Source organism: Stanieria cyanosphaera PCC 7437 (assembly GCF_000317575.1).
Lineage (GTDB): Bacteria > Cyanobacteriota > Cyanobacteriia > Cyanobacteriales > Xenococcaceae > Stanieria > Stanieria cyanosphaera.
Window position 1 is genome coordinate 3,773,598 of the sequence record NC_019748.1, and the last position, 57,671, is coordinate 3,831,268.

A 57,671-nucleotide genomic window follows, 5' to 3' on the forward strand; every position below is an offset into this window, starting at 1 on the left:
TGTCAAGATAAATTAGATATAATACTAAAACCCTGTTGGCATAGAGCATTTAAAAGTTACAACGATGATCATCGGGCAATGGTTTCAAGCAAAAAAAGCCCCTGGTGATAGTTTCACTTGGTATCTTAAAAGTAGTAGCTCAATTTAAAAAGCAAATATTATGGAAAATTCAACTACTGAGCGGTTACAAGATGCAATTGCTACTTATCGCAATTCAGTTGATTATTTAGAAATTAGAGTCGAACAGAGTGAATCAACTAGTTTAGCTTTTCGAGGCAAACAATTAGATGCAGTCAATCGTAGTTTTGCTTTGGCAGGTGGAATACGTGCTTGTCATCAAGGTGGTTGGAGTTTTGTTACTTTTAATGGTTTAGAAGAGTTAAAACCAAGAATTGAAGAAGCTATTGCTCAGGCAAAATTGGTTGGTAAAGAAACTACTCAACTAGCTGCGATCGCTACCATCGAAGATTATGTTAAAGTCGAACTAAAACGAGATCCTCGTGGTGTTTCTCTGCAAGATAAACGTCAAATTTTAGAAGCTTACAACCAGTTAATTTTAGAATATGACCCACGCATTCAAACTACAATGAGCAGTTTGGGTGATGTTTTTACTACCAATTACTTTGTTAATTCGGTTGGTAGTTGTATTGTTCAAGAAAGATTAGATGTTACTGGTAGATTTGGCGCGATCGCAAGAGGCGAAGGCGGAATTGTTCGTCAAGGTTTTGAATCGATTCATTCTAGAGATGATTTTAATAGTTTAATTGGTGTTGAAGACCGAGTATTAGGTGCAGCTAAACGAGCAGTTAATCAATTAGAAGCAAATTCGGTCAAAGGTGGACAATATACCGTTATTCTTGACCCTTATCTATCAGGTGTGTTTATTCACGAAGCTTTTGGACATTTATCGGAAGCAGATTTTGTTTATGAAAATCCCCGTATGCAAGAACTTTTAACCATTGGTAAACCGTTAGGGATCGAACAACTCAATGTAATTGATGATGCTACTTTGGAAAATCTACCTGGTTCAATTAAATACGATGATGAAGGAGTTCCTGGACAAAGAAAATATCTGATTAAAAATGGAGTTTTAACTCAACGTCTTCATTCGAGAGAAACCGCAGGAAAAATGCAGGAACAACCGACGGGTAATGCGAGGGCGCTCCGTGCCAACTATCCTCCTATTGTTCGGATGACGAATACAGCTATTGAACCAGGAAATACTCCTTTTGAAGACATGATTAGTGATATTGAGGAAGGAGTTTATGCTGTCAGAATGTTAGGCGGACAAACCAACGGAGAAATGTTTACTTTTGCAGCAGCAGAAGGTTATATGATCCGTAATGGTAAAATTGCCGAACCCGTCAGCGATGTGACTTTAACAGGGAATGTATTTCAAACTCTCAAAGATATTGAAGCAATTGGTAACGATACCCTCTTTACTAATGGCGGTTGTGGTAAAGGAGGACAGATGCCTCTACCTGTAAGTGTTGGAGGACCTCATCTTAGAATTAAAAATGTTGTAGTTGGTGGCAGATAATATATAAGCTCGGTCGAATACTGAAAAGGAAAAAAGAGTAGAAAAGGTAGAGGTAGTCGGGAAGTACATCAAAAAAACAACTCTCGCAACTATCTCTAAATTGTCATAATTTTGTCAATTAATAATTCAAACGATACCAATGCAAATCAGTTTGATCTTGAGAAAGAAATAATAAAAAAAACGTGGTTGGATTAATTAAATTTATTGAAACTTCTGCAACTCCACTTTTATCAATTCAAAATATTTTAAGAACTTAGACAAAAATACTGTGACATCTTAAAGGTAAAAAAATAAGCAGCTAATCTTGTTGTGATAAGACGAAGTTAATAAAGCAGAAATTATCCATTTCTTCATAGAGTGACAAGCAACTGAAAACCTGGAGATAGTATAAAAATGGTGAAAAGTTACTCTTTCCTTTCCTAGTGTTCTCCTAGTCAAAATAATCACTGATTACTGTTTTATGAGAGTTACACTCCAAGACGACATCTTATTTATTAATCATGAAGATTTACCTCCCTATAAAAAAGGAGGTTCTATTGTCAGAAATAGCTACTTTTGGGCGTTAAAAGCGATCGCTTGTTATACTTCTCGTGACAAAGATTGGGAATTTGACCGCGACGTTTGGGTAGCTTTAAGCAGAATGTTAATGTCTTTTAGTGAATCGGGTTATTTGGGCGATCGCGAAACGATGTTAGAGTTTCCCCCTGATACCCCTATTCCTCCAGTTTTGCGTTCTGTTTCTACTTGGTTATGATAACTCTTGACAAAGTTGACGAAAATCATCGCCTCGATGTTCAAAACTGCGATATTGATCGAAACTAGCACAGGCAGGAGACAATAAAACTACTTCAGCGTTTTTTTGTTTGGCTAATTCTACACTTCTAATTACAGCATTTGCCATTGTTTCGACAATTTCAAAGGAATTATAACCACATTCAGTTAATCTTTGAGCAAAAGTAGGTGCAGCTTCTCCAATTAATAAAACAGTTGCTGCTTTTTGTTTGATTTTCTCAATCCAAGCTAAATCCTCTCCTTCTTTCGCCTCTCCCCCTGCAATTAAAATCACTGGCGCATCTACAGAAGCTAACCCTACTTCTGCTGCATCGTAATTAGTTGCTTTACTATCATTAATAAAATCAATTCCCTTAAAAGTGCGAATATACTCCAAACGATGAGGTACACCAGAAAAAGTAGCAATAGCTGATGCGATCGCGCCTTGATCAATTCCAGCTAATTTAGTTGCTGCTACTGCCATTAGTAAGTTTTGTTGATTATGTACTCCAGGCATCTTAAATAACGAGATTGGTAAAATTAACTCTCCGAAAGCTACTACCCATCCATCTTCAAGATAAACCCCTCGTTCGGTCGAACAAATTAAGCGGTCTTTGCCTTTAATACTTGTCCAATAAGCATTTTGCCATTGTTCTTCTCCTACTTTACGTAAATAGGGATCATCTCCATTAAAAATTTTGTGGCGACTACGATGTAGCAAAGAAGCTTTGATCTTGTAATAATTTTCTAGGGTTTTGTGACGACTGAGATGATCGGGAGTAAAAGTAGTCCAAACTCCTATTTGTGGTGAAAGTTGCTCGGATGATTCAATTTGATAACTACTCAATTCAGCGACAATCCAATCAAAAGATTGATCATTAGTTTTTTCTAGAGCTAATTCACAGGCTGCATAACCAATATTGCCACAAGCAGGCGCATTCAATCCCGCAGCTTGAAAAATTGCTGCAATTAAAGCTGTTGTCGTAGTTTTGCCGTTAGTACCTGTAATTCCTACCCAAGGTACTGATTTGAGATAACGCCAAGCGAGTTCAATTTCTCCAATTGTGTCAATTTTTTTTTCTCTTGCCTCAATCAATGGAGGGAGATCCCAAGGAACGCCAGGACTAACAACTAGCAATTTGGGTAAATCTGCCGAATTGAGCAATTGAGGTTGACCTAGTTGAAGTTTAATCTTCTCTTGTGCCAATTTTGCTTTTAAGGCTTGAAATTCGCTTCGATTAGAGCGAGAAATCAGATTTTCTTCACTAGCAGCATCAGCAATTGTAACTTCCCACCCATCTTGACTGAGTAATTTAGCAGCAGCAATTCCCGATCTTCCTAATCCAATAATTTGAGCTTTGGGCATATTTTCACGTAGTAATAATCCCCGATTCAGCCTTTAATAGTATTGCTTATTTTCGCGATCGACAACACTCTCAGAGGGGATAAAGCCTAAAAATAAGTAGTGAACAGTACACCAATTCTGAGCGAGGCGAAGAATCTCCGCAGTCAAAACTTTTTTGAGGCTACAAAAGTAAAATAGCAAGAATGAGATTCGGTTGATTTTCATCTATCTGACAGAGATTAAGCAAATACTCTTAATTTCCAACTTCGATTATTTGACCTTTGAGATCCTTGCTTTTGTATTGCAAATGTTTTAAAATACAATTAAAGTAAATTTATCATGCAAAATATAATTCTTATCTACACAGGAGATAATCCAAATGACTAACTCTTTAATTGAAAAACAAATTATTACTAAACTACAACAACTCGATGCTCAACAACAACAGCAAGTACTTAATTTTACTCGGTTTTTAATTAATAATAATTCTGTTAATAATTTCGAGTTAAACAATACTTTGACCAACCAAAATAATGGCATAATTGTAGAAAACATTGAAAAATGTTCAGAGTTAACTAATTGGTATTAATAATTTTACTAAATATACTGTAATTAATTAACTTCATACTTGTTACCCAAACAATTCAAAAATTCCTCTAAAAAAACTCTTTTATTTATTCAAATACTTAAAAGTTATTATTAATTAAATAATTATAGGTAATAAATCTGCCAAGCTTGCCAAAAAATATAAATTGCTAAAATTCCCAATAAAATGTTAAAACCAAAACTAACAGCTTTGTCAGGTAACTTAGGTAAAAAGCGAGTACTGATTTGGGCTCCAACTAATCCACCTAAACCTAAAATAATTCCTTCTAACCATAAAATATTGCCTTGATAAGCGTGGCCAAGACAAGCAGAAATTGAAGTAATTACAATTACTCCTAAACTAGTTTGAATTGCTACTTTAATTTGTTCTCCTAACAAAAGTATTTGTAAAGGAACCATAATTACACCACCACCAATCCCAAATAAACCAGCTAAAAAACCAGCAGTACCACCAGTGATAAGTCTGGCAAGACTAGGATTAGTGTTTGTTTCTCTTGTTTTGAAGTTAGTAGTAACTAATCGTTTACGAAAATTAGTTAGAAATATATTAATTATCAAAAAAATTCCAAAAGCAATTAATAGAATAGCTCCAGGAATATTACTAGCTAAAAAAGCTCCTATTTGGGCAGTAGCGATCGAGGGTAATCCTAATAAAATTACTCGTCGAAAATTTAAGTATCCCATTCGCCAATTTTGAATACTACCAGAAACAGAAGTCATAATAATAGCTAAACTGCTGGTAGCAACTGCTTGTACTGGAGTATAACCAAAAGCCTTAATTATTGGTACTAAAACAGTACCACCGCCAATACCAAATATCCCAGCCAAAAAACCTGAAAATAAACCTAAACTACTGAGAGTTAATAAATAATTAAAATTCATTTGCTTTTTAAATATTAATTTTAAATTTTGGTATATTAAAGCTTATTATAAAATTCTATATACAAAATTAGTTTTTTTAAAATTAAAAAGTTTTTCTATTTTCAAGTTCAACCACAAGTTGTTGGATTAAAATATCTCCAGTTAACATTATTAACATATCAAAAACATTAACAACTAATTTTTTGAGAGCTTCTTGTATTATTAATTCTTCTTCTTGTTTTAACCGTAAAAATAATTCTTCAAAGGAAATTCCTTGAGGAGTTATATGAAGATAACGAATCAAAGAATACTTTTCTTTAGTCAAAACTAAAGCTCTTTCCATAATAGCCATTACTGTTACTTGTCCTAAAGTAGGTAAAATTTTATTCCAGATAACTTGTAATAAATCCTGATAAATTTTCAAGATTTCTACTTGATAAGCTTGAGTTGCTATCTGTTTTATTCGCTGCTCTAAAATTTGTTCTACTTTAACTAAAATTTGATTTTGGTTGGTTGATTGTAAATAATCATTAGGTTCGTTCATATTTTTTTCTCTTAGTCAAAAGCTACGTTATGCACTTTTATCTAACTTTTGTTACTCTGAGTTTATTTTTTTCTTAATTTAAGTATTAAAAATCTATCGAAAGAAATGAAAAATTCATAAAAACTCTAGAAACATTAAACCCTGAAAAAAAATTATAATTAGACAAAAAATAGACGTTCTCAGTAAATAACTTGATGAGGAGAACGTCTTTGAAATATTTTTAATTATGGAGATTACATTTAAATTTAGTTTAGGTTGAGCAGAAATTTTTATTTCATTTAAGCCTAGCTAGTTTGAAAACTAGTGTTTAAGGAAGTTTATATTTAAAATCCATTGAGCCTTTATATTCAGATAATTCTGCTAATTGTTGTGGCGTTTGTACTCCTGGATAAAATTTTCCTTTAATTTCCCATGTTGGAAAAGATTTAATTCCTGCTGTTACACAAGCTTGTCTTTGAGGATTTTTTCCTTGAGGATCACACTCAATATAGTCAATTTCGCTAAAAGCTTCTTTCCCTAATAACTGCTTTTGTTCGTAACAATGAGGACACCAAAAAGCACCGTAGTTTTTTACCCCAATTTCTGTTAAATGTTTTGCTAAAGCAATCTCCGCTTCCCCTGAAGTTGTGGTAATTTCCCAACCTATCGGTGGTTCCGGTGAAGTTTGAGCTTGTGGAATAACAATTAATCCATCTTGATCTGGTGTCTCTCCTATTGGATTATCAACATTAGCATAAACTCCCAAAGTACCTACGAGAGTCAACAATGCCACGATCACAACTGTAAAGAAAATTTGACCAATATCTTCCCACTCTCGTCCCATAATAGCTAAAGTCAATAAAGTCCAAGAAAATAAAGCAGAGCCAATACAGTAGTAACAAACGGCTTGCAGTTTAAAAAATAGTACATACATTAAATAACTGCTAAAAACTGCCATGCCTGTGCCACCAGCTAATAGTAGCAACCAAGTCCAATTATCTAGATTTCGTTTGAGTTCTTTATTACCATCTGGTTTAATTATCAGAGGGCTAAGAGCGAAAATCGCCATGCTGATATAAGCTAAAAAACCAAATAAAGTTAATGGTAAGCCAAAGATAGTCGCATAAGGACTATTGAGGACATCGCTACAACTACTAGTAGCAGCAGTTGCCTCGGCTGAACAAACTACCTCTCCTCCAGTTAGTTTAGTAACAGTGAGGTAAGCAGTCAAAATGGCTCCAGCGATAGCGATCGCACCTATTAAAGGTCGGGACCAACGATAAATCCAAGGAAGAGAACGTCGACGGCGCATAGCAATTATTGATACTGAATGCGACAAAAATAAAAATTTTTAATTGACTTTGATTGTAGCCTTATTTAGCTAATTTGACTGAGGAAACTGATTTTTGTTGCTCTTTTTCTTTAACAGTGTCTCTAGCTGCTTCCACAAACTGAGTAACTCTAAGCGGATCGATAGTTTCGGTTATTTTACCTTTACGCTTAAGAGAACTAGCTACGATCACACCATCGGCAGCTTGCATTAGTCTGGTAATATTTTCCCAATTAGCACCACTACCAATAAAAACGGGAGTATCGCCTGCTGCTGCTGAAGCTAATTCTAAATCTTCAAGATTAGGTGGACTTCCTGTTGCCCATCCAGAAAGTATTACCCCATCAGCTAAACCTCGTTCAATAGTATCTTGTACGGCAGTAGTTAAATTAGGTGTTCCTAAAGGACGTGCGTGTTTAACTAAGACATCTGCTAAAATTCCGACTGTAGCACCTAATTCTCTGCGATAGCGTAATAATTGATGAGCTTGTCCTTCGATCAAACCTTGATCAGTTGCCATTACACCCGTCAAAACATTAACTCGAATAAACTCGGCTTCTACACAAGCAGCTACTGCCATTGCACTGTGACTATCATTTCGTAGTATATTAATACCAATTGGTAACATCACCATATTTTTTAGACGATCAACAATGACGGTCATCGCACTAACTATGGCGGGATCAACGCCTTCTTTAGCAAAAGGAGCATCAAAAAAGTTCTCGACGATAATGCCGTCAACTCCACCTGCTGCTAAGGCTGTAGCTTCTTGTTCTGCTCTTGATATGACCGCTTTTAAATTTCCTCCCCAACGCGGAGAAGTAGGCAAAGGTAATAGATGAACTACACCAATAATTGGATTATTTGTTTTAAAAATTTGTTTTAAGTCCACTTAAATTTTCCTTAGGCAAAGACAGCATTTTACGTCATCTCTTCAAAATCTATTATTATCTCAGACTAATGGAAGCACTAGAAAATTTTATCTAAATAGATCTAGATATTGAATTAGTATTTTCTCCTGCGCAACTTTGATGATTAACTATCAGTTAGTTTTGTAATAAAAATGTACTGAAAAATTAAGGCGAGTCCACTCTGCGCCGAGATCACGTTAACTGAAAGACAGATAGTAATTTTTTTCAAGTATAAGATTCAAAAAATAAGTTTTTTGTCAAAACCATGTTAATATGTCTTAACAATAGGTTTATAATTACAATAGTAAAAAAACCTTATAACCAAAAGGTTAGTCAGAGGCAATATCTTTATACTAGTCTTGCAGATAACTATCGAGTCAACACGGCGATTCTATATGCCGAGAAGACCTCGGCATATCTAACCGTCAAACTAGGGAGGCGATCAGTTTTCATAGATACGCTCCAACCACAACAGAGATATTAGATTCTGACCTCACATATAATCCTAGTCCTTTGTATACTCTAGTTATTCCAAATTATATATGGCAGATAAGCCAACTATTGCGATTTCTCATCTAGGATGTGAAAAAAATCGTGTCGATTCAGAACATATGCTAGGCTTACTAGCTCAAGCTGGTTATCAAGTTGATTCTAACGAAGAAGTAGCTGATTATGTTATAGTTAATACTTGCAGTTTTATTCAAGCAGCTAGAGAAGAATCAGTTCGTACTTTAGTAGAACTAGCGGAAGCCAACAAAAAAATTATAGTAACGGGCTGCATGGCTCAACACTTTCAAGAGCAACTGCTAGAAGAATTGCCTGAAACAGTAGCAGTCGTAGGCAGCGGAGACTATCACAAAATAGTTAACGTTGTTGAGCGAGTAGAAATAGGAGAAAAAGTTAAAGAAATATCTACACAACCTACTTATATTGCCGATGAAACTGTACCTCGGTATCGGACAACGACTGAAGGTGTAGCTTATTTGCGAGTAGCTGAAGGATGTGATTATCGTTGTGCTTTTTGTATCATTCCTCATTTGAGAGGAAATCAGCGATCGCGCTCAATAGAATCAATTGTTGCCGAAGCCAAACAACTGGCAGCCGAAGGAGTACAAGAAATCATTCTCATCTCTCAAATCACAACTAACTATGGGTTAGATTTATATGGAGAACCCAGACTAGCCGATTTGTTAAGAGAATTAGGCAAGGTAGATGTACCTTGGATTAGAATTCATTACGCCTATCCGACAGGATTAACTCCTCAAGTAATTGCAGCAATCAGAGATACCCCTAACGTTCTGCCTTATTTAGATTTACCCTTACAGCATTCTCATCCAACAATACTTAAGGCAATGAATCGCCCTTGGCAAGGAAGGGTTAATGATGCCATCATTGAACGGATTAAAACGGAATTACCAGAGGCAATTTTACGAACAACTTTTATTGTTGGTTTTCCTGGAGAAACAGAAGAGCATTTTCAACATTTAGTGCAATTTGTCCAACGTCATCAATTCGATCATGTGGGCGTATTTACTTTTTCTGCTGAAGAAGGAACCTCAGCCTACACGATGAGTGAGCAAGTTGCACCAGAAGTTATGGAAGCTCGCCGAGAGAAACTGATGCAGATTCAACAACCTATTGCTGCGCGCAAAAATAAAGCTTGTGTTGGTAAAACAGTTGATGTCTTAATTGAACAAGAAAATCCTCATACAGGAGAATTAATTGGTCGTTCAGCAAGATTTGCACCCGAAGTAGATGGCTTAATTTATGTTCGTGGGGAAGCCTCTCTTGGCTCGATTGTCTCGGTTGAAATTACCGCAGCAGACATATACGACCTTTATGGAGAAATTATTTAGTTATTGTTCAAATGTTTAAGAGAGATTTGCTAGTAAATGAGAATTTAACGAACTAAGCAATCAATATCGTTAATTTCTTGACCAATGTAAAGTTTTTTATACCAAACCTAAACTCTAAATCAAAAACCAAAAAATTAATTATGACAGTTACTTTCAAAAGCTTAGGATTATCAGATACTTGCGTACAACAATTAGAAGAACTTGGTTTTGTTGAACCAACTCAAATACAACAACAAGCAATCCCTTCTTTATTAGAAGGTCGCGATTTAGTAGGGCAATCTCAAACAGGAACAGGCAAAACAGCAGCATTTTCACTGCCGATGTTGGATTTGATTGATAGTCGCAATAAAGCAGTTCAAGGTTTAATTCTGACACCAACTAGAGAATTAGCTCAACAAGTAGGACAGGCAATCAACGATTTTGCAAGTAATCGCAGAATTTACGTGCTTACTGTTTATGGTGGTCAATCTATTGAGCGACAAATTCGTAGTTTGAGGAAAGGAGTGCAGGTTGTTGTAGGTACTCCAGGAAGAATTATTGATTTACTCGAAAGAAAAGAATTAAGTTTGGATCAGGTACGTTTAGCTGTACTCGATGAATCCGATGAAATGTTGAGTATGGGTTTTATCGATGATGTCAAAAAAATCTTGCAACAAGCTTCAAAACAGCGACAAACAGCTTGTTTCTCAGCAACTATGCCTCGAGAAATCAAAGATTTGATTCAGCAATTTCTCAAATCACCGATCATGGTAACCGTTGAACAGCCTAAAGCTGCTCCTGCCAGAATTAATCAACAAGCCTACATGGTTCCTCGTGGTTGGCACAAAAACCAAGCTTTACAACCGATTTTAGAAATAGAAGAAATCGATTCAGCAATTATTTTTGTCCGAACCAAAAAAACTGCCAGCGAATTAACTAGCAAACTTCAAGAGGCGGGTCACAGTGTTGATGAATATCATGGTGATTTGAGTCAAATTCAAAGAGAACGTTTAGTTCAACGTTTTCGAGATGGAAAAATCAAAATGATAGTAGCGACAGACATTGCTGCTCGTGGTTTAGACGTAGAAAACTTAACTCACGTAATCAATTACGATTTACCAGATAATGCTGAAACTTACATTCATCGTATTGGTCGTACTGGTCGTGCTGGCAAACATGGAACTGCGATCGCTTTAGTCCAACCAATTGATCGCCGTACTTTAAGACAAATTGAGCATCGTCTCCGCCAAAGATTAGAAATTAACAAGATTCCTAGCCGTACCGAGGTAGAAGCTAAAAGACTGGCTAAACTCCAAGCTCAAGTACAAGAAACTTTATCTGGCGAAAGAATGGCATCCTTTTTACCTTTAGTCAGGGAATTAAGTGACGAATACGATCCCCAAGCGATCGCTGCTGCTGCTTTACAAATGGTTTATGACCAAAATTGTCCTCCATGGATGAAGACTGATTGGGAAGTTCCTCAATCTGGTGTACCCAAACCACTCATCAAACGCAAAAACAACCGCAGTAATCGTAAAGATGGTTATAAATCTAAGTCAGTGACTGAAAACAGGTCACAAGGTAAAATAAGGTCTGAAGTTGTTATTAGCGAACAGTAAAATTAAGCTAATAACTGTAAAGACTAACAAACCATAATTGATTAATCGCTTGTGACTGTGAGTATTTCTGCTGCTGATTTATCTGAAATGCCTAGTATGACCAGGTATTCAACTAACTGGCCTGGTTTAATTGAAGCTTATCGTCCTTACTTACCAGTAAGTGATACTACTCCTGTAGTTACCTTACTGGAGGGTAATACACCTCTAATTCCTGCGCCTGCGCTCTCTCAAGCCATTGGTCGAGGAGTCCAAGTATATGTAAAGTACGATGGGCTTAATCCGACTGGTAGCTTTAAAGACCGGGGTATGACTATGGCGATTACCAAAGCCAAAGAAGCAGGAGCAAAGGCTGTAATTTGCGCTAGCACAGGAAATACTTCAGCAGCAGCAGCAGCTTATGCTCGTCGTGCAGGGATGCGAGCTTTCGTCGTTATTCCTGACGGTTATGTAGCTTTAGGTAAATTAGCACAAGCTTTACTTTATGGTGCAGAAGTAATTGCGATTGAGGGGAATTTTGATGATGCTTTAACTATAGTCCGGAAAATGTCGGAAAATTATCCTGTTACTCTAGTTAATTCAGTCAACCCTTATCGTCTTCAAGGACAAAAGACTGCTGCTTTTGAAGTTGTTGATGTTTTAGGTGATGCTCCTGATTGGCTCTGTATTCCTGTGGGAAATGCTGGTAACATTACCGCCTATTGGATGGGTTTTACTGAATATCATCAACAAGGCAAATGCGCTCGCTTACCAAAAATGATGGGTTTTCAAGCAGCAGGTGCAGCCCCTTTTATTGCAGGTAAACCGATTCCCAATCCAGAAACGATTGCTACCGCAATTAGAATCGGAAATCCCGCTAATTGGGAAAAAGCGATCGCTGTTCAACAACACAGTCAAGGTGAATTTCATCCAGTAACCGACCAAGAAATACTTGAGGCTTATCGTTTATTAGCTTCACAAGAAGGAATTTTTTGTGAACCTGCTAGTGCTGCTTCTGTTGCTGGATTATTAAAACAAAAAGAACATCTTCCAAATCAAGCAACTGTAGTTTGTGTTCTGACCGGAAATGGACTTAAAGACCCTAGTAATGCTATTGAATATAGCAGTAACTCGATCAAGCAGAAAATCAAAGCTGATTTGAAAACTGTAGCTAGTGAAATGGGTTTTTAAGCTTGTTGCATTTTTTAATATCTGAATTTTAATAACTTGTTAAATTGTAATTTCTGTACACAATTAAAAATTGGTGTTGAGTAAGTAACCAAAAAAAGGTTTTGTTTAGCTCAACACCAAAATTAATAATACAACCATTATTTGTTAGGGAAGTTGATTTTTTTGTCGACCAACAGATGCGTATGATGGAAACAACATTAATATCTAGTCAGGTTTAGGAATTGGTAATTTTGCTTATTTCCCAATCATCCAAATCTAATTCATCTTCTGTTTCTTGTGTTGAGTCTAATAAATCTTTGAATTCGTCAAAAGATGCTTTGGTAACAGAATCAACTAAGTTATCTAATTGATCTAATTTTTCTTCCATTTGATCAAACTCTTTGAGAACGATCTTATTATTACTGTCAGATTTAGCTTCTGACATCAAAGCCTCTAAATCAGAGTCAGATAAATCAGTTTCAGACTCAGGTATTAAAGCAGTTAAGTCTTCCGACTCAAATAACTCATCACTACTGTCAGATTCAGCTTCTGACATCAAAGCCTCTAAATCTGTCTGCAATAAATCAGTTTCAGACTCAGGCATTAAAACAGTTAAATCTTCCGACTCAAATAACTCATCACTACTGTCAGCTTCAGCTTCTGACATCAAAGCATCTAAATCAGAGTCAGATAAATTAGGTTCCTCAAATTGCTCAAATAACTCATTACTACTATCAGCTTCAGACTCAAACATCAAAGCCTCTAAATCTGTCTGCGATAAATCAGTTTCAGACTCAGGCATCAAAGCAGTTAAATCTTCCGACTCAAATAACTCATCACTACTGTCAGCTTCAGCTTCTGACATCAAAGCATCTAAATCAGAGTCAGATAAATTAGGTTCCTCAAATTGCTCATTACTACTATCAGTTTCGGTTTCAAACATTAAAGCCTCTAAATCTGTCTGCGATAAATCAGTTTCAGACTCAGGCATCAAAGCAGTTAAACTGTCTTCTGTTAAATCAGTTTGATCGCTAAAATTTGTATTGGTAGCGTCTAATTGAGTTGATAAATCAAAAAATTCTTGTGTATTTGTTAATTCGTTTGAGAAAGATACTGGAAGATTAACAAATTCGTTTACTTCCTCTGCTTCTGCTGGTTGATCTTGATCTTCTATATAATTTTCTATATTGGCTTTTGTAGAAGTAAAAATAGGTTCTAATTGTTCCTGCGATTCGATTGCAGTTTGTAAATGTTGATTATCTAATAGTAATTGTTGCTTTTGCTCCTCAAGCTCGATAATAGATTGATTAAATTCTTGTTGCTGTTGTTGAGCTTGAGCTACTTGATAAGTAAATTGTTCTAATTGAGAATATTGAGCAGCGAGATGAGCTTCTAATTCTTGTTTTTCTAATTGTAGAGAGGCTAGGTTGTGATTATATTGTTCTTGTAGTTGTTGAATTTGAGCTTGTAAATTTTGACTTTCGGCTTCTAATTGTTGTTTTTGGTTTTCAAACTCGCTGATAGATTGATTAATGTTTTCTTGTTGAATTTGATCTGCTTGATAGGTAAATTGTTCCAATTGAGAATGTTGAGCAGCGAGATGAGCTTCTAATTCTTGTTTTTCTAATTGTAGAGAGGCTAGGTTGTGATTATATTGTTCTTGTTGTTCTTGTAGTTGTTGAATTTGAGCTTGTAAATTTTGACTTTCGGCTTCTAATTGTTGTTTTTGTGGTTCTATCTCTTGAATTTGAGTTTGCCAATGATTGACTTCTGTTTCTAATTGCTGTTTTTGACCATTTAAATCGGCAATAATACTGAGAAGTTGATCGTGTTCTGTTTGTAGAGAATTAATGTTTGCTTCTACTTCTTGCATTCTATTAGTTTTTTCAGAAATAGAAAGCCTTAATTGATTTTCTTGAACTTGAAGTTCTTTAATTTCTGCTTCTGTTGATGTAGAAATTAAATTATCTTGTTCTGTTCTTTTTTTGTTACTAACTAATATTCCTGTTAAACCAGCAGTACCAGCTAATCCGCCTGTAATTAAAGCTTTTTTAACATCTTTGTCATTGACAAGCATTCCAACGCCAAAACTGACTCCGAAAGCTATTGAACTAAACAGAATCTTATTAATTAATTTAGTTGATTCCATCTTTCTTAATATGTTTAAGCTAACTTTTCAGTTTAGAAATCTAGGCTAACTATAGACTCGAGTAAGTTTGAGTTAGCTTGTTCTAATCAACTGCGGAATCATACAATCAAGTAGAATTAAGATGGCAAGAGTTTTTGATAATAATCAAATTATGAGTTATTCAAAATTTTTTGCCTCTATTCCCTTTGATCGATAGTTAATTTCCATAGTCTTATTGGAAGAGTTCCCAAATATCGATTTAAAATTAACAAAATTTTGCAGACTAATCTGATTGAGTAATAGCTAATTCTGCTTTAAGGTAATCAATAAACTGTCTAGCAGTACGTCCAGAACGTCCATTATGACGAGTAGCCCATTGTTTAGCACGAAATTCTAATTGTTCTTGAGGAAAATTAATGTTGGCTTGTTGAGCTAAATGTTTAATAATTTGTAAGTAAGTATCTTGATTAGCGGGTTCAAAAGTTAAAGTTAAACCAAAGCGATCGCTAAAGGATAATTTTTCTTGTACAGTATCCCAAGCGTGAACTTCATCATTATCACTTAATTTAGGGCGATCGCTAAAAAATTCTCTAATTAAATGTCGTCGATTAGAAGTAGCATAAACAACTGTGTTATTTGCTTTGGCAGTTAAACTTCCTTCTAAAACTACTTTAAGAGCTTTAAAAGCATCATCGTCTTCTTCAAAGGATAAGTCATCGACAAAGATAATAAATTTTTGAGGTAAATTGCGTACTTGTTCAACAATTAAAGGTAACTCTTTTAGTTCTGATTTACTTACTTCAATTAATCTTAGTCCTGCTTGACTGTATTTAGTTAATAAGCCTTTAACTAAAGAAGATTTTCCTGAACCTCGACTTCCATATAATAAAACGTGCAAAGCAGGATAACCAGCCAAAAGAAATTCGGTATTTTTGATAAGGGCTTCTTTTTGTAAATCGTAACCAACAATAGTAGTTAACTCAACTAGATCGGGATTAGAAATTCCTAATAATTTTCCTTCTTGCCAGCGTAAAGCATGATATTGAGCAAAAATTCCAGTACCGTGCTGACAATAATAATTAGCTAAATCTGATATAGCTTCTGCCCAGTCGTGGTGATGGTGTAAAAAAGTAGCAAGAGAAGTTTCTAATTGCCAGGAAATAGGAGTAAAAGCCGATTGAGAAGCAACTTGTACCCACTTACTCAAATATTTGCTGTCGTATTGACAAATTTGCTGAAGTATTCGGAGATCGTGTTTAACTGCGTCAATTAAAGCGGAAGGTAACTTTTCTAGAGGAGTTGTTTGGATTTGTTGAGTGAAGGGATTATGATCCAAAAGTATTTGAGTAATCAAATAATCTTGCCAGCTTTGATTGTGTGCTGCTAAAGTTCTAAACCAATAACCATAAACTTGTAGACAATCTAGGGCTGTTCTGGGTGCGATCGCTTTTGGTGCAGTGAAGATATCATTATTATTAAAATCTTTAGATAAGGTTTTAAGAAGAGAAATAAAAACTTGACCTACTTCATGATCAAAGACAGATTGATAGATTAACAGTGATGCTATTTGCTGGAGTAAGGATTGACTGGTAGTGAAAGACGAAGATTCGTTCATCAGTAGTTACTGCTCGTTAAAATTTCAATTGGCTTCGCTTTTGGTAATAATTCTCCAGAATCATAAATGGCGACGAAGTGTCAGTTTATTCGTCGCCAGAGCGTAAATTTTTATTTACCTAATGATACTTTAAGCTTAAGAGCGTCTAATTTGATCGCTTTGACTTAGAATCAGTAAAGCTGCTACCGCGGGAATAACCACAACTAAAGCCCCAGCTAATAAACTCCATAAAAAGTTTGCTAATGAAGGAGTCATAATTTTTAAATCCTTTTTATTTGCTATAGATAATTCAGTTCATGAGGGGGTCTCCTCGACCTCTAAAGGCAAGGCATAGGCAACGCCCCGTTAATAATTCTAAAAGTTTTTTTGCCTAAACTAAAGTTTAGTTTCAATTAAATTTTTATAGAGTTAAATTTATCACGCTTTTTTAAGCGTGATCGCTTAGTTTTTACTAAACCTCTAGACAACGATACAATAAACATTAAAGTAATTTACATTCTGTAACATTGCCAAAATTAAAAGATTAATTATGGATGTTTCTAGTTTAAGTGTTTTGTTTTTAAATCTTGGTTTAGGTTTGCTGACTATTTTATTTATTTTCCGAATCGTTTTAACTTGGTATCCTCAAATAAATTTAAATAGTCTTCCTTTTAGTTTAGTCGCATTACCGACAGAACCATTGCTAAAACCTTTGAGAAAGATAGTAGCTCCCCTTGGTGGTGTAGATATCACCCCCATTATTTGGGTAGGTATCTGTACATTATTACGGGAAATACTACTAGGACAACAAGGATTAATTACAATGGCATTGCATACCCACTAGCGATCGCGCAAAGCTTACATTAGGTGTTCTTGGATAAAATTGGTATAGACTTTTCCTGCCAAAAAAGCAGGGTGGTCTAAAATTTTTTGGTGAAAGCCAATTGTCGTAGGAACTCCTGTGATCGCACATTCCCTTAACGCTCTTTTCATTCGTTTAATAGCTACTTCCCGATTTTCCCCCCAGACAATTAATTTGCCAATTAAAGAATCATAGTAAGCTGGAATTTCATAATCAGTATAGACATGAGAATCCATTCTTACTCCTGGACCGCCAGGAGGCAAATAGGCACTAATTCTACCAGGATGAGGACGAAAATTATAAGCAGGATCTTCCGCATTAATGCGACATTCAATAGCATGACCCCGCAATTCAACTTGTTGTTGATTGAGCCGTAACTTCTCTCCTTGAGCGATGCGAATTTGTTCGGCAATTAAATCCAAACCTGTAATTACTTCAGTCACTGGATGTTCTACCTGAATCCGAGTATTCATTTCCATAAAATAGAAATCACCAGACTCATCCACCAAAAACTCTACCGTTCCTGCACCGACATAATTAATCGATTTAGCTGCTTTGACCGCAGCTTCTCCCATTTTGAGCCGTAACTCTGGAGTAAGAGCCACACTGGGAGCTTCTTCTAATAATTTCTGGTGACGGCGTTGAATAGAACAATCTCTCTCACCCAGATGAATCACATTACCATGACTATCGGCTAAAATTTGAAATTCGATGTGACGAGGACAACTAATAAATTTTTCTAAATAAACGCCTCCATTCCCAAATGCAGCTTCTGCTTCTCCTTGAGCAGCTTGAAATAATCTAGTTAATTCACTTTCATCTTGAACCAAACGCATTCCTCGTCCACCACCTCCAGCAGTAGCCTTAATCATGACGGGATAACCAATTGCCGCTGCTACTATGAGTGCTTCTTGTTCGTCTCTCAATAAACCTTGACTGCCTGGGATAGTTGGTACTCCTGCCATTTGCATCGTTTTTTTGGCAGTAGATTTATCTCCCATTGCCAGAATTGCTTCTTTGCTAGGACCTATAAAAGTAAGTTGATGGTCGGCACAAATTTCTGCAAAACGAGCATTTTCGGCTAAGAAACCGTAACCTGGATGAATCGCTGTAGCATTACGAGTTAGAGCAGCAGCAATAATGTTAGGAATATTAAGATAACTTTTACCAGAAACAGGAGGACCAATACAGACACTTTCATCAGCTAACTGAACGTGAAGGGCTTGACGGTCAATAGTAGAATGTACTGCTACAGTAGCAATGCCCATTTCTGCACAAGTATGTAAGATTCTCAGGGCAATTTCTCCCCGATTAGCAATCAGAATTTTAGAAAACTGCATATGAAAGTGAATTTGATGATAGTCATGTATTAGGATAAATGGTTTTATTCCCTCAAAAAAAAATTATTGCATCGAGATGGGACAGTTCAAAGTAAAAGACTAAAAAGGAATTAGATTAAATTTCAGTTATGGTTAAATCTGAAGTCGGGGGGTCTCAGCTTTGCTGAGTCAAAGAGCGATCGCTACTCCAAGCCCACCAAGCCGTATCACATTCACACCAATAAAATTCTTGCCATTTGCGCTGATAATTTTCAACAGTCACAGGAGCGCGACGATTGAGCCACACCGCTTTGGCGCAAGCAGCATTAGCTTTACAAGTTGGACAACCAAAAGGTACAGCATGAATGGCTCTTTCTGTCCATTGAGGAGGAGTTAAGTCAAAAGCATCCATAAAAGATTAATTAGCAAGCAACAGATGATCTTAGCTTATTTTAATCATCTTGTTTTCTGGTGGTTAATTATATTTTTTCTAAATAAGATTTTGTTCTACTGTTCTATAAAACTTATCCATATAGGTTGTCGGCAACTACTAGTCCACAGGCGCACCGAACACTTGCTAATGTCGGGGAACCCACCAACGCAGTGTCCTTAATTCGGGGCGAAGCAACCCTACTTGTTATAACTTCTTCAGGTGCATTAGCTAAATTGATAGCAGCTTAGTCCCTATCTTCAGTATGACCGCAGTTAGGGTAAACAAACAGTATCTTTCAGTTTTAATCCTGAATGTGTGTTATTGCACTTTCTACTATAGAAATACGAAATTGTATAATTGAAATCTCAAAAAAAGATCATAAAGATAATTATTTGTTTAAAGACATAGCGAGCGCTCTGCACCTCGCTCCTGGGCGAGACCGCGAATGCTCTCAACACTATCATGTCTCCAAATTTATCAAGCTTGATTATAGTTCATCACCATTTCTAAACGAGATAAGGCACTCACAGCAGACTCACGGACATAAGGATCGACCGATTCATCATTGGTTAATTGAGTTAAAGTTTCTATGGCTCTAGGATCACCCATTGAACCTAAAGCATTAAGAATCGTTACAGCGATCGCAACATTATCAGTTGTTTGTAATACTTCTAGCAAAAGATCGAGTGTAGGAGAACCAACTTCCCCCAAAGCCATAATTGCAGCAATATAAACTACAGGATTAGGATCATTAATAGCTTTTTTTAGACCTTCAATTCCTTCGCTAGGTAAAGGAACTTCTGGATAGTTAACAATAATTTGTGCTAAGGCTTTGGCGCAGCTAGAGCGGACTGTAGGATTATCGCTATTGAGTAAAGACTCTACTAAAGGAGAAACTGCATCTGTCCCAATCACTCCTAAAGTTTTTACACTAGCTCGTCGATAGACAACATCTTCTGCTTCTAGATTGTTCATCAGGCGATGAATCGTTGTTTCATCCCTAACTTCTGCTATTTCTAGCATGGCTCGTTTCCGTAGATTAGGGTTGGGATGTTTTAATTGTTCAAACAAAGAATCAAGCGTCATGAATTTAATCTAATTTTACAATCACAATAACTAGAGACTCTCAGGCTGGAACTTTAACTATTTGAAGCCAAAGCAACAGACTAAGAGTCTCCATTAGCGGATAAGCATCAAGACCAATCAGCTTACTTACAACAACTATGCCTAAGACAAAGAGTTGATTACATAGTCAAGCAGAGAATTGTACTCAACTAGAGCTTGAGAAGACATATCGCGAGGAGCGCAACCGCGATTACGAGCAAAGGTTAAAGCCTCAACGTAAGGAGCGGTAGGCAGATTTAAAGAACGATAAACTTCGCGTTGACCAGCAATACCCCATTCATCTAATGGACCAGTACCACCAACAACTAAGCAGTAGTTGATTAAACGCATATAATGCTTGATATCGCGAAGACACTTATCTTTTTTAACTTGACTAGAGTTAGCTTCGCCGTCGTTATTCAAATAAGAATACTTTTTAATGCAAGCATCATAAGCTTCTTGAGCAACGTTATCAATATTGCCAGCTAATTTTTCAGCAGCTTCTAAACGAGCAGCAGCGCGTTGAAGACTACCTTGAACTGACTCAAGATCGGAAGTGCTGGGAAAGCGTCCCGCTGCATCAGCAGCAGTAACAACTGTAGTAACAACAGATTTCATGATTGTAGTTTCTCCTGAATTACTTTGAACAAAAGCTATTAGATATATACTTCTGCTAACTATGAATAAACGTTGGCTTCATTAATTAAGGGAAAAATATTAGCTTAATGCAGAAGCAACTCTGTCAAAGTAGCTAGCTGCTTCAGAACTAATAGCGGAGCAATCACCGTCTTTCATTTCCATTTTACGGAATCTCTTACCACCATTAGCTTCAGTATTAGTATTGTTGATATGAGCAACGGAAGAAGCTTTCATGATTGCAACTGCGCGAGCTGTGGATTGGAGAGGTACACCCAAAGCAGTGTAGGTTTCTTTTAACCCATTTAAACAACGGTCTTCGAGGACAGAAGCATCGCCAGATAAAATTGCATAGCTAACATAACGAAGAATAATTTCTCCATCACGTAAGCAAGCAGCCATACGACGGTTGGGGTAGCAGTTACCACCAGCTTGAATTAAGCCTTGGTTTTCGCAAATCATTCCAGCGATCGCGTCTGAAACGATACAGCTAGCATTACTAGCAATAGCGTTTACAGCATCAAGACGTTTGTTACCTTCAGCTACAAAGTTTCTGAGAGAAGCTAGTTGTTCTCCACCAATACAGGAAGTTTTAGAATCTGCTGAAACTACGGCTCTGGAAAAAGCGTCAAGCATTGAGCTCTCCTTTAATTGTGATCGATTGTAATTTGATTACTGTATTGGTCAATTACTCGTTTGACCAACCAATATAGAAGATAAAAGATGGAGGATACGACAGTCTCATTTATTAGAAACAAAGTAATAATCTGTAACGTTTGAGCAAATCTTGTTACACTTTGAGCCAATTGCGACGGGTTTTCAAGATTCTGGCTTTTAATATTTCTTAATATTATTTTGATGATTGAGATTTGCGATAGTTTTGACAATAATTTCCTAACCAAGCTATCCCAGTTAAAGAACGAACTGGAGTTACAAATAGATCTGTTTCTGGAAACTTGAGTGCAATTTGCTCTCCTGGTACTGATAAACCAAACCATTGCAACAAAGGAGAAAGTTGCTGAGGTTGAACTTCGATTTGACAAAAACCATTTAACCAAGAAAGTTGATTCTGTAATGATCCTAATGCTTCGGCTCGAACTGCATTAATTGTGGTTTGAACTTCGGGAGATTCTTGCGCGATCAATTGTTCTTGTCCAGTTCCCAAGCCTACTGCTAATTCAACACTTTCATAGAACATTGGCAGGATAAAATATTCAACTAATCCCACTACACCATTAATAATAGAAACAAATTGACCAGCTTGCAGTTGAATTGTGATATCTCCATTAGTATTAGAAACTTGGACTAATCCTGCTGGACTATTAGTAAGAACTCCAATCAAAGAAGCATTGCGATTAGGATCGTGTTGTAAAAAAAGAGCCGTTCCCTGGGATTGAACTTTTGCTTCTGGAGTTGTAATAATACTTTGTCCTTGTCCTGGACGAATCATCATTAAAGCTGCACCACTATCCAACTCAAAGTTACGTTTACCTGGAGGAAAGCGAAAAATTGTTCCTGCACCAGTTCTAACTAATGTCCCTTCATTAAAAAGTAATTCTGCACGAGAATTAGCTCCTGTACGAACGGCATCTTGAGGAACAATTGCTTCTCCTTGTTGAGCGGGATTCCAGCTAGGTTGATTTTGACGACTAAGATCGACTTGGTTACGAACCTTATATAGTTCAGCACGCTTGAGAACAGATTGAGCAGAAACAGGTTTAATTAACAAGCTAGCTATGATAATGCCAATAGCTAGTTTTTGTAAAAGGCTAAAAACTTTTTTGGTAGTCAATTGAGCAAACCCCTGCATAAAAAAAAGTCAGCAGACGTATTGAGATGGTGAGGTCGATATTTAACCTAAGCATTAACTAAATTTTCTGCATAAATAAAATTAAGCAGACATATCAATAAATGAAAGGTTATTACCAGATACCGCATTCCACCTTAACAATAAATAATAAGTTTCTACAAGCGGTTATCTATTGATGTTTCAAGATTTACTATTTTTTAACGGAGTAGTTACAACCATGTTTACCAAACAGTCTTTATTCTTAATTCCAGTTTTGATCATTGTTTCTGCTGGAGTAGCTAGTGCCAATAATATCGAAGTCAAAAATGGTCATACACAAGTTTCTATCGGTAATAACGGCATCAATATTAGAAATAACCCTTCTCCTTCTTTGATAGATCGCCTAATCAATTGGCGCGGTACACGTTCTACTTCTACTTCTTCTCAATCTCAAGTTTCTAGCTCTAGCAAATGTAGCCAAAGTAGTTCTACTTACAGCAGTAACCGTAGTACAGGTGGTGGCGTAATTAGAAGTAGTTCTTCTGCTACTACTACCACTTGTAGATAGTGCTTGTTAATTTACACTTACTTCTCTTTTCTCTATTTCCCTCAGTTGCGATCGCAAAGGACTTGACTAACAATTGTTTTAATTTATAAAAATCAATCCTAAATTAATATTTATAGATTAAATACTATGTTTAACTTAGAAAAAAATCGTGTTTAACTGTTTACAAAATTTAATATAATGATCCCATCCACGATATTAAGTATTTTTGCTCATTGTCATGATAGCGGATCAATTTCCCTGGCTTACCGCGATCGCTCTACTACCACTACTCGCTTCTTTAGCGATTCCCTTTTTACCCGATAAAGAAGGCAAACGTGTACGCTGGTATGCTTTGAGTGTAGGCGTTGCAGACTTTGTTTTAATGTGTTTTGTATTTTGGCAACATTACGATCCTAGTAATGCCGAATTTCAAATTGTAGATAATTTTAATTGGATGCCTCAGTTAGGAATGAACTGGGCAGTTTCGGTTGATGGGTTGTCTGCTCCGTTGGTACTATTAGCAGGTTTTGTTACTAGCCTATCAATTCTTTCTGCTTGGCAAGTTGATCGCAAACCTCGTCTATTTTATTTTTTAATGCTGGTATTGTATTCAGCACAAATCGGCGTGTTTATCGCGCAAGATATTCTGCTCTTTTTCATTATGTGGGAAATAGAGCTAGTGCCAGTGTATCTTTTAGTTTCGATTTGGGGTGGAGAAAAACGTCGTTATGCAGCTACTAAATTTTTGCTCTACACCGCAGCAGCTTCAATCTTTATTTTAGTAGCCGGTTTAGCAATGGCTTTTTACGGCAATAATGTTACCTTTGATCTTGCCGAATTAGGATTAAAAGATTATCCCCTTGCTTTAGAATTACCACTGTATGCAGGATTATTAATTGCGTTTGGGGTTAAATTAGCGATTTTCCCTCTTCATACTTGGTTACCCGATGCTCATGGTGAAGCTTCTGCACCTGTTTCGATGATTTTAGCTGGTGTACTTTTAAAAATGGGTGGATACGGTTTAATTCGCCTCAATTTAGAAGTATTGCCTGATGCTCACGTTTATTTCGCACCGATTCTCGCTACTTTGGGTGTGGTAAATATTATTTATGGCGCGTTTAGTTCTTTTGGGCAATCGAATATGAAACGTCGCCTAGCTTATTCATCAGTTTCTCACATGGGTTTTGTTTTGTTAGGCATTGCTTCTTTTACTGACTTAGGAATCAGTGGAGCAATGTTACAAATGCTTTCCCACGGTTTGATTGCAGCAGTCTTATTCTTCCTAACAGGAGTTACTTATGATCGCACTCATACTTTATTTATGGATAAAATGGGTGGTTTAGCTCAAGCAATGCCGAAAGTATTTGCTCTGTTTACCGTTGGTGCGATGGCATCTCTAGCGTTGCCTGGAATGAGCGGTTTTGCTAGTGAACTTGCTGTGTTTGTAGGAGTAGCTACAAGCGATATCTATAGTTCTACTTTCCGTACGGTAACTGTGATTCTGGCAGCAGTGGGATTAATCCTCACACCGATTTATTTACTCTCAATGCTTAGACAGGTATTTTACCAATCTCATACAGCACCAGCGTGTATTTTAGAAGATACGAGTTTAAAAAATAAAAATAACGATCAAGCAGTTTGTTTTGGCACAAATTGTGTCTTACCAGCGGATGCACATTTTAGTGATGCTAAACCAAGAGAAATATTTATTGCTGCTTGTTTTCTAATTATGATTATTGGGATTGGAGTTTATCCCAAGTTTACGACTCAGATGTATGACGTAAAAACTGTTGCGATTAATACTCAGATTCGTCAATCTTATACTCAGATAGCCCAAGGTAATCCTCAAATTTACGCTCAAAAATTCTTATTTCCACAAGTTGTTGAACCTGAAATAGCAACTGTGGTGAATATTTCTAAGTAAGATGATTGTCTAGAGGATGGGCATTTTTGATCAAAATTACAAACTGTTCAATCAACTAATGTCCATTAACTCTCAATAATTTAAAGTAATAGGTAATAATTTATAACTGGTAACTGGTGTACAGACGTAACATTTTACATCTCTACTGATAACTGACTCTGACTTCTGTATCATAACTGTTAAGATTTTGTTCGGTAAAAATCTCAGAGGCTAAAATAGCCGGCAGCAAAATTATCACTTGTTAATGAGTTGATAAAAAGCAGAAAAAATTGGCAAATTAAGTTCAATTAATTTAAAAAACAGCAAAATTTCTGTTTTATAGCCAATCTTTCACCTTGCTGGCTGCATCTCTTGAGGATTTTTCTAGCGTGAAACCGATTTCTAACAGTCAACCAGAACTTTCCAACACTACTCCATCATCATTACTATCTCAGTCATTACAACAATTATCAATCTTGAAACTGAAAAATAAATTACCTTTTTGGTTCAATATTGGTATGGTAATTGGGATTAGTAGTAGCGCGATCGCTTTTAGTTGGTCATGGCAACAATTAAGGTTAAGTTTACCTCAAACAGTTAGTGATTTATCTAGCTATGTTCGTCCTGATACTTTAACGATCAAAGCTGAAGATGGGACTGTCTTACAAGAAATTGGTGCAGTTACTCATGAAAAAGTTAAACTGGCTGAAGTTCCTCAAATTCTGACTCAAGCTTTGATTGCCAGCGAAGATCGTCGTTTTTATGACCATGATGGCATAGATTTTTTAGGTATTTCTAGGGCTGCTGTTAGTAATGTATTAGCAGGAAGTGTAGTTGAAGGTGGTAGTACTATTACTCAACAACTATCACGAATGGTTTATCTCAATCAGCAAAGAACGATCTGGCGCAAACTACAAGAGGTTATTATTGCTAGTCAAATTGAAGGACGATTTAATAAACAGGAAATTTTAGAATGCTATCTTAATTCAGTTTATTTTGGTGCTGGTGCTTATGGAGTAGCGGATGCAGCTTGGGTTTATTTCGGTAAGTCTTTAAACGAGTTAACTTTATCAGAAGTAGCAACTTTGGTGGGAATTGTCCCTGCACCCAGTCTTTATTCTCCGATTAACAATCCTGAGTTAGCTCAACAAAGACGTAACATTGTTTTAAATAAAATGGCGCAACAAGGATTAATCGATGGCAAAACCGTCCAAGCAGCGATCGCTTCTCCTTTAACGCTCAAGCCTCACCAACTCAAACGATTCCAAAGATTTGCTCCCTATTTTACTGATTATATTCAGAAACAACTTCCTCAATACGTCTCTCCAGACATTTTGCACGCAGGAGGTGTAGTCGTAGAAACTACTCTCAATTACCAATGGCAACAAGCAGCAGAAGATAAGATTAACGAAGCTTTAGATCGCTATGGTAAGTGGCAAACTTTTCAACAAGCAGCCTTAGTTTCCCTCGATCCTCGTACTGGTGGAATTAAAGCTATGGTGGGAGGAAGAGATTTTGGTAATAATCAATTTAACCGCGTTACTCAAGCTCAACGTCAACCAGGTTCAACTTTTAAACCCTTTGTTTATACAGCAGCGATCGCAGCAGGTTTTTCTCCTTACAAATCTTATCTCGATTCTGAATATATGGTCGATGGTTATCAACCCAAAAACTATGGAGATAAATATCGTCATCGGGAAGTATCTCTTTATGATGCTTTAGCTGCTTCAATTAATGTGGTTGCCTTACGCACCTTGATCGATGTAGGTTGGGAACCGACTATTGAAATTGCTAAGAAAATGGGTATTCAATCAGAATTAGTTCCTACCTATTCTCTAGCTTTAGGCGCTTGGGAAGTTAACCTTTTAGAATTAACCAATGCCTATGCAACTTTAGCTAATCAAGGAGTTTATCAAGCAGGTTATGGCATTGAGCGTATCCGCGATCGCTATGGTAAAATTATTTACGAAGCTAAACCTCAACCCCAAACAGCCATAGATCAAGATACGGCCGCCACGATGACTTGGATGTTACAAGGAGTAGTTAATAGTGGTACTGGGATACCCGCTCAAATCGGACGACCAGTAGCAGGCAAAACAGGAACTTCTGACAAGGCTCGTGATCTGTGGTTTATCGGTTATATTCCTCAAGTAACTACAGGAATTTGGTTAGGAAATGACAATAATCAAGCAACTCATGGAACTAGTGCGATCGCTGCTGAAATTTGGCGCAAATTTATGTTAGAAGTAGTTAAAGATTTACCAGTTGAAAATTTTCCTTCTCGTTCTGTAACCAGTAAAAAACCTTCAATCAAAGCTGAACCTGTAAAACCCAAAAGTAGCTTTTATTTGGAACAAACTCCATCAAGATCTATTTATGATCGAAGCGAAGTGCGTTCTCATGACGATGCACCAAGACGAACTTCAATCTTTGAGAGACTCAATAAGTTAAAGAAAATCCCCAACTATCCAATGACAGAAGAAGGTAATGATTGGTTACTAGAAAGATTAGGAAGATTAGGCAGATAAATAATTACTAATTACCTATTACTTAAACAACAATCTATTTGAAGCAAATATTTAACTAATTGAGATAATTAAGCTACTGGGAGTATTTATTCAGATATAGCGAAATTAAACCAAGTAGGATCAATAAAATTAATGCGAGCGCAAGGTTCGAGGGCAGTTAAAATTGTTTTACCGTAGCTACGGTAGTTAACTCGATTATCTAATAAAGCTACTACTCCTTGAGATTCTCTTAAAGGTAAAATCGCTTGCTGAATTTTTCTTAAAGCACTGGGTAATAGATAAAGACGAAACCAATCTTGTCGCTGACTTTTATAATAGGCGACTCGACTAGCAACCAGGGGATTTTCTAAAGAAGGTAAAGGTAAAGTAGCAATAATTAAAAGTTGGGGAGTAGGCAATTGAGTTTGATGACTACACCAAAATTCCCAACCACTAATTAAAATGCCATCCACAGCTAAATTAGTTTGTTCTACCCGCACTCGAGAACCAAATTCGGCAGCTAAAAACGTTCCTACTTGAGCTTTGAGAGGAACATCATCAATCAAAATTACTACAGACTGATTAACTTGACTACTTAAATTAACTAAAATTTGAGTTTGTTCAATTAAAGCTTGCCGAAATTGAGGTGTATTAGGCAATGGCAAACGGTCTGGTAAATAAAGATTAATATGTTCATTTTGCCGATTGGGGGAGAATTTTAGGGATAATATCTCACCAATTCCTAATTGTTGCCGATAAATAGGCGCATTGGCTTCTAAATCTAAAAAACTACCAATCAAAACTATCGGTTGCTGTTGCCAAATCGGACTTAAAAGAGATGCTACGTCTGCGGGGGCTGTATATAAAGTAACTTCTCCTCGGTTTCGAGCGATCGCAGTCCAGATAATTGTCTGGGGTTGTTGCCATTGATGCCAAAATTGATTCAGTTTAGGAGTTAATAATTGTTGTTTAGCTAAAGTTTGTAGCAACTGAAACAGATTTTCTTGTTCTGATGGTTCAAGTAAATAACATTCATAAGGGTTGACTGGTCGAGAAAAGATAGCTTTTGTTAATTTAATTCTAAATTCTCGGATTAATTCAGCATATTCAGGTACATTTTGACTCAATTCTTCCCAATCGAACCTGTTAATCTTAACCGTTAATTCTTGACGTACCCAATCTTCCAAATTGTCAGCACAATCAATAATTGTCGGAATATGAGCGGGAAAAAGTTCTGACTGATTAATCCGGGCGCGTAACCAAATTTGAGGTGTGGTTAGCAATAAATGATCTGTATTTTTCCAACGCTCTCCAATTCTGACATTTTTGTGAGTACCTAACCAAGCTTGTAGCGCAGGAATAAAATCTTCAATTAAGTAAAATTGTACTGGTTCAGGTGCAACAATAATAACCGACCAATCTCCAACTAAAGCTGGCATCAGATAGCTGAGACAATATTTACCTACACTACTACCAGTTTGAATTAAAGCCGGACGAGATAATCGCAAAGCTCTAGCCACCAACCGTGCCATAGTCAAATGATGAGGCCAATTTTCTTTATTTTGTTCTCGCAGAAAATCCCGTAGGGAAGAATGAACTTCTACTTCAATCACAATTGCCTCATCGAAACAAATCCGACCAATCCACTATTCAAATTCTGATTGCGGAAAAGCTCCTGGTCGTACTTCAACAACTTTTATTGTACCGTTTCTGATTATTTCAACTTCTAAAGCTGTTCCGATTTCACTGGTTTCGACTTGCTCTTGGACGTGATTAGCCGTTTCTACAGGCTGATTTCCGACTTTACTAATGACATCTCCTGCTTGTAAACCTGCTTTAGCAGCAGGAGATTGAGGCACAACCCGAACGACTAAAACTCCTTCTTCTTCGGTTACATCAAACTGATAATCGCTATTAAGATTAATCTCTTCTTTTGTTTTTGGATTGAGAGTAATCATGTGAATGCCGAGATAAGGATGATCGGCCTTACCTTTGGTAAACAATTGATTAGCAATGCGTTGAGCAGTTTCAATCGGTATTGCAAAACCCAATCCTTGAGCATCCGCTCTAATCGCAGTATTAATTCCAATTACCTCTCCTTCAGCATTAAGTAAAGGGCCACCTGAGTTGCCAGGATTAATTGCTGCATCAGTTTGAATAAATTTAACTCGTTTATCGGGTACACCCACTTGAGAACTAGAGCGGTCAATTGCACTAATAATTCCCACTGTTACTGTATTATCTAAACCCAAAGGATTGCCAATTGCGATCGCCCATTCTCCTGGAGTAAGATTATTACCATCACCAAAGGTAACGGTTGGTAAATTAGTTCCTTCAATTTTAACTACAGCAATGTCTGTAATTAGATCAACTCCCAACACTTCCCCGTCATAAATTTGACCATCTTTAAGAGTTACTTGTACTCGATCTGTTCCTTCAACCACATGAGCATTGGTTAGTAAACGACCATCAGCACTAACAATAAAACCTGAACCAGTTCCTCGTTCTACTTTTTCGGGGGCAGATTGATCGCTACCAAAAAAACGGTGAAAAAAAGGTTGTTTAAATTGTTCGGGAATGGCGGAAGAAACTGGACGTGCAGCATCAATCCTTACTACTGCTGGCCCAACTTTTTGGACAGCTTGAGCAATAAAATTAACGTTTTGATTAAGATTGGTGAAATTTGAGCCTGGAGATAAAGTTGGTATAGTGTTTGAATAGGTTGAAGGTTTTTGAACAATAGTTGTAGGTTGCCGTAAATAACGACTACTCCAAAAGCCAGCACTAACACCGAGTGTTAGTATTCCTAAATAGACACCCAATTTGTTTAAATTCATCTCGTCTTTACTCTATGCTTGGGTTATCCCTAATAAAAATTATTACAGAGAAAAACTAAGAAAGCTCCCGATCTAGATCAACAATAATCAGGATTATTTTACTTAGGTTAAGTCTCGACGTAAAACTTTACCATTAGGAGCAATAATAATTGGTGGTAAAGAGACAGGATCAACAATTTTTAAAGTTTGAAGATCGTAGGTTGTATAAACTGTGGTTGAATTAGATAAATCAATTTCAACTATGGTAATAGTTTTGCGTGGTGGTAAATTACTATTGAGTAACTGTCTTGGACCACTGCCTAAAGCTCCGGCATTGAGTAATTGAAGTTGACCTTTTTTGCCTGGATAGTAAGCGTGATCGTGTCCACTAATATAAGTATGAACTTTATATTTTTCTAACAGACTACGCAACTTTTCCGCTTCTTCTAGATACTCTCCTGATTTCTCTCTTCCTACTGCTACAGGATATAGGGGTAGATGTCCGATCGCAATTCTCATCATAGCTTGTTGAGCTTCATTGCTGGCTAAACTTTGTTCTACCCAACTCAGTTGTTGTGGAGAAATAACATTAGTCGAAGCATCCCAAACTAAAAAGAAAATCCTTTGGGATTCAAAAGTATAATAGAAGGGGAATTCAGCTTGATCTACAAAATTTAAATTATAATTATATTTAGAATCGTTCCAGTAAGCTGAGGCTAACTTCCGTTCTCTTTGAAAAATTTGATTTCCTTCGGATCTTGCCCCTGAACCATCGTGATTACCAATTGTAAAACCAAAGGGAATAGAGCGATCGCGCAAGGGTTGAGCAATTTGACGATCAAACGCAGCCCACATTGCTTTGATTTGTTCAGTACTCAAGCTTAATTTTTGTCCTGCGATCATGTCACCACCGCAAAGAACTAAATCTGGTTGCCATTTTAAAATTAAAGATATTGCTTGATGTACTTCGGGTTCGTAGGTAGTCGAACCGTATTGACTATTAAGATCACTAATTACCACGATTTTAATTTTGGGATCGGAAACTGCTTTAACCGCAATTAAGTTATTAACTGTAGCAAAAGCGATCGCTATAACTAAACCAATTATTGCTATCAACAACTGACGGCGAGGAAAATTGCTCATTGGGCAACAACAATCAAGTGTTTTTATTTATCTTTAATTTAAGTGCCATCATAACTTTTGACAGCTTTTCTAGATTATTCAATCTTTTACTCTATGACTGCTTTAACAGAAATTACTCCTCTGATTAAAAATTCCGAACGTTTAGAAACTCGCCTCAAAGAAATCCCGACTGAACCTGGAGTCTATTTCATGCGCGATCGCCAAGGTGATATTCTTTATATTGGTAAGTCTAAAAAACTGCGGGCGCGAGTTCGTTCTTATTTCCGCGATACTAATCGATTAAGTGACCGCATTAAAATGATGGTGCGTCAGATCGTTGAAATTGAGTTTATCGTTACCGATACTGAAGCGGAAGCCTTAGCTTTAGAAGCCAATCTCGTCAAACAACATCAACCTTACTACAACGTACTACTAAAAGACGATAAAAAATATCCCTACGTTTGTATCACTTGGTCAGAAGAGTATCCTCGGATTTTTATTACCCGTAAAAGAAAATTAAACAAACCAGAAGACCGCTATTATGGCCCCTATGTAGATACTCGTTTATTACGTTTCACTCTTCATATTATCAAACGCACTTTTCCCTTACGTCAGCGTCCCAAACCTTTATTTAAAGATCGTCCTTGCCTCAATTACGATTTAGGGCGTTGTCCTGGTGTTTGTCAAAGTTTAATTACGCCTCAAGAGTATCGTCAAACGATGCAAAAAGTAGCGATGATTTTCCAAGGCAGAACGGATGAATTAGTTAAAATGCTGCAAGGACAGATGGAAAAAGCTGCTGAGGAGTTAAATTTTGAACAAGCAGGCAAATTCCGCGACCAAATTAAAGCTTTATACGCTCTCAATGCCGATCAAAAAGTCTCCTTACCCGATGATACCATTTCTCGTGACGCGATCGCTCTAACTAGTAACAATCAACATTGCTGTATTCAATTATTTCAAATTCGGGCTGGTAGATTAGTAGGAAGGTTAGGATTCTTTGCTGAAGCACAATCTGCTACACCAGGGGCTATTTTACAACGAGTGTTAGAAGAACACTATGCAACTGTAGACTCGGTAGAAATTCCCAGCGAAATTTTATTGCAGCATGAACTACCCGAAGCAGAAATTTTAAGCGAATGGTTAACCCAACAAAAAGGGCGCAAAGTCAATTTAGTTGTTCCCCAAAGACAAACCAAAGCTGAATTGATTGAAATGGTCGAACGTAATGCCCAATACGAATTAGAACGAACTCAAAAAAATAGCGATCGCAATGAACAAGCGTTACAAGACTTAGCTACTATCTTAGATTTACCAGAACTTCCTAAACGCATCGAAGGTTACGATATTTCTCATATTCAGGGTTCTAATGCCGTTGCTTCTCAAGTAGTCTTTATCGATGGAGTCGCAGCTAAACAACACTATCGCCACTATAAAATCAAAAATCCTACGGTTACCATTGGTCATTCTGACGACTTTGCTAGTATGGCGGAAGTAATTCGTCGTCGTTTTCGTAAATATGCAGTCGATGATAATTTAATTTCTACATCTGCCCAAAATGAAGACTTTCCCGATTTAGTCATGATTGATGGTGGCAAAGGACAACTATCTGCTGTCGTAGCTGTTTTACAAGAATTAAACTTATTAGAAGTAGTCAAAGTTGTCAGCTTAGCCAAAAAAAGAGAAGAGATTTTTTTACCAGGAGAATCTGAACCATTAACTACTAATGCTGAACAACCAGGAGTTCAATTATTACGCAGAGTTCGTGATGAATCCCATCGATTTGCTGTTAGTTTTCATCGTCAACAAAGACTACAAAAAACAACGCGATCGCGTTTAGAAGAAATTCCTGGTTTAGGTTTCCACAGACAAAAACAGTTACTTGCTCATTTTCATTCGGTTGATTATATTCGCGAAGCTTCCCCTAAGCAATTAACAGAAGTCCCTGGTATTGGTAACAGTTTGGCACAGGAAATTTACAACTATTTTCATCCTAATTAAATAAAAACTTTTTGACAGATAAACTAATCTTACAAATCAGAAACAAAAGCAAAAAAAAAATTAGCTCTTTAATTTGTGATTGTCATTAATCATTAATCATCAACCTTACTCTGAATTTTAGTAGAAATTTGGATAGGATCATTTGTGAGCCAAAATGGAAAAATCTTTAATTTAATAATGACCAAGGCAACCAATCAAACCGAACCTCTCAAAATTGCCATTGTAGGAGATGTTCACGATCAATGGGAAGCAGCAGATGAACAAGCGTTACAACATCTTGGTGTAGATTTAGTTTTATTTGTAGGCGATTTTGGCAATGAATCTATTGAGATAGTCAGACAAATTGCTGCCATTAATATTCCTAAAGCAGTTATTTTAGGTAATCACGATTGTTGGTACACTGCTTCCCCTTGGGGAAGAGCCAAAGCACCTTATGATAGAAGTAAAGAAAACCGAGTTCAACAACAGCTAGACTTATTAGGAGAAACTCATGTCGGTTTTGCTAAACTCGATTTACCTCAATTCCAATTATCAATAGTTGGTAGTCGTCCCTTTAGTTGGGGTGGAGGGGAATGGAAAAACAAAGACTTTTATCGCGATCGCTATCAAGTTAAGAATTTCGCTGAGTCAACTACTCGCATTGTAGCAGCAGCCCAAGCTACAGCTTACGATACTGTCATAATGATTGGTCATAATGGACCAACTGGATTAGGAGATTTACCAGAAGATATGTGTGGAAGAGATTGGCAACCTCTTGGTGGCGATCATGGCGATCCTGATTTTACTGATGCCATTGAGAAAATCCGAATGATGGGTAAATCAATTCCTCTAGTTACCTTTGGACACATGCATCATCGTCTACGCCATCGCAAAGACCGTGTACGAACTATTATTAATGAAAGTCCTGAAGGAACTATTTATTTGAATTCTGCTTGTGTACCTCGAATTAAACACACAGACAATGATTCCTACAGAAGTTTTTCTCTTGTGCATTTGCAGCATCATCAAGTAACTCAAGCTTCTTTAATTTGGGTGGATCAAACTTTTAAAGTAATTAGTGAAGAAATTATTTTTTAAAAAATTCCATCTTCTATTAACTTAAACTGTGTATTCATTTTTGCTATTATATTAGGACTGTACCTGGAGAGGTGGCAGAGTGGTCGATCGCGCTCGACTTGAAATCGAGTGAACCGAAAGGTTCCGTGGGTTCAAATCCCACCCTCTCCGTTGTTTGAGCGTCGCTAGGGGTGTGACTTTAACCCACATAATCCTTGATTCACTCTCTATCATTCCCTCAAAATTCCCTCAATTACCTTTACTCTACTCCTACCTAAAAACTCAAATCAAGCTACTTCATCAACTCTTTAAATTTATGTCTAATCTGTAAAGCTGGGGGATTATACAGCCATTGGGTAATTTTGTCAAATCCGACGGATCATACTCATACTACCTGAAGGATTTAACCCACCTAAAATCGCATTCCAGATTCAATACAGCAAGCTTTACAGAATCGATACAACTTCAGTATCGCTAACTTTATATAGTAAAAATGACCATAATCTAGAACATAGACTGGTCATTATGTCAAGTAGGGTAAGTAGAATTTTTTTAGGGTATTTTTTTAGCAGAACTTATTTCTATGTTTTGCTTTAATTTATCGGCATTTCCTCTGGTTGACAGCCATTGATAGCTTGTAACTAATCCTTCGTATCCTTTTTGCAATAACTCATCTATGCTTGGCAATCTACCTAATCTCTTGGATGTTCCTGAATAGTATAAATTTAATCCAAAAAGATTCATTGCATCCTGAGCATACTGCTTCTTTAAATGATCTGATGGAACTACAGCTAATAAAAAGTCCCAACCAAAAGCCGTTTTTAGAGAATCATAAATGTAAACAGCCTCTGCTGTTTTACCTGCGGAAACACAGGCTTCCAAAAGATAATTCTTTTTTGCTTTTGTTTGATAATCACGAAGACATCTTTTTTGCCACTTTCTGGCGACAAATAGGTTAATCATTGGTGTTGTAATTTTTGTAAAATTTTTAAGATAGATCGTCCGAGCTACGAATGTATCTCGACTTTCTCAAGATTGTATCTCATTAGTATCTCAAAAAAATGGCAAAAACCAATAAAGATAAAACCGTCTCTATTCGTCTTTCAGAGTTAATGCTTGAAGCGTTGGATGCACGTGCCTTTCTTGAGGATAAAGATAGAACTCAAGTAATTAGAGAAGCGATTAAGAAATATTTAGATTTACCAGAGGAATCTGTTGAGGATAAGCTACAAGTTTTAGAAAAAAAACAGAATTCGCTTAATCAAATAATTGATCGACTTCATAATCAGCTTAAAAATGAGTCGAAAAGAACCGATTCTATTGAGATTCGTGTAGAGGAGTTGAGAGAAATAATGTCTGTGTTTATAGAAAAGTCTAAATAGAATCATTATGTACTTGTGGCAGGTTTATGATTCTATTTTGTACTCAAGGCAAGGTTATCAGTTAAATATATCAGAATTTTTTAATAGACTTGTTGCGTAAAAAGTGGTTTTTAGAGAAGTAAATGGCAAGATTATGGGTAAAGTTATGGCAAAGTTATGGGTAAAGTCACATCCCAATCCAAATTAGGTACGACTATAAAGGTCGAAGTCATTACACTAGCTTACACTGGCCGTCAGGACATAAATCTTCTAATTCAATTGGTACGGGTGCAACATTCCAAATATCTCGACAATATTCTTTGATAGCACGATCGCTGGAAAATTTACCCATTCTGGCAACGTTGAGAATAGACATTTTTGTCCAATTAGCGCGATCGCGGAATGCTTGACTAACTTTTTTCTGACAGTCTATGTAAGATTGATAATCAGCAAAGAGTAAATAAGGATCGTAATTGAGTAAAGATTCAGTCAAAGGTTTAAATAATTCGGTATCGCCGTGAGAGAAAAAGCCAGAATTAATTAAGTCAATGGCAGCTTTTAATTGAGGATTAGAGTTGTAATAATCACGAGGATTGTAACCCTTAGTTTTTAATTGCTGTACTTCGGCAGCAGTTAAACCAAATAGAAAAAAGTTTTCTGCACCTACTTCTTCTCGTATTTCTACATTCGCACCATCAAGAGTACCAATCGTTAAAGCACCATTAAGGGAGAATTTCATATTACCTGTTCCCGAAGCTTCCTTACCTGCCGTAGAAATTTGTTCGGATAGATCGGCAGCAGGATAAATTGGTTGAGCGTTGGTAACATTGTAGTCAGGGAAGAAAACTACTTTCATGCGATCGCAAATATCAGGATCTTGATTAACGATTTCTCCAACCGAATTAATCAATTTAATCATCAACTTTGCCATCCAATATCCAGGCGCAGCTTTACCTCCAAAGATAAACGTACGAGGAATGACATCAAGATTAGGATTTTGTTTGAGGCAATTATAAAGCGTAATAATGTGTAAAGCGTTGAGATGTTGACGCTTGTATTCGTGAATGCGTTTAGCTTGGATATCAAAGAGGGAATTGGGATTAACAATAATTCCTGTGCGTTGACGAATGCGAATCGCTAAATCTTGTTTAACTTCTTGTTTAATTTGTTGCCATTGTTGACAAAAAGCAGAATCGTCGACAAATTGTTCTAATTTTCTTAATTCATCTAAATTTTTAATCCAGCTATCGCCAATTTTGCTACAAATTAGTTTGGTAAGTCTGGGATTACTCAATACCATCCAGCGACGGGGAGTTACACCATTGGTTTTATTACTAAACTTTTCAGGAAATAACTGATAAAAATCTTTTAAAACGGTTTGTTGTAACAAGTGCGTATGTAACTCAGCTACTCCATTAATCGCATGACTTCCGACACAAGCTAAATGTGCCATGCGGACATATCTTGCTCCAGTTTCATCAATTAAAGAAAGTCGCGCTAGTTTATCATTATCTTGGGGATATTTTATTCTCACGCGGTCAAGAAAACGACGATTTATTTCATAAATAATTTCTAGATGTCTAGGCAGAAGACGATTAAATAGCTCTAAAGACCATTTTTCTAATGCTTCTGGTAAGAGAGTATGATTAGTATAACCAAAACTCTTTTCAGTAATTGACCAAGCTTGTTCCCAGTCCATAAAACGTTCATCAATCAATAAGCGCATTAATTCTGCGATCGCAATAGCTGGATGGGTATCATTGAGTTGAATAGCAAACTTGCCATCAAAGGTATCTAAACTATTACCTGTCGACAAATGAAGACGAATCATATCTTGCAGGGAACAGGAAACAAAGAAATACTGTTGTTCTAAACGTAATTGTTTACCTTGCAGTTGTTCGTCATTGGGATAGAGAACTTTAGTAATGTTTTCCGAATAAATCTTTTCATTGACTGCGCCATAATAATTACCAATATTGAAAGTCTGAAAATTGAACGATTCAATTGCTTCTGCTTTCCATAATCTTAAAGTATTAGCAGTATTAACCTGATAACCAACAATCGGAGTATCATAAGGAATGCCTTTAATTACTCTGTCAGGAAGCCAACGAACTCGATAATTACCGTCACGATCTACATAAGTTTCTGTATGTCCACCCAAATTTACTTGTACACTATACTCAGGACGGGCAATTTCCCAAGGATTGCCGTATTGTAACCATTTATCTGTAATTTCTACTTGCCAACCATCACGGATTTCTTGGTCAAAAATCCCAAATTCATAGCGAATTCCATACCCAATTGCTGGAATTTCTAGAGTTGCCATCGAATCGAGATAACAAGCTGCTAATCTTCCTAAACCGCCATTACCTAAACCTGGTTCCTCTTCTTGGTCGACTAATTCTTGAAAATCTAATCCTAATTCTTCTACAGCTTGACGTATTCTTGATTCTATCCCTAAATTAATTAAATTATTATTTAAATGAGGGCCCATTAGAAATTCTGCTGATAAATAACAGACTACTTTTACCTCTTGTTTTAAATAAGTTTGAACTGTATTAAGCCAGTGATGCACCAAGCGATCGCGAACAGTATAAGCTAATGCTAAATAATAATCATTTTTACTAGCAATAGTAGGAAATTTCCCCTGATTATAAAAAAGATTATCCGCGATCGCTCTTTTCAAGGTAGTAATACTCAATCCAGTGCGATCGTCTTCTACAACTATCGAGATTTTTTCTGAGGGGATTAACGAAGCCATAAAATTCCTCTGAATTTAACTTAGGTAGATCAAAATTACAACTGAGTTAAACGTTATGGAAGATAGAATTAAGAGCTATGTAGTTGGTAATTGCTGCAATTAATTATGTTTAACTCTGCTTTAACAATTCAATAGTTAAATTTTAAACAAAGTCTTTTGAAAGTACTTGATCACAAAATGATAATTACTTTCAAAGTTAAATTATTTTGCTCAAATTTTTCTTTTTAATAGATTTTTTTTAAGATTTGCTACCAGTTATGCTCACTATAACAAAGTGCGGGCGGGCCTAATGCACCTTCAGTTAACGAACGTGGTTTATAATTAAAAATTTTAACTTCTCTGTAGTTTAGATGAAATAACTTTGATTAAGAATTTTGATAGTTCCGTTAATTATGTAAATTATGTAGCGAAATTTTTTGTTAGATCTTTAAAAAAGTGTTCAAATTAAGTTGAATATGAATAGTGTTTCAGTTAGATTATTCAAGTAATGCTATAAACTCTTCCTGAGTCAGTTCAGCATCACGAATAATTTTGCGTAATAAACCTTTTCCAATAGTTTTACCACGATGAATAGGGATAGTTACTACTCGTCCATCAATATGTTTCATTCTAATATGACTTCCTTTCTGTCTAATTTTTTGAAAACCTACTTTTTCAAGAACACGAATAACAGCATCACCTGTTAAAGCTGGTAATTTTGGCATTAAACCACTAATTTTTGAACGCCTACAAACTCCGACATAATATCATTGTCTTCATCTTCTAAACAGAGTTCAACAACTTCTTTCATATTGAGCATTAACTCATCAATTGTTTTTCCTTGACTATAACAGCCTTTCAATTGAGGTACTTCTCCAACGTAATATCCATCTTCGTCTCTTTCAATAATTACGTAAAATTCTCGCTTGCTCATACTCATAATTAAATCTTTCTAGTTTTAAGAGTTAAAAATTGCCGTTTTATCAAAAACTTTTCCTGTGCTATCGATCGCTTTAATTTTAATTACTTTTTCGTAAACTTCAAACCCCACAAAACTTAATATATCAGCAGAAAAAGCAGTCCAATCAGAACGACTTACAGGGCGAGTACCAGCCCCTGCACCACAAACAATATAAGTTGTTCCTTGAATATTTTTGCTGCGTTCGTAATTATGATCGTGACCACAAATATAAAGTTGAACTTGATAACGAGAAAATAAAGGTGTTAATCGATCATTTAAAAATTGAGAACCACCATGTAATCCTGAAGAATAAACTGGATGATGTCCATAGACAATTTTCCAACGAGATTGAGAACGAGCAAGATTTTCTTCTAACCAAGTTAATTGTTCATCCCAAGGTGCATTATCGTTAGTATCTAGGGCAAAAAATTGAACTGAATCTTGTGTAAAGGTGTAATAACGCCCTTGCATATTATAGTCTTGATAACGAAGTTCATCTTCTCCATTATTAGTAATAATATCGTGATTACCTAACACAGCCTGGAAGCGCACACCTTGTTTTAATAAACTTTGATAAGGTTGTTCAAAAACAGCCTTAACTTTGTCAATTTCTCCCCCTGGATAAATATTATCTCCTGCTAAAAGTACCAAGGGAAAAGCATTTTGTTGCCAATAACAATTCATTGCTTGGGCGACTGCATATTGTCCTTTATTACCCATACCTACATCTGCTAGGGAAACAAAACGAAATCGCGGTTTAATTCTGCTAGTTTCTGTTTGAGGACAAGTTGCTGCTACAATTTGCTTTTGATTGATGAATTTACGGTCAATTAAAGCTAGTCCAAATCCGCTTAAACCACCAAGAATCAGAAAATCACGCCGTTTCAACGATTATTCTCCCAAAATTAGTAAAGAATTTCTGGTCAGATTTTAAACCGCAACAGAAGCAGAAAAATCTAAATTATTCAAGCATATCGAAAAAAGAATCATCAAGATCGTACCCTAAAATTTGTGCCATTGATTTGAGACGAAATCTACTAGAAATTCCTCTTTGTTTTAACCATTCTGCGATCGCAAAAATTTTCTGCATCACAAAGATTTCTAAAGCTTCAGGATTATAAATAATACCTTCGCCACGACTAAATTGATGCGGAACTAACATGGCACTATAACGTGCTAATTCTCCTGTTTTCCAATCCAATAAATAAGGTAACCAAGGATAAGCAGTATCTAACCGAATAAACCACAATCTAATTTCTGGAATTTCTGAGAATTCCCGCGGATCGCTTTCCTCTCGTTGATAATTAATCTTAAACTGTAATTTTTGTTCGTAATCAGTAATTTTTTGGTCTTCAGGTAAGGAATTAATAATTTTATTAGCAGGAGTTAAATCTAAACTATCGATACTGTTATTATTTAATTCAATTATTAAAGTCATAAAATTATTGAAAACTTAGAGTAGAATTAACCAAATAAGCTCGGGTAGACATTTGTACCCCTTTTAAGCTAAAGTGGTAATGAGTATGTATTAGTTTAGCAGTGTGAGAGCCTCAACTATGAACTATCAAGAGGCAACTATTAAGCCGATTCGTTCTTTGACAGATGCCCTAGATCGTTGTCAACAGTTAGGAATGCGGGTTAGTCGTCAACGCCGTTATATCCTGGAATTACTCTGGGAAAAACAACAACATCTTTCCGCTAGAGAAATTTACGATCTGTTAAACCAACAGGGGAAAGAAATCGGTCACACGTCAGTTTATCAAAACTTAGAAGCATTATCTAGCCAAGGGATTATTGAATGTTTAGAAAAGTCTGATGGCAGACTATATGGTAACATTAGCGATTCTCATAGTCATATCAACTGTCTTGATACCAATCAGATTATCGATGTCAATGTAGAATTACCAAAAGATTTACTTGAACAGATTGAAAAACAAACTGGCGTAAAAATAACTGATTATCGAATTGATTTCTACGGTTATAAAAACTAAGTGACTACTGAACATGAAAAAAAGCCTGTAGGTACGTAAGATACTACGTTTCTACAGAATTAAATTATGTTTTATCTTAATGTTTGAATTTTTTGCTCAAGACAAGGTTTTTAATATTGACATACCGATATTACCGTCGATAGGTATTGTCTAATTCTTCAATTTGATTTTCAATTGTTCGTTTTTGTTCTTCTAGAACTTCTCTTCTTCTTTGATATTGCCAGTAGTTGTCGTCCGAGCGATCGCTTCTATTAGATCTATCGTAATTATTATCGTCTTCGTCATAACCATCTTCTCTTCTTTCGTAATCTTCTCTTCTCATTTGTTCGAGATCTTCTTCGTCTTGATCCTCATCACCAACATTTTCTCTTTCATAAATTGATTGATAAGGTTTACCTTTTGCCAACTTAATGGTGTTGGGAGTGAATTTGAGTGGTGTATGTTGCGTCGAGCTAGCTGTTTGCTCGAACCCAATTGGTTGTGATTGCATCAAGGCAGTCGATAAAACTGAAAAACTTTTAATATATAAGCTGATTAAATTTAAACCAATAATTTCTAACATTGAGTACACCCTTAAACAATTATTCTAAACTGCTTCGCTGAGTTTATCGGTTTTGTTGCTTTTTCCGTTTTCTCGGCTTGAAACTGTAGACTAATAATTCTTTTAATTGTTTCAAACCGTTTTGCGATCGCTTGATAAACTTTTTAACGAATATTTCCAATAAATTATTTAGTATTTTAGTTAATTAAAAGTAAAGAATAAATTTTTGTTTTTAATTAAAAATATTTTTTGACAATATTCATGATTTATGGAAAATCTAGTTTTGAAATTACAAAAAAAATCAATTTAACATCTGTCAATTGATATAAATTTTTCATATTTCTAGAATCTATCTAAAGTTAGAAAATTATTTTTTTTATAGAAATAAAAGCCATTTTTGAGTTGTTAAAAGTATAGATTTGATAAGATAAAACCAGAGAAGCAAGCCAAAAGTATACTTAATTTGTTAGTTTTGTTTAACAATCAAACAAGATTTTAGAAAGCAAAGTATTGATGCAAAAAATAAATTTCTCTACTTTTCAATTGATTGAAATAGCTCATTAATTCAATCGAAAACAAAATTAGTTGAATAAAGCTTGTTAATTTAATCTCTTCAATTTTGATTTTTGTAAGAAGTTGTCACCTGCGTTCGACGCATAGACTTGTAAACCCTGTCAATAGGTAAAAATAAGATGTCTCAAGAATTAGAAGGAAAAAATATTGCTATTTTAGTTGCTGATGGCTTTGAACAAGTAGAAATGACTGAGCCTCGACAAGCATTTAAAAATGCTGGAGCAAACACTCATCTCATTTCACCTGTCGACGAACAAGTAGAAGGTTGGAATCATTTTGATAAAGGCGATCGCTTTCAAGTTGATGTGCCTCTCGATCAAGCTGATCCTAATAATTATGATGCACTGTTACTACCTGGTGGAGTAGCTAATCCCGATCAATTACGGACTAATCAAACCGCAGTTAAATTTATCAAATCTTTTTTTGATGCAGGTAAACCTGTAGCAGCTATTTGTCATGGGCCCTGGACTCTAATTGAAGCAGATGTTGTCAAGGGACATAAAATAACTTCTTGGCCTTCTTTAAAAACAGACCTCAAAAATGCAGGTGCTAATTGGGTGGATGAAGAGGTAGTAGTAGACGGCAATTTGGTTAGCAGTCGCAAACCAGATGATATTCCTGCCTTTATTCAAGCTGCGATCGCTCTGGCTTCAGGCAAATCGGCTTAAGTTTTGGTTTTGATTGCAATTTACCTCCGACAAAAGACAGAGTATCAATAATTAGTTTTTTTGTATATCTGTCACTTTTAATAGATAAATTCTTAAGACATTCTCTTCAGGATAAATGTAGGAAGTTGAGGATTGAGAAAAAAAAAATAGCTCGCTCGTTGAGCATCAATCTCAATCCCAATTCTTCAGACAACAATCAGAGGTATGTTATGAGTTCTACCAAAAATGTAGCAGCAGAGAAAGTCTATTATCTTCATTCGCTTGAGATAGACGAACAGTTAGCTATTCTTTGGTATGTTTATCGGGATTTGATTAAAGAAGGTATCACTCCCGAAGCCGAACGTCCTAACGAGAATTTAGAAGAATCCGATAGTTTGATTCACAAAATTAAGCAAATGTCTCCCGAAGAGCAACTACAAATACAGCGTGACTTCATCATTGGGAAAAATAGAGCAGAATTTCAAACTTATCAACAATATTCTTCCAATCAAAAACTCTTTTTCTGGTATCGGCTAGCACAAGAGATGGAAAAAGCTGCTGTAGTTCGAGTACCAGATGATTATAGGTTGTCTCCCGACGGACAACAACTATTGAATTCGGTCAAACAATTATCTTTTACCAATCAACTAGTTTTTCTGCGAGATGTAGTTGGGCTTAGTGCTGCTGAAAATAGTTAAGCGACACATCCCTACACAAAGTAATTTTTCACTTGGAGGGTAATTTTATGGTTTCATCACAAAAATCGGGTAATTCTAACGATCAACAACCCGATCAATGGCAAAAAGATTTAAATCCTAATCCGATGGCTGGTCAAAATATTGGGGTCGAAGCCAACGAAATTGACCGCTACGATCAAACGGCTGAAGATTTAAAAGAACTGCACGATCGCTTGGATCAATTTACCAACGCTGAGTTAAAACAAATTCCAATTTTAAAAACTGGAACTCGTCTCAAACAAGGTGCTGTATATATCGATCTTAACGACCCTTCTCGTCAAGAATTTACAGCCATGGGAGACATGAGTGCTGAAAAAGATAACCTTTTTGTACCTAAAAGCGAAGTTGGTTATATGCTTTGGAATCGGTTGATTGGAGTAGAAAATCCTGAGCGGTTGGATCAATCAAGTTAGTTTGATTAATTGAGAGCATTTTCTGAAGCTAAAACTTTCCTATTTTGACTTTAATTTCTTGGGTTTAAACCTAGGATTTTGAAAGTAATTAAAAAACTAAGTTAATCAATAGCGATCGCTGTTGATTTTTTTTTGACTCATTTCAAATTAATCAGAACTTGGTTTAGTAAATAGAGAACTAAAAAACCAAGCTACTCCAGCAATAAACATAATCAGTAGCAAAGGAGCAAAACCAGCAAAAGGAGCAAAGATTAGAGTTAATAGCAACCCAAAAATAATAATTCTTGTCCAAAAATTGTTCATCGTTTTATATCAATACTTTTGGTTAAAGCCAAGCTATCAAATTAAAACCAAAGAGATCGCCTATCGTTAGATAGTTATCACAATCTTGCTTAAACAAAAAATCTGAAAATTCATTTTTAACACTTGTCTATCTACAGAATGAGGAAAAGTTGACATAGTTATTCTTCAATCTAGATAGTCAGTTGCAATAGCTCAAACGATCGCGAACGCGCCGAGTGAGGACTCGAAAAGCGTCGAAGACTAGCTGAGATCGCTTTTTCACAAAGTTAAATCAAACTTCTTTGATAACTGCCAATAATATTCAATCAACTATCTAAATATGGAACAAGCGAGCCAACCTCAATCAACCTCAAATGTCCAGCAGGATGTTGAAAATCAATCACAATGGGCAACTACCGTTATTAACAGTCATTTAGTACTTAAAGCTCTCAAGCCTTATTCTCTAAGAGCGGTTTTTAGTCAAGCTGAGCCATCTAGTCTCAAAAATCAAACAACTTCCAATCCAGTTGAACAGCTAGGACAAGCAATTGGACTTGAACGCAATATTCAAGTAGAAAAAACAGTCACGATTGGTAAATCAGTTGCAGAACTCTATGATTATTGGCGCAATTTAGCTAATTTACCCAAATTTATGGCTCATTTACGCTCGATTATCGTAAAAGATGAATATAATTCTCATTGGGTAGCTAATGCCCCCTTAAATACTACCGTAGAGTGGGATGCTCAAATTATTAAGGACGAACCTTATCGTCTGATAGCTTGGACTTCCGTTGAAGGTGCAAATATCGATAACTGTGGCTTCGTTCGCTTTCAACCTGCCACAGGAAAAAGAGGAACAGAAGTCAAAGTAGTGCTGGAATATAACCCACCAGGAGGCGTAATTGGTAGTGCGATCGCTAAGTTATTTGGCGAAGAACCTCAACAGCAAATTGGAGATGAACTAAATCGCCTAAAACAGTTGATGGAAACTGGCGAAATCACTACTACAAAAGGTCAATCAAAAGGAGGATGACAAGAATTCTTGAAAATTAAATAAATAGATAGTGGAAGTATTAGCAAGTTTTTAGAGGTAAATATGTCCTTATTGTCAAAAATCAATTTTCGTCGAATTTTAGTTGTCTTTTTAGTTCAAATTACTTTATTTTTAGGTTTAGCTTTAGGTTCGGGAAATAACAATCAAGCCTTTGCTGAAGTGATCAATCGTAAAGCTGCCGAGGCTCAAGTAAATGACCAAATAGATGAAGCTCAATACGAATCAGCGAAAGCTAGCCGAAGAGAAGAACAAGCTAAAAGATCGGAACAAGCTGCTCAAGATACTGAGAATGAAACTATTGCAGAAAAGCTAAATTTGGAAGAATTAAACCCAGAAAATGACGCTAATCCTTTGCCTTCATTAAAATAAAAGGCAAACAACCAAGCTCATCTGCAAATCGTTGCTATAAGACGAGATTAGTTGGTTATCTTCTAATTGATTGGGCTTGGGATAAAATTTGCCTAAATTTTTTAATTATTAATACTTAAACTAAAAAACAAACATTAGTTATTAGCAAATTAAACAACTATATAGCGGTTCTCAGATTAATGAGATACAGTTCATTTTCCTGGTTGAGCGTTGATAGTTGAAACCTACGGTAGTGCGCTTCGCTTATGTTAATGGTTGATTATTCATCCCTCATAATTAGTAATTAGTAATTAGTAATTAGTAATTAGTAATTAGTAATTACTAATTACTAATGGTGTACCTCACCAAAAGCGAGAAAGGCTATAGCAGTCTTTAATTATTCGTTAAACAATCATACAAAAACAATATTTGTTAACATTGATAATCATCTTTTAAGAGTTTACGATTAAGATAGAATTGCTATATTTTGTTAATCTGAGAAGGCAGTCAGTTCTTGCTATTTCAAGTAGTGAGAAATGGATGCATACACTACAGTTTATAGCAATCGTATTTGATTTGTGAAGATGAGTTCTCGTCGAAGGGTAGAAGTAAAAAGTAAAAAGTAGAAGTTAAGTTAATCGTTTTTTCATGAATGATTTAGGAGTGCTATAGCAATAATTTGAATTTGAGCTTTCTCTTTATCTTTTTATTATTCATTTTTTAAATAAAAAAATACTTATAACTTTTGAATGATGAAGCTACCTGCAAAAAAGCAAACAATAAAGTTAAGTTGATAGCACTTTAAAACAACAATATGGCTACTTACAAACGTGCAGTTGGTTTGTTTTATAGTCGTGATGAAGCAGAAGCTGCTCTTCGCGCCCTTAAAAATGACGGCTTTAATATGAAGCGAGTCAACCTGATTGCACGAGATGCAAACCAAGTAACTGAAAACACAGACTTGAACTATAACGAAGGCAATAATGCCGATGAAGGTGCAAGCACAGGTGCAAGTACCGGGGCAGTCTTAGGTGGTCTTGGTGGTTTATTAGTAGGTTTGGGTACGTTAGCTATTCCTGGTGTTGGTCCAATTCTTGTAGCTGGAGAAGTAGCTACTGCACTTGCTACTACTTTAGCTGGTGCGGGTATTGGTGCTGCTGCTGGTGGCATTATTGGCGGTTTGGTTGGTTTAGGCATTCCTGACGAAAAAGCCAAAATTTATAGCGATCGCGTTGCTGGTGGTAGTTATCTTCTGATGATCGATGGTTCTGAAAATGATGTTTACCGCGCTGAAAGAATTTTAAGAAATAGAGGTATTGAAGAGTTTGGCATTTATGATGCTTCCGATCTTACTAACATTAATAGAAAGACAACTGTAAATATTCACCGTTCAGTTGCTACAGAACCAATTATGAGAGAACCTGCTCGGGAAATGAGTGTTCCAGACCAAGATCCTGATGTAACTATCGTTAGAAAATTTGAAGAGTTACCCTAATCTTTTTATTTAAAATATAAATCTATTTGGATATTTATTAAAAATAACGAGCCAAATTTAAGCAGAAAATTGTACTTCACCTAATTCAATATTTCTTTAAAAATGCTTCAATTTCAGATTAATTATTAATACCAAACTCAATTTTGAATCTTTCATAAATCAAAGGAAAAATGATGAAAGCAGTTTGTTGGTACGGACGACACGATGTACGAGTAAAATCCGTACCAGACCCCAAAATTCTTAATCCTCGTGATGCCATCATCAAAATTACTTCTACTGCTATCTGCGGTTCGGACTTACATCTGTACGAAGGGAATATCCCTACGATGGAGTCAGGAGATATTTTAGGTCACGAATTTATGGGGGAAGTGGTAGAAGTAGGCCAAGGAGTCAAAAATTTAAACATAGGAGATCGCGTTGTCGTACCTTTTACTATTTCTTGTGGCGGTTGTTTCTTCTGTAAGCGTGATTTATGGTCTTTATGTGATAACTCCAACCCTAACGCCTGGATGGCAGAAAAGTTTTACGGACATTCTCCTTCAGGTTTGTTTGGTTATTCTCATCTCTTGGGTGGTTATGCTGGTGGACAAGCAGAATATGCCCGTGTTCCTTATGCAGATGTAGGACCACTAAAAATTCCTGATGGTTTAAGCGACGAACAAGTGTTATTTTTAACCGATATTTTTCCTACAGGTTATATGGCAGCCGAAAATGCTGATATTGAACCAGGAGATACAGTAGCTGTCTGGGGTTGTGGTCCTGTGGGACAGTTTGCTATTCAAAGTGCCTATATGTTGGGGGCAGAAAGAGTCATTGCAATTGACCGCGTTCCCGAACGGTTAAAAATGGCAAAAGAACAAGGTAAAGCTGAAATTATCAACTACGAAGAAGTCGATGCAGGAGAAGCCCTCAAAGAAATGACTGGTGGTAGAGGCCCAGATCGATGTATTGATGCAGTGGGAATGGAAGCACACGGTACAGATGCTATGGCAATGTACGACAAAGTGGCACAAGCCGTCAAATTAGAAACAGGAAGACCTACAGCCTTAAGACAAGCGATCGTTGCCTGTCGTAAAGGTGGTACTGTATCGATTCCTGGAGTTTATGGTGGTTTTGTTGATAAAGTGCCATTGGGTGCAGTTGTTAATAAAGCTTTAACTTTGCGGTCTGGTCAAACCCATGTTCATAAATATTTGCGACCTCTTTTAGAACGCATTCAAAATGGCGAAATCGATCCATCTTTTGTAATTTCCCATCGCCTGAATTTAGATGATGCGCCGAAAGCCTATGAAATTTTCCGCAATAAACAAGATAACTGCACCAAAGTAGTTCTCAAACCATAACAGCAAAGGCGGTCTCGGCTAGTCTTCAGCCCAGCGAAGCTGTCGGCAAAAAATGTCTTAATCAAAAAGAGAAAAACTTATAGAATTGGTACTTAATTGTTAAGCTTTTCCCTTGTCTGATCATTGGTTCGGGCAAGGGAATCAACAACTGCAAAAATAAGGCATTTGGTGCTGATTTAACTCTTCTGATAGATTCATCCTTTTACTGACTTCTTTTAGGATCGTGGAAACGTCTTAAAAAAAAATTCTTCATGCAAACTTACGATGTTGTTATTATTGGAGCAGGTCACAACGGTTTAGTCTGTGCTTCTTATCTGCTTAAAGAAGGTTATAGCGTCCTGTTGTTGGAAAAACGCTCAATTCCTGGCGGTGGTGCGACAACGGAAGAAGCAATGCCCGAAGAAGCTCCAGGTTTTAAATTCAATCTCTGCGCAATTGACCACGAATTTATTCACCTAGGCCCTGTGGTCGAAGAATTAGAACTAACTAAGTATGGTTTGGAATATCTCTATTGCGACCCCGTTACCTTTTGTCCTCATCCCGATGGTAAATATTTTTTAGCTCATAAATCTGTAGAAAAAACTTGTGCTGAAATCGCTCGCTTCAATCAAAGAGATGCCCAAAAGTATGGAGAATTTATTGATTTTTGGCAACGACTAACTAAAGGAATTACTCCCGTTTTTAACGCTCCACCTAAATCAATTGTTGATATTGCTGGTAACTACGGACTGAAAAACATCCAAGATCTTTTATCTACCCTTGGTGGCGTTGATAAGACTTTAGATCTAGTCCGTACTATGCTTACCTCGCCCAAAGATAGCCTAGAATACTGGTTTGATTCGGAATTTCTCCGCGCTCCTTTAGCTAGACTCGCTTCCGAATTTGGTGCGCCTCCCTCCCAAAAAACCATTGGTATTGGTTCAATGATGATGTCAATGCGTCACCATCCAGGTATGGCAAGACCTCGTGGCGGAACAGGTGCATTAACTCAAGCTTTGTTAAACTTAGTTAAAGACAAAGGAGGCGTAGTTTTATGCGATCGCTCTGTTGAATCAGTTTTAATTGATAATAACGGTAAAGTTGAAGGTGTTAGAGTAGCTGGAGGCGAAGAATATCGCGCGAATAAAGCTGTCATCTCAAATATTGATGCCAAAAGATTGTTCTTGCAAATGCTACCCGACACAGCAGCACCTGAGCTACACGAACGACTTAAACGGCGAATCGTCAACAATAACGAAACTATTCTCAAAATCGACTGCGCTTTATCCGAAGCACCACGTTTTGAACGATTTGACCACAAAGACGAATACTTAGTTGGTTCAGTCTTAATTGCCGACTCGGTAGACCACGTTGAAGAAGCTCATGCTTTACCCACAATGGGCAAGATTCCCGACGAAAATCCTTCAATGTATCTCGATGTACCGACAGTATTAGACCCCAGTATGGCACCAGAAGGCAAACATACCTTGTGGATCGAGTTCTTTGCTCCCTATCAAATTGCAGGGAAAGAAGGAACTGGTTTGAAGGGAACGGGTTGGACTGATGAATTGAAAAATAAAGTAGCCGACCGAGTTATTGATAAATTAGCCGACTACGCTCCCAATGTGAAAAATTCGATTATTGCTCGTCGCGTCGAAAGTCCTGCTGAATTAGGTGAACGTCTTGGTGCGTATAAAGGTAACTACTATCACATTGATATGACTCTCGACCAGATGGTGTTTTTGCGGCCTTTACCAGAAATTGCTAATTATAAAACCCCCATTGAAGGATTGTATTTAACTGGGGCTGGTACTCATCCAGGTGGTTCAATTTCAGGAATGCCAGGACGTAATTGCGCCCGTATTTTTTTAAATGAACAAAATCCCGTCGGGCAAAAGATCAAAGAAGTTGGCAATACGATTAAGTCGGCGATTGAAAATATCACTAAATCTTAGTTGTTTTATCCTAATTGATTCAAGACTATTGAGAGGAGAATTCAATGCAAAATATCAACGTTAATCAAGAATCAGATTCAGATAATCAAGTTCCTTATCCCAATCTTCCACCTTTGATTGAAAGCAGACAAACTGAATATGTTGGTAGTGGAGTGACTAGTTCAGTATCAATTGCAGGACATCCCATCCATCCAGTTATAGTTATTTTCCCGGTAGCTTTTTTGAGTGGTGCTGCTGGTGCTGATATTGGTTATTGGCTGAGTGAAGACTTTTTCTGGGCGCGTGCTGCCTTTTGGTTGATTGGTATTGGTGGATTATCAGGTATTCTGGCTGCTTTAATTGGTATTTTTGATTTTGTTCGAGTTCCTAGAGTGCGTAAGCGTACTGCTGGCTGGGCGCATATGTTGATCAATGTGGCAGCTTTGATCCTAACTTTTGTAAACTTTGGCTTGCGCTTAGGTAATCCTGTGATCAATGTTATTCCGACTGGAATTATTATTTCTTTAATAGTAGCTACTTTACTTGCCGTTGGCGGTTGGTACGGTGGAGAGTTGACTTTTCGTCATAAAGTCGGCGTAATTGGTGCAGAGCATTCTTCATAGGTTTTGTAGAGAAAATACTAACCACCTATTTAGGTTTATTGTTGACGGGTAAGGCTGTGCCTTGCCCCTACGGATAACTGATGAAAACTGATTTAAATCGTCGTCCCCTAATTATCGCGGGGATTTTACTTGGTATCGGTCAAGGTGGATTTTTTGATGGCATTGTCTTTCACCAGCTTTTGCAGTGGCATCATATGTTTACTAACATCGAAACAAGTCAAACCGTTGCTGGTTTAGAATTAAATACGATTGGAGATGGATTATTTCATGTTTTTGATTGGTTGATGACGATCGCAGGAATTGTTGCCCTGTGGTTAGCTGGAAAAAGAGATGATGTGCCTTGGTCAACTTCTACTTTGATTGGTTCTATTCTGATTGGGGCTGGTATGTTTAATGTAGTTGAAGGCATCATCGATCATCATATTTTGCAAATACATCACGTCAAACCAGGAATTAATCAATTAGCTTGGGATTTGGGTTTTATTGCAGTTGGTCTTGTAGTTGCTGTTATTGGTTGGTTGATTCAAAAACAGCCCCTTGAGGTAGAAAATTAATTTTTAAGCAATTAAGTCAACTGTTCTGCCATTAGCGTGTTGAGCGACCAACGAAGCATCCAAAGCAGAAATTACTCCATCTCGATTAATATCTACGATCGCATTAGGATCGGTTAAAGGATAAGCATCTAAACCTGTATCAAGACCAACAGCTAAACGAGAGATCAAGGTAGCATCTAAACCACTGTAGGTTTTATTGCCACTACTGTCTCCTAAATAAGCAACTTGAGCAACTGCACTATCTCCAATTACATCAACTTTATCGTGATTAAGGCTAACCGAAGTCAACTCCAATAAACTAGACTTACCATAAACAGCAGTTGGTTTGATGTGTGCTTTGAGAAAAACTAAATCGACTTCACCCTTGGTTAGAGGAGTAGTTCCTTCAATAGAGATGGATGCTTTACCAGGATTACTCAGATTTTTGCTAATTATCTGCCAATTATCGGGTAAATCGGGATTAACTAACAAATCAGTCACACCGAGAATATCAGCATTGTAAGTTAAAGTAAAATCTACTTGAGTAATTGCCGAACCATTATCTAAGCTAACTGCCCAACCCTGATTAGGATTAGTTCCAGAAAGCTCAATCGGATGTCCTGGTGCGCGACTAAAATCTGCTAAGGATAAAACTCTTTTGTTTTGATTGGCAACCTTGAATTTTTGTACTACATTTCCGCCCGATTGACCATCTAAATTTCCGTCTAACCATTCTTTTTGTAAGTTAATAAAACTATCGGCTCGACTAGCAAGAGTTAAAGTATAGTCATCTGGAGTTAGAATGCCACCCGTTTTAACAAAGGTAAGAGTATTATTCTTATTATTCCAAATCAGTGAACCTTTTATAGTTTTTCCAGTAGTATTACTAACCAAACTCAGATCTGGTAAATCTTTTGTACTATCTTGCCCATCGTAGAGATTTAAACTCTTTAGATCGATCGCTTGATTAAACTTAACCACAAATCCAGAATTATTATAGTTAAAGGCACTAACTCGCAAAGGACGATTAATTTCAAAATTAGCTGCTTTTAGAGCAGCATTATGATAAATATTAATTACATTACCTGAAGAGAGAACAAGTTCAGAATAGAATCCTCCATTGGTAGTAGGAATAGTTTTTGTAATTGCTTTAAGAATTTCTTCGGGAGTATTAAAACCAAAATCACTAGAGATTGCAATAATATCCTCAGCGACAGTAAAATCATTAATCGTATCTTTCCCACTCTTGAGATCAAATTTAAAGCGATCGCTTCCTGACTTTCCGTCTAAAGCATCATCACCTTCTCCACCAATTAAAATGTCATTACCATTTCCTCCTGATAAATAATCATTACCTTCATTACCAAACAAAGTATCATTCCCGTCATCGCCAAACAGATTATCATTACCTGCATTTCCCCGAATGTGGTCTTGTTGTGCGCCTCCTTGTAATTCGTCGTCACCATGATCGCCTGATAAAGTATCATTACCATCTTGACCAAAAAGAAAATCATTCCCGTCTCCTCCAGAGAGAGAATCATTTCCTACCCCTCCTTGGAGTTGATCATTGCCTTTTTCACCAAAGAGTGAGTCTTCTCCAACTTCACCAAAGATCAAATCATTACCATCGCCACCGAAGAGAGTATCATTACCTGCATTTCCCTGAATAGTATCGTTACCACCCAACCCACTCCATTTGTCGGCAATAATTGAGCCAAAAATCGTTTCGGAACCATTAGTAGCGAGGGATGGTGTTGTTCCTTGAGTAGTAAAACCTTCAATTTGGTAACCAATATCTGCCAACAAAGCTAAATCTATTGGTGTTGGTAAATTGCGTCCTCGATTATTAAAAGGATCTAATAAAACAGTATTTTGATTAAAGCCTTCTTTAACATGAGCTAAATCGGATTCTAAAGGAATGGGATTACCTTTATTAACAGCTAACGCATTAACTCCATCAAATTTTCCGTCTCCACCAATTTTATTAAAAATAGCAGAAGTTCCAAATCCCAAAATATGACCAATTTCATGAAGCGCAACGGAAATAAAATCTATTTTTTGAGTATTAGGATTATTAAAACTAAAATCCCAGTCAATTGTATTATTAAAAGTAACTATTCCTGCCCATGGTTCAAAATTGCTAACAGCACCTTTACCGCGGAAATTATTACTAATTCTTCTTTGAAAAATATCTCCTTGTAGATCAAAACCATCTACTTTTGCTTCACCCAAACTTCCTACGGTAGTTAACTGCTTAGATTGATTGCCAAAATTATTTGTACCAACAAAGATTAAAAGATCGTCAATTTCTTGTGTTAAAACAATTTTTTCAGAATTTCCTTTTGTCGGATTAGTTATAGTAAATTCAACACCAACAGGAATAGTTTCAAAATCATCTTTCAACAAAGATGACCAAATTGCTCCAGCTTTTTCTAAAGCAGCTTTTTTTTGAGCATTATTAAAAAAACCTTCCGTATCAAAACGGTAATCAAATTTAATTTTCATAGCAACAAGCTTATGCCAACAATTATCTCTGAGATATCTTTTATTGTTCCCATTTGGGTTCATAAATTATCTTGAATGAAGCTTTGATTGTTGACTTTTAAGCTGAGTATATTTGATCAAACAAGCCTAATTAAAAAAATTGCTCACAAATTTGGTTAATTTTGAAGAGTTAAAACTAATAAATTAATAAATCCTATATTTCTTGTTTTAATTTAACTAGAGATTGACGTAATTGTGCTGCGTGCAACCAACCAACATAACCAGCATAAAGACATTTTTGGTCTTGATTGGATACAAAAATATGATTGATTCCAAACGAATTTTTCCAAGTATAAAGAGCAATTCCTTCAGGAAAAGAAAAATACATTTGCGCTTTTGTAAAATATTGCCAATGACCATCAGTCATGCCTGGTAAAGATTGTAATTTTTTTATTAATTGATTAGCTAAATTCGTTTCTAAAGTTGCTGTAATTTGAGGAATCTGCCAAAAATCTTGAATAATTGGCACGAGACGGGGATGACATTTTAAAGCTGCGTGAACAATTCCTGAAACAGAGACAAATTGACAGTAATCAAATTTAGTTGCTGCCAAAGTAACTAAACCATCACTGCCAAAACCAAGTTCTCCTGCAATAGTTAAAGTAGGGATATTTTGAGCAATTTTTTCTGCAATTAAACGGCGATTTTTACCCAAATCTCTAGCTATACCGATTCCAAGTTCCCAAGGATCGATCATTCTAGCTATATGTGCGCCACCAATCGGTGAACCAATTAAGATTAAAGAATGTACTTTTTGCCACCATTGAGGATTACGCTCAAGAACTTCTAACCAAATTAATCCACCCATAGAATGACCAATAATTTTGATTGGTGTTTGGGGATATTGATTAATTATTTTAGTAGCAATTAGTTCTACGTGTTTAATCAGTGGTTCTATTCTAAGCCAAGTTTTAACCTTACCTAAACTAGGAGCAATTAAGAGAGTATTATTAGTTTTAATTAATGCTTGAGCTAATCTGCTAATATCTTTACTATTATCATCCCAGCCATGTTGAACAAATAAAAGATATTCTGGGGAATTATTTGATTGATTTAGATTCATAATTTAAGATTAACATTTTAAAGTTTATATAGCAATTTTAAGACTCATGAAGTATATTTCAATCAACTATTAACAATCAACAAAAATCGAGGTGTTTTTTGCATTTCATCAAACTAAGAACCGCTATATCAATTTTAAATAATTAATGACTATTTAATTAAACCTGAGTTAAATTTGCAGAAGAAAATTTAGCTCAATCTTCAAGTGAATCATAACCAATCAAATCTTCCTACTACTAAACTAGTAAAAAAACACGTATTCATCTTTCTTGAAATATTTACGTGTGAGGGTGGTATTCAATCGTATGTAAAAGATATTTTTCAAGCATATAACTATCTCAATCAATCTCAATCTTATCAAGCTGAAGTTTTTTTACTTCGAGATGAATTGGAACAACAAAATCCCTACGCAACAGAACAATTTCAATTTCATTATCTCAAAACTCTACCTCCTTGGCGTGGCAGAATTAAACTAGCTTTATCTTTATTAACTTGTTTATTATTGCGTCGTCCTCAACGAGTTTATTGCGGTCATATCAAATTAGCAACTCTTACTAAAACTTTATGTCAAGCATTGGGTATTCCTTATACTATTTTGACTTATGGTAAAGAAGTTTGGGACACTCTACCTCAAAATCAACGTCAAGCTTTACAACAAGCAGCTAGTATTTGGACAATTAGCCGTTATAGTTGCCAACGCGCTTGTCAAGCTAATCAAATTGATCCTAACAAAGTAAAAATTCTTCCCTGTGTGGTTGATGGTAGTATTTTTACTCCAGGTAACCAACCTCTAGAATTAATTGAGAAATATGGTTTGAGAGATGCCAAAGTATTAATGACTGTTGCTAGATTATGGTCTGGAGATATTTATAAAGGAGTAGATGTCACAATTCGTGCTTTACCCAAAATTCTGCACAGTTTTCCTAATGTTAAATATCTGGTGATTGGTCGCGGTGACGATCGCTCTCGTTTGGAACAATTAGCACAGGATTTGGGAGTTGCCCAACAGGTTGTTTTTGCTGGTTTTGTTCCTACAGAAGCTTTAGTTGATCATTATCGAGTGGCGGATGTTTATATTATGCCTTCTCAAGAAGGATTTGGCATAGTTTATTTAGAAGCGATGGCTTGTGGGAAACCAGTACTAGCTGGTGATGCAGATGGTTCAGCCGATCCTCTACAGGATGGACGTTTAGGCTGGCGTGTTCCCCACCGCGATCCTGATGCAGTGGCTACTGCTTGCTTAGAGATTTTGCAAGGAAATGACCAACGTTGTGATAGTCAATGGTTAAGGAGGGAAACTCTAGCTAAATTTAGCCAAGAGGCACTAAAAGAACAATTACAACAGTTATTAGCCTCTGAATCTTAGATTTAACTAATTCTTTCTAAAAGCTGACGACGCTTCTGTTCAAACTCGTATTCAGAAAGTAAACCATCTTCTCGTAATCGGTCTAATTCTCGTAAAGCATTTGCGATCGCGCCTACTTGTTGACTGGCTGCAATGTTGTTGCTAGGACTACTAAAACCGTTAAATTGAACTTCAAATTGTTCTTGGTCTTGAATTAGATACCAAATAGCTTCGATGGCACAAGCAATTCTTGGCATTGGTGTTGACCATAACAGAAGATAGATGATGCCCCAAAGAGGTTGTCCTAAATAAAACTTGTGTAATCCAGCTAAAGGAGTGATTGCACCTAAAAGAGCTAAAATTACAGCATTACGACGATTTTTGGGATGGTTTAAGAACTGTTCAAATATTGACATAAGCAATCTCAATTATGTTATTTTTATTGATGGTTGATTGTTAATTGTTGATAGCTGATAGTTAATGGTTAATTATTCATCCCTCATAATTAGTAATTAGTAACTAATAATGGTGTATCTGAATCAATTCAAAAACTGCCATTAACTATTTTGAATCTGGTTCTAAATTAGAATTGCCCGCTAAAGGAATGCTGATAGTTACTATTGTTCCTTGTCCTTCTCCTGCACTATATAAACTAATTGTTCCTCCCATCAATTCGATCAGATTACGAGAAATTGCTAAACCTAATCCTGTACCACCAAATTTACGAGTTGTAGAACCATCTACCATCACAAACGGACGAAATAGTTTTTCTTGTTGATTAGGATCTATTCCAATGCCTGTGTCTTGAATCGTAATCTCTACTGTAGGAGGAGAATAATGATTGTGGTCTAATTCTGGTGT

Annotated in this window: 54 protein-coding genes and 1 tRNA gene (1 of these 55 only partly in view); 26 read left to right on the forward strand and 29 right to left on the reverse strand. The window is 36.4% G+C overall.

Annotation, left to right across the window (positions count from 1 at the left end; all coding sequences use genetic code 11):
• Positions 1-160: 160 nt before the first annotated feature.
• Both STA7437_RS16360 and STA7437_RS16365 read left to right on the forward strand, forming a co-directional pair.
• On the forward strand, positions 161-1,540 hold the full coding sequence (locus STA7437_RS16360; protein ID WP_015194501.1) for a TldD/PmbA family protein: 1,380 nt from the start codon (positions 161-163) through the stop codon (positions 1,538-1,540).
• 460 nt (positions 1,541-2,000) lie between these two features.
• Entirely contained in the window at positions 2,001-2,294 is a 294-nt protein-coding gene (locus STA7437_RS16365; protein ID WP_015194502.1) for a hypothetical protein, read from the forward strand.
• On the opposite strand, the gene murD is transcribed toward STA7437_RS16365, so the two are convergent.
• Positions 2,289-3,677, reverse strand: a complete 1,389-nt coding sequence (gene murD / locus STA7437_RS16370) for a UDP-N-acetylmuramoyl-L-alanine--D-glutamate ligase (RefSeq protein WP_015194503.1) — start codon at positions 3,675-3,677, stop codon at positions 2,289-2,291. The genes STA7437_RS16365 and murD overlap by 6 nt on opposite strands.
• 358 nt (positions 3,678-4,035) lie before the next feature.
• Here murD and STA7437_RS16375 point away from each other — a divergent pair, with 358 nt between their 5' ends.
• Positions 4,036-4,245, forward strand: coding sequence for a hypothetical protein (locus STA7437_RS16375; RefSeq protein WP_015194504.1), 210 nt, complete (start codon positions 4,036-4,038; stop codon positions 4,243-4,245).
• Between the two features lie 122 nt (positions 4,246-4,367).
• Here the strand turns inward: STA7437_RS16375 and STA7437_RS16380 are convergent, their stop codons facing one another.
• The 4 genes from STA7437_RS16380 to btpA form a co-directional block, all read right to left on the reverse strand.
• Positions 4,368-5,144: a sulfite exporter TauE/SafE family protein gene (locus STA7437_RS16380; RefSeq protein WP_015194505.1), complete on the reverse strand. Its 777-nt coding sequence runs from the start codon at positions 5,142-5,144 to the stop codon at positions 4,368-4,370.
• A gap of 82 nt (positions 5,145-5,226) precedes the next feature.
• The gene (locus tag STA7437_RS16385) at positions 5,227-5,667 is read right to left on the reverse strand and encodes a hypothetical protein (RefSeq protein ID WP_015194506.1); all 441 of its coding nucleotides are present in this window, start codon (positions 5,665-5,667) and stop codon (positions 5,227-5,229) included.
• Positions 5,668-5,974: 307 nt separating this feature from the next.
• Positions 5,975-6,958 carry a vitamin K epoxide reductase family protein gene (locus STA7437_RS16390; RefSeq protein ID WP_015194507.1) on the reverse strand — a complete coding sequence of 328 codons (984 nt, stop codon included), beginning with the start codon at positions 6,956-6,958 and terminating at the stop codon, positions 5,975-5,977.
• 61 nt (positions 6,959-7,019) lie between these two features.
• The gene (btpA, locus tag STA7437_RS16395) at positions 7,020-7,868 is read right to left on the reverse strand and encodes a photosystem I biogenesis protein BtpA (protein WP_015194508.1); all 849 of its coding nucleotides are present in this window, start codon (positions 7,866-7,868) and stop codon (positions 7,020-7,022) included.
• A gap of 561 nt (positions 7,869-8,429) precedes the next feature.
• Between btpA and rimO the strand changes: the two genes are divergently transcribed.
• The 3 genes from rimO to thrC all read left to right on the forward strand — a co-directional run bounded on the left by rimO (position 8,430) and on the right by thrC (position 12,508).
• Positions 8,430-9,743 carry a 30S ribosomal protein S12 methylthiotransferase RimO gene (gene rimO / locus STA7437_RS16400; protein WP_015194509.1) on the forward strand — a complete coding sequence of 438 codons (1,314 nt, stop codon included), beginning with the start codon at positions 8,430-8,432 and terminating at the stop codon, positions 9,741-9,743.
• A gap of 140 nt (positions 9,744-9,883) precedes the next feature.
• Positions 9,884-11,341, forward strand: a complete 1,458-nt coding sequence (locus STA7437_RS16405) for a DEAD/DEAH box helicase (RefSeq protein WP_015194510.1) — start codon at positions 9,884-9,886, stop codon at positions 11,339-11,341.
• Between the two features lie 87 nt (positions 11,342-11,428).
• Positions 11,429-12,508, forward strand: a complete 1,080-nt coding sequence (gene thrC, locus STA7437_RS16410) for a threonine synthase (protein WP_041620099.1) — start codon at positions 11,429-11,431, stop codon at positions 12,506-12,508.
• A gap of 214 nt (positions 12,509-12,722) precedes the next feature.
• Here thrC and STA7437_RS16415 read toward each other — a convergent pair whose 3' ends face one another.
• The 3 genes from STA7437_RS16415 to psbX all read right to left on the reverse strand — a co-directional run bounded on the left by STA7437_RS16415 (position 12,723) and on the right by psbX (position 16,485).
• The gene (locus tag STA7437_RS16415; RefSeq protein ID WP_015194512.1) at positions 12,723-14,636 is read right to left on the reverse strand and encodes a coiled-coil domain-containing protein; all 1,914 of its coding nucleotides are present in this window, start codon (positions 14,634-14,636) and stop codon (positions 12,723-12,725) included.
• 262 nt (positions 14,637-14,898) lie between these two features.
• Positions 14,899-16,230: an ATP-binding protein gene (locus STA7437_RS16420; protein WP_015194513.1), complete on the reverse strand. Its 1,332-nt coding sequence runs from the start codon at positions 16,228-16,230 to the stop codon at positions 14,899-14,901.
• Positions 16,231-16,365: 135 nt separating this feature from the next.
• Positions 16,366-16,485 carry a photosystem II reaction center X protein gene (gene psbX, locus STA7437_RS16425; RefSeq protein ID WP_015194514.1) on the reverse strand — a complete coding sequence of 40 codons (120 nt, stop codon included), beginning with the start codon at positions 16,483-16,485 and terminating at the stop codon, positions 16,366-16,368.
• A 274-nt stretch (positions 16,486-16,759) separates the two neighbouring features.
• Here psbX and STA7437_RS16430 point away from each other — a divergent pair, with 274 nt between their 5' ends.
• Complete coding sequence (locus tag STA7437_RS16430; protein ID WP_015194515.1) at positions 16,760-17,053, forward strand: YggT family protein; 294 nt, start codon at positions 16,760-16,762, stop codon at positions 17,051-17,053.
• 14 nt (positions 17,054-17,067) lie between these two features.
• On the opposite strand, the gene accC is transcribed toward STA7437_RS16430, so the two are convergent.
• The 6 genes from accC to STA7437_RS16460 form a co-directional block, all read right to left on the reverse strand.
• Positions 17,068-18,411 carry an acetyl-CoA carboxylase biotin carboxylase subunit gene (gene accC / locus STA7437_RS16435; RefSeq protein WP_015194516.1) on the reverse strand — a complete coding sequence of 448 codons (1,344 nt, stop codon included), beginning with the start codon at positions 18,409-18,411 and terminating at the stop codon, positions 17,068-17,070.
• Between the two features lie 154 nt (positions 18,412-18,565).
• Positions 18,566-18,802, reverse strand: a complete 237-nt coding sequence (locus STA7437_RS16440) for a hypothetical protein (protein WP_015194517.1) — start codon at positions 18,800-18,802, stop codon at positions 18,566-18,568.
• Between the two features lie 498 nt (positions 18,803-19,300).
• A complete protein-coding gene (locus tag STA7437_RS16445; protein WP_015194518.1) occupies positions 19,301-19,909 on the reverse strand; it encodes a HEAT repeat domain-containing protein in 609 nt (202 codons plus the stop codon).
• A 141-nt stretch (positions 19,910-20,050) separates the two neighbouring features.
• On the reverse strand, positions 20,051-20,545 hold the full coding sequence (locus STA7437_RS16450; protein WP_015194519.1) for a globin family protein: 495 nt from the start codon (positions 20,543-20,545) through the stop codon (positions 20,051-20,053).
• Between the two features lie 99 nt (positions 20,546-20,644).
• On the reverse strand, positions 20,645-21,199 hold the full coding sequence (locus STA7437_RS16455; protein ID WP_015194520.1) for a globin family protein: 555 nt from the start codon (positions 21,197-21,199) through the stop codon (positions 20,645-20,647).
• A gap of 214 nt (positions 21,200-21,413) precedes the next feature.
• Complete coding sequence (locus STA7437_RS16460; RefSeq protein WP_015194521.1) at positions 21,414-22,373, reverse strand: FecR family protein; 960 nt, start codon at positions 22,371-22,373, stop codon at positions 21,414-21,416.
• 175 nt (positions 22,374-22,548) lie between these two features.
• Here STA7437_RS16460 and STA7437_RS16465 point away from each other — a divergent pair, with 175 nt between their 5' ends.
• The 3 genes from STA7437_RS16465 (at position 22,549) to STA7437_RS16475 (ending at position 27,330) form a co-directional block, all read left to right on the forward strand.
• Positions 22,549-22,920 carry a hypothetical protein gene (locus tag STA7437_RS16465; protein WP_015194522.1) on the forward strand — a complete coding sequence of 124 codons (372 nt, stop codon included), beginning with the start codon at positions 22,549-22,551 and terminating at the stop codon, positions 22,918-22,920.
• A gap of 217 nt (positions 22,921-23,137) precedes the next feature.
• Positions 23,138-24,823, forward strand: coding sequence for an NAD(P)H-quinone oxidoreductase subunit 4 (locus STA7437_RS16470; protein WP_015194523.1), 1,686 nt, complete (start codon positions 23,138-23,140; stop codon positions 24,821-24,823).
• Between the two features lie 368 nt (positions 24,824-25,191).
• Positions 25,192-27,330, forward strand: a complete 2,139-nt coding sequence (locus STA7437_RS16475; protein WP_015194524.1) for a PBP1A family penicillin-binding protein — start codon at positions 25,192-25,194, stop codon at positions 27,328-27,330.
• An 86-nt stretch (positions 27,331-27,416) separates the two neighbouring features.
• On the opposite strand, the gene STA7437_RS16480 is transcribed toward STA7437_RS16475, so the two are convergent.
• The 3 genes from STA7437_RS16480 to STA7437_RS16490 all read right to left on the reverse strand — a co-directional run bounded on the left by STA7437_RS16480 (position 27,417) and on the right by STA7437_RS16490 (position 31,268).
• Entirely contained in the window at positions 27,417-28,922 is a 1,506-nt protein-coding gene (locus STA7437_RS16480; protein WP_015194525.1) for a helicase C-terminal domain-containing protein, read from the reverse strand.
• Between the two features lie 33 nt (positions 28,923-28,955).
• Entirely contained in the window at positions 28,956-30,146 is a 1,191-nt protein-coding gene (locus STA7437_RS16485; protein WP_015194526.1) for an HhoA/HhoB/HtrA family serine endopeptidase, read from the reverse strand.
• 102 nt (positions 30,147-30,248) lie between these two features.
• Positions 30,249-31,268 carry a metallophosphoesterase family protein gene (locus tag STA7437_RS16490; RefSeq protein WP_015194527.1) on the reverse strand — a complete coding sequence of 340 codons (1,020 nt, stop codon included), beginning with the start codon at positions 31,266-31,268 and terminating at the stop codon, positions 30,249-30,251.
• 93 nt (positions 31,269-31,361) lie between these two features.
• Between STA7437_RS16490 and uvrC the strand changes: the two genes are divergently transcribed.
• The 3 genes from uvrC (at position 31,362) to STA7437_RS16505 (ending at position 34,475) form a co-directional block, all read left to right on the forward strand.
• A complete protein-coding gene (gene uvrC / locus STA7437_RS16495) occupies positions 31,362-33,248 on the forward strand; it encodes an excinuclease ABC subunit UvrC (protein ID WP_015194528.1) in 1,887 nt (628 codons plus the stop codon).
• A 177-nt stretch (positions 33,249-33,425) separates the two neighbouring features.
• Positions 33,426-34,325 (forward strand): TIGR04168 family protein, encoded by a 900-nt coding sequence (locus STA7437_RS16500; protein WP_041619499.1) that lies wholly within the window; start codon positions 33,426-33,428, stop codon positions 34,323-34,325.
• 65 nt (positions 34,326-34,390) lie between these two features.
• A tRNA-Ser gene (locus tag STA7437_RS16505) sits at positions 34,391-34,475 on the forward strand.
• A gap of 381 nt (positions 34,476-34,856) precedes the next feature.
• Here the strand turns inward: STA7437_RS16505 and STA7437_RS16510 are convergent.
• Positions 34,857-35,267, reverse strand: coding sequence for a hypothetical protein (locus tag STA7437_RS16510; RefSeq protein ID WP_015194530.1), 411 nt, complete (start codon positions 35,265-35,267; stop codon positions 34,857-34,859).
• Positions 35,268-35,365: 98 nt separating this feature from the next.
• On the opposite strand from STA7437_RS16510, the gene STA7437_RS16515 reads away from it, so the two are divergent.
• On the forward strand, positions 35,366-35,686 hold the full coding sequence (locus tag STA7437_RS16515; protein ID WP_015194531.1) for a ribbon-helix-helix protein, CopG family: 321 nt from the start codon (positions 35,366-35,368) through the stop codon (positions 35,684-35,686).
• A gap of 211 nt (positions 35,687-35,897) precedes the next feature.
• Here STA7437_RS16515 and STA7437_RS16520 read toward each other — a convergent pair whose 3' ends face one another.
• From STA7437_RS16520 to STA7437_RS16540, 5 genes are all read right to left on the reverse strand, one after another.
• On the reverse strand, positions 35,898-38,426 hold the full coding sequence (locus tag STA7437_RS16520; protein ID WP_015194532.1) for a glycogen/starch/alpha-glucan phosphorylase: 2,529 nt from the start codon (positions 38,424-38,426) through the stop codon (positions 35,898-35,900).
• A gap of 476 nt (positions 38,427-38,902) precedes the next feature.
• Positions 38,903-39,130 carry a type II toxin-antitoxin system HicA family toxin gene (locus STA7437_RS16525; protein WP_015194533.1) on the reverse strand — a complete coding sequence of 76 codons (228 nt, stop codon included), beginning with the start codon at positions 39,128-39,130 and terminating at the stop codon, positions 38,903-38,905.
• The gene (locus tag STA7437_RS16530; RefSeq protein WP_015194534.1) at positions 39,130-39,345 is read right to left on the reverse strand and encodes a type II toxin-antitoxin system HicB family antitoxin; all 216 of its coding nucleotides are present in this window, start codon (positions 39,343-39,345) and stop codon (positions 39,130-39,132) included. Before STA7437_RS16530 ends, STA7437_RS16525 begins: the two co-directional genes overlap by 1 nt.
• Before the next feature lie 18 nt (positions 39,346-39,363).
• The gene (locus STA7437_RS16535; RefSeq protein ID WP_015194535.1) at positions 39,364-40,254 is read right to left on the reverse strand and encodes a metallophosphoesterase; all 891 of its coding nucleotides are present in this window, start codon (positions 40,252-40,254) and stop codon (positions 39,364-39,366) included.
• Positions 40,255-40,327: 73 nt separating this feature from the next.
• Positions 40,328-40,804, reverse strand: a complete 477-nt coding sequence (locus STA7437_RS16540) for a CRR6 family NdhI maturation factor (RefSeq protein ID WP_015194536.1) — start codon at positions 40,802-40,804, stop codon at positions 40,328-40,330.
• A gap of 118 nt (positions 40,805-40,922) precedes the next feature.
• Between STA7437_RS16540 and STA7437_RS16545 the strand changes: the two genes are divergently transcribed.
• Positions 40,923-41,357 carry a Fur family transcriptional regulator gene (locus STA7437_RS16545; RefSeq protein ID WP_015194537.1) on the forward strand — a complete coding sequence of 145 codons (435 nt, stop codon included), beginning with the start codon at positions 40,923-40,925 and terminating at the stop codon, positions 41,355-41,357.
• A gap of 130 nt (positions 41,358-41,487) precedes the next feature.
• On the opposite strand, the gene STA7437_RS16550 is transcribed toward STA7437_RS16545, so the two are convergent.
• Positions 41,488-41,919, reverse strand: coding sequence for a hypothetical protein (locus STA7437_RS16550; protein WP_015194538.1), 432 nt, complete (start codon positions 41,917-41,919; stop codon positions 41,488-41,490).
• A gap of 671 nt (positions 41,920-42,590) precedes the next feature.
• Here STA7437_RS16550 and STA7437_RS16555 point away from each other — a divergent pair.
• The 3 genes from STA7437_RS16555 (at position 42,591) to STA7437_RS16565 (ending at position 44,268) form a co-directional block, all read left to right on the forward strand.
• Entirely contained in the window at positions 42,591-43,139 is a 549-nt protein-coding gene (locus tag STA7437_RS16555) for a type 1 glutamine amidotransferase domain-containing protein (RefSeq protein ID WP_015194539.1), read from the forward strand.
• A gap of 209 nt (positions 43,140-43,348) precedes the next feature.
• The gene (locus tag STA7437_RS16560; protein ID WP_015194540.1) at positions 43,349-43,816 is read left to right on the forward strand and encodes an orange carotenoid protein N-terminal domain-containing protein; all 468 of its coding nucleotides are present in this window, start codon (positions 43,349-43,351) and stop codon (positions 43,814-43,816) included.
• Between the two features lie 47 nt (positions 43,817-43,863).
• Positions 43,864-44,268: a hypothetical protein gene (locus STA7437_RS16565; protein ID WP_015194541.1), complete on the forward strand. Its 405-nt coding sequence runs from the start codon at positions 43,864-43,866 to the stop codon at positions 44,266-44,268.
• 147 nt (positions 44,269-44,415) lie between these two features.
• Here STA7437_RS16565 and STA7437_RS26630 read toward each other — a convergent pair whose 3' ends face one another.
• On the reverse strand, positions 44,416-44,571 hold the full coding sequence (locus STA7437_RS26630; RefSeq protein WP_015194542.1) for a hypothetical protein: 156 nt from the start codon (positions 44,569-44,571) through the stop codon (positions 44,416-44,418).
• A 319-nt stretch (positions 44,572-44,890) separates the two neighbouring features.
• Here STA7437_RS26630 and STA7437_RS16570 point away from each other — a divergent pair, with 319 nt between their 5' ends.
• The 7 genes from STA7437_RS16570 (at position 44,891) to STA7437_RS16600 (ending at position 51,880) form a co-directional block, all read left to right on the forward strand.
• Complete coding sequence (locus STA7437_RS16570; RefSeq protein WP_015194543.1) at positions 44,891-45,583, forward strand: SRPBCC family protein; 693 nt, start codon at positions 44,891-44,893, stop codon at positions 45,581-45,583.
• Between the two features lie 63 nt (positions 45,584-45,646).
• A complete protein-coding gene (locus tag STA7437_RS16575; protein ID WP_015194544.1) occupies positions 45,647-45,973 on the forward strand; it encodes a hypothetical protein in 327 nt (108 codons plus the stop codon).
• 793 nt (positions 45,974-46,766) lie between these two features.
• The gene (locus STA7437_RS16580) at positions 46,767-47,447 is read left to right on the forward strand and encodes a general stress protein (RefSeq protein WP_015194545.1); all 681 of its coding nucleotides are present in this window, start codon (positions 46,767-46,769) and stop codon (positions 47,445-47,447) included.
• 173 nt (positions 47,448-47,620) lie between these two features.
• Positions 47,621-48,790: a zinc-dependent alcohol dehydrogenase gene (locus STA7437_RS16585; RefSeq protein WP_015194546.1), complete on the forward strand. Its 1,170-nt coding sequence runs from the start codon at positions 47,621-47,623 to the stop codon at positions 48,788-48,790.
• 251 nt (positions 48,791-49,041) lie between these two features.
• Positions 49,042-50,724 (forward strand): beta-carotene ketolase CrtO, encoded by a 1,683-nt coding sequence (crtO, locus tag STA7437_RS16590; protein ID WP_015194547.1) that lies wholly within the window; start codon positions 49,042-49,044, stop codon positions 50,722-50,724.
• Positions 50,725-50,768: 44 nt separating this feature from the next.
• Positions 50,769-51,326: a DUF2231 domain-containing protein gene (locus tag STA7437_RS16595; RefSeq protein ID WP_015194548.1), complete on the forward strand. Its 558-nt coding sequence runs from the start codon at positions 50,769-50,771 to the stop codon at positions 51,324-51,326.
• Positions 51,327-51,406: 80 nt separating this feature from the next.
• Entirely contained in the window at positions 51,407-51,880 is a 474-nt protein-coding gene (locus STA7437_RS16600; RefSeq protein ID WP_015194549.1) for a DUF2243 domain-containing protein, read from the forward strand.
• Positions 51,881-51,883: 3 nt separating this feature from the next.
• Here the strand turns inward: STA7437_RS16600 and STA7437_RS24995 are convergent, their stop codons facing one another.
• Together STA7437_RS24995 and STA7437_RS16610 are read right to left on the reverse strand one after the other, a co-directional pair.
• Positions 51,884-54,364: a TetR/AcrR family transcriptional regulator gene (locus STA7437_RS24995; RefSeq protein ID WP_015194550.1), complete on the reverse strand. Its 2,481-nt coding sequence runs from the start codon at positions 54,362-54,364 to the stop codon at positions 51,884-51,886.
• Between the two features lie 193 nt (positions 54,365-54,557).
• Complete coding sequence (locus tag STA7437_RS16610; protein ID WP_015194551.1) at positions 54,558-55,466, reverse strand: alpha/beta fold hydrolase; 909 nt, start codon at positions 55,464-55,466, stop codon at positions 54,558-54,560.
• A gap of 204 nt (positions 55,467-55,670) precedes the next feature.
• Between STA7437_RS16610 and STA7437_RS16615 the strand changes: the two genes are divergently transcribed.
• On the forward strand, positions 55,671-56,831 hold the full coding sequence (locus STA7437_RS16615) for a glycosyltransferase family 4 protein (RefSeq protein ID WP_015194552.1): 1,161 nt from the start codon (positions 55,671-55,673) through the stop codon (positions 56,829-56,831).
• Positions 56,832-56,833: 2 nt separating this feature from the next.
• Here STA7437_RS16615 and STA7437_RS16620 read toward each other — a convergent pair whose 3' ends face one another.
• Together STA7437_RS16620 and STA7437_RS16625 are read right to left on the reverse strand one after the other, a co-directional pair.
• Positions 56,834-57,226 (reverse strand): SHOCT domain-containing protein, encoded by a 393-nt coding sequence (locus tag STA7437_RS16620; RefSeq protein WP_015194553.1) that lies wholly within the window; start codon positions 57,224-57,226, stop codon positions 56,834-56,836.
• Between the two features lie 145 nt (positions 57,227-57,371).
• A protein-coding gene (locus STA7437_RS16625) for a sensor histidine kinase (protein ID WP_015194554.1) crosses the window boundary here: on the reverse strand, positions 57,372-57,671 show its 3' end. 1,878 nt of this gene lie beyond the right edge of the window; only the last 300 of its 2,178 coding nucleotides appear in the window; its start codon lies off the right edge, out of view; its stop codon occupies positions 57,372-57,374.

Coding starts and splice junctions, on each gene's coding strand:
- STA7437_RS16360 (WP_015194501.1), top strand. CDS start 161: ATGGAAAATTCAACTACTGAGCGGTTACAAGATGCAATTGCTACTTAT.
- STA7437_RS16365 (WP_015194502.1), top strand. CDS start 2,001: ATGAGAGTTACACTCCAAGACGACATCTTATTTATTAATCATGAAGAT.
- murD (WP_015194503.1), bottom strand. CDS start 3,677: ATGCCCAAAGCTCAAATTATTGGATTAGGAAGATCGGGAATTGCTGCT.
- STA7437_RS16375 (WP_015194504.1), top strand. CDS start 4,036: ATGACTAACTCTTTAATTGAAAAACAAATTATTACTAAACTACAACAA.
- STA7437_RS16380 (WP_015194505.1), bottom strand. CDS start 5,144: ATGAATTTTAATTATTTATTAACTCTCAGTAGTTTAGGTTTATTTTCA.
- STA7437_RS16385 (WP_015194506.1), bottom strand. CDS start 5,667: ATGAACGAACCTAATGATTATTTACAATCAACCAACCAAAATCAAATT.
- STA7437_RS16390 (WP_015194507.1), bottom strand. CDS start 6,958: ATGCGCCGTCGACGTTCTCTTCCTTGGATTTATCGTTGGTCCCGACCT.
- rimO (WP_015194509.1), top strand. CDS start 8,430: ATGGCAGATAAGCCAACTATTGCGATTTCTCATCTAGGATGTGAAAAA.
- STA7437_RS16405 (WP_015194510.1), top strand. CDS start 9,884: ATGACAGTTACTTTCAAAAGCTTAGGATTATCAGATACTTGCGTACAA.
- thrC (WP_041620099.1), top strand. CDS start 11,429: ATGCCTAGTATGACCAGGTATTCAACTAACTGGCCTGGTTTAATTGAA.
- STA7437_RS16415 (WP_015194512.1), bottom strand. CDS start 14,636: ATGGAATCAACTAAATTAATTAATAAGATTCTGTTTAGTTCAATAGCT.
- STA7437_RS16420 (WP_015194513.1), bottom strand. CDS start 16,230: ATGAACGAATCTTCGTCTTTCACTACCAGTCAATCCTTACTCCAGCAA.
- psbX (WP_015194514.1), bottom strand. CDS start 16,485: ATGACTCCTTCATTAGCAAACTTTTTATGGAGTTTATTAGCTGGGGCT.
- STA7437_RS16430 (WP_015194515.1), top strand. CDS start 16,760: ATGGATGTTTCTAGTTTAAGTGTTTTGTTTTTAAATCTTGGTTTAGGT.
- accC (WP_015194516.1), bottom strand. CDS start 18,411: ATGCAGTTTTCTAAAATTCTGATTGCTAATCGGGGAGAAATTGCCCTG.
- STA7437_RS16440 (WP_015194517.1), bottom strand. CDS start 18,802: ATGGATGCTTTTGACTTAACTCCTCCTCAATGGACAGAAAGAGCCATT.
- STA7437_RS16445 (WP_015194518.1), bottom strand. CDS start 19,909: ATGACGCTTGATTCTTTGTTTGAACAATTAAAACATCCCAACCCTAAT.
- STA7437_RS16450 (WP_015194519.1), bottom strand. CDS start 20,545: ATGAAATCTGTTGTTACTACAGTTGTTACTGCTGCTGATGCAGCGGGA.
- STA7437_RS16455 (WP_015194520.1), bottom strand. CDS start 21,199: ATGCTTGACGCTTTTTCCAGAGCCGTAGTTTCAGCAGATTCTAAAACT.
- STA7437_RS16460 (WP_015194521.1), bottom strand. CDS start 22,373: ATGCAGGGGTTTGCTCAATTGACTACCAAAAAAGTTTTTAGCCTTTTA.
- STA7437_RS16465 (WP_015194522.1), top strand. CDS start 22,549: ATGTTTCAAGATTTACTATTTTTTAACGGAGTAGTTACAACCATGTTT.
- STA7437_RS16470 (WP_015194523.1), top strand. CDS start 23,138: ATGATAGCGGATCAATTTCCCTGGCTTACCGCGATCGCTCTACTACCA.
- STA7437_RS16485 (WP_015194526.1), bottom strand. CDS start 30,146: ATGAATTTAAACAAATTGGGTGTCTATTTAGGAATACTAACACTCGGT.
- STA7437_RS16490 (WP_015194527.1), bottom strand. CDS start 31,268: ATGAGCAATTTTCCTCGCCGTCAGTTGTTGATAGCAATAATTGGTTTA.
- uvrC (WP_015194528.1), top strand. CDS start 31,362: ATGACTGCTTTAACAGAAATTACTCCTCTGATTAAAAATTCCGAACGT.
- STA7437_RS16500 (WP_041619499.1), top strand. CDS start 33,426: ATGACCAAGGCAACCAATCAAACCGAACCTCTCAAAATTGCCATTGTA.
- STA7437_RS16510 (WP_015194530.1), bottom strand. CDS start 35,267: ATGATTAACCTATTTGTCGCCAGAAAGTGGCAAAAAAGATGTCTTCGT.
- STA7437_RS16515 (WP_015194531.1), top strand. CDS start 35,366: ATGGCAAAAACCAATAAAGATAAAACCGTCTCTATTCGTCTTTCAGAG.
- STA7437_RS16520 (WP_015194532.1), bottom strand. CDS start 38,426: ATGGCTTCGTTAATCCCCTCAGAAAAAATCTCGATAGTTGTAGAAGAC.
- STA7437_RS16525 (WP_015194533.1), bottom strand. CDS start 39,130: ATGCCAAAATTACCAGCTTTAACAGGTGATGCTGTTATTCGTGTTCTT.
- STA7437_RS16530 (WP_015194534.1), bottom strand. CDS start 39,345: ATGAGTATGAGCAAGCGAGAATTTTACGTAATTATTGAAAGAGACGAA.
- STA7437_RS16540 (WP_015194536.1), bottom strand. CDS start 40,804: ATGACTTTAATAATTGAATTAAATAATAACAGTATCGATAGTTTAGAT.
- STA7437_RS16545 (WP_015194537.1), top strand. CDS start 40,923: ATGAACTATCAAGAGGCAACTATTAAGCCGATTCGTTCTTTGACAGAT.
- STA7437_RS16550 (WP_015194538.1), bottom strand. CDS start 41,919: ATGTTAGAAATTATTGGTTTAAATTTAATCAGCTTATATATTAAAAGT.
- STA7437_RS16555 (WP_015194539.1), top strand. CDS start 42,591: ATGTCTCAAGAATTAGAAGGAAAAAATATTGCTATTTTAGTTGCTGAT.
- STA7437_RS16560 (WP_015194540.1), top strand. CDS start 43,349: ATGAGTTCTACCAAAAATGTAGCAGCAGAGAAAGTCTATTATCTTCAT.
- STA7437_RS16565 (WP_015194541.1), top strand. CDS start 43,864: ATGGTTTCATCACAAAAATCGGGTAATTCTAACGATCAACAACCCGAT.
- STA7437_RS26630 (WP_015194542.1), bottom strand. CDS start 44,571: ATGAACAATTTTTGGACAAGAATTATTATTTTTGGGTTGCTATTAACT.
- STA7437_RS16570 (WP_015194543.1), top strand. CDS start 44,891: ATGGAACAAGCGAGCCAACCTCAATCAACCTCAAATGTCCAGCAGGAT.
- STA7437_RS16575 (WP_015194544.1), top strand. CDS start 45,647: ATGTCCTTATTGTCAAAAATCAATTTTCGTCGAATTTTAGTTGTCTTT.
- STA7437_RS16580 (WP_015194545.1), top strand. CDS start 46,767: ATGGCTACTTACAAACGTGCAGTTGGTTTGTTTTATAGTCGTGATGAA.
- STA7437_RS16585 (WP_015194546.1), top strand. CDS start 47,621: ATGAAAGCAGTTTGTTGGTACGGACGACACGATGTACGAGTAAAATCC.
- crtO (WP_015194547.1), top strand. CDS start 49,042: ATGCAAACTTACGATGTTGTTATTATTGGAGCAGGTCACAACGGTTTA.
- STA7437_RS16595 (WP_015194548.1), top strand. CDS start 50,769: ATGCAAAATATCAACGTTAATCAAGAATCAGATTCAGATAATCAAGTT.
- STA7437_RS16600 (WP_015194549.1), top strand. CDS start 51,407: ATGAAAACTGATTTAAATCGTCGTCCCCTAATTATCGCGGGGATTTTA.
- STA7437_RS24995 (WP_015194550.1), bottom strand. CDS start 54,364: ATGAAAATTAAATTTGATTACCGTTTTGATACGGAAGGTTTTTTTAAT.
- STA7437_RS16610 (WP_015194551.1), bottom strand. CDS start 55,466: ATGAATCTAAATCAATCAAATAATTCCCCAGAATATCTTTTATTTGTT.
- STA7437_RS16620 (WP_015194553.1), bottom strand. CDS start 57,226: ATGTCAATATTTGAACAGTTCTTAAACCATCCCAAAAATCGTCGTAAT.